Consider the following 55365-nt stretch of genomic DNA (forward strand, 5'->3'; position numbering starts at 1 on the left):
TTGACCGCGGCACGGTCCTCGCCGGTGAGCTCGCCGTTGTGGGGGTAGGACGGGCCGGCGACCTGGGCGGGCCCCGCGGTGAGGGCCTGGCCCGCGGCCACGGCGCCCGCGGCGAGCAGGACGACCCCGGCGGCGATGAGGACGGCACGGCCGCTGCGCGGCGCGGGACGCAGGCCCTCGGACAGGCGGCGGCGGGCGCGCAGGCGGACGTCGTCGGGCAGGCGGCGGTGTTCGGGCAGCTGGTCGATCACGGGGTGTCCTCGGGGGTCTGGTCGCCGGCGAGGCGGCGCAGGCGGGCGCGGGTGCGGGAGACGCGGGCGCGGACGCTGGACTCGGTGATGCCCAGCAGTGCCGCGGCGTCGGCGGTGGGCATCTCGCCGAGCAGGCACAGCTGGGCGATCTCGCGTTCGGACGCGGGCAGCGCCGCGACGGCGGCCACCACGGCGGCGAGGCGGCGCTGGGCGTCGGTGCGGGCGGCGACCTCGTCGGCGTGGTCGCGTTCGTGCTGCGGGGTCAGCCGCGACACCAGCCGCAGCGCGCGGCGCGAGGCCCGCCACTCGGTGCGGGCCCGGTTGGCCGTCACGGTGTAGAGCCAGGGCAGCGCGGACTCGCGCACCAGTCTGGCGTCGCCGCGTTTGCGCCAGGCCGTCAGGAACGTGGCGGAGAGCAGGTCCTCCGCCTGGGACCAGGAGGCGGTGAGCCGGTAGGCGTAGTTCCACACCGCCTCGGCGTGGCGTTCGAACAGCGCGGTGAACGCCACTCGGGCGGTCCGACCCCCGCGCACTCGGTCGTCTCAGTCATCACACTCCGCCTGGGGCCACCACGCCCCGGTGTGCTGCGTGACCCGCCTCACACTCGTTGGAGGGAGTCCCCCTCGTTCGAGGCACGGATGACAGCGATGGCAAGATCGTGTCCGTGCCGATCGAGCAGCCCGGCAGTGTCGAGCCGGATACCCAGGTGTTCGCGAAGATCCCGTACGAGGAACCGGGAACGGTGACCGTTCCCGCCACGACTCCTGTGCCGCCACCCCCGGCGCCCGTTCCCGCCGCCGTGCAGGCGCCCGTCGCCGCACCCGCCACACCGCCCGGTCAGTCGGCCGCGCAGCCCGCGCAGGCGGCTGTCCAGGCGTCCGCGCCGGCCCGCAAGCCCAAGTCGTTCACCCGGCGGCTCGCCCGCCGGATCCTGGGCCCGACCCTGATGACCAAGAGGTAGTCGCGCACGACCGGGGCGGGTCCGACCGGGTCTAGCGGTCGGGGACCTGCCCCAGCCCTCCGCAGGCCCGGCAGGCGGTCCGGTCCTCGTTGAGCCCGGACCCATGACAACGGCTGCACTCCTTCACGGAAGAGCAGTGTCCGCTTCTACTCCGAGTGGGCGCAGCCGCCAAGCAGGGCGGGTCACGGCAATAATGGGTGACCCCCATCGTTCACGCTCGGTGATCCCAGCGGGGTGGACCGGAGCGTCGTGAAGTCGTCAGCGCGTGCGGCGCCGCCCGTGACGGTGCCGCGCCGCTCGGCGTGCGGGAGTCTCCACCAGCCGGAGCACCCGCGCGGGCACGGATGCGACATCTCGTGCAGCACCAGCCCTTCCGGGCCGGGAACCGGTTGTCGCCACGTCATCGTTCCGGAACCCTGGCACAGCAGGCAGGGCTCGTCCGCGCACTCCACCCCTGGTTGGTACTCCACACCGGACGGTCCCGGCAATCGCTTGATCGAGGGGAGTGTCGCCATGGCGGTCGCGGTGGTCACGGGAGCGGGGTCCGGCATCGGGCGCGCGGTGGCGCGAACCCTGCTGGCGGACGGGTTCCTGGTGGCGCTGGCCGGGCGGCGCGTGGACGCGCTGGCCGAGACCGCGGACGGGTTCGCCGAGTCGGCGCTGGTGGTGCCGGCGGACGTGTCGCGAGAGGACTCCGTCGTGGCGCTGTTCGACGCGGTGGTGGCGCGCTGGGGCCGGGTGGACGTGCTGTTCAACAACGCCGGGACGAACGTGGCGCCCACGCCGGTGGAGGAGTTCGGACTCGACGCGTGGGAGAAGGTCGTCGGGGTGAACCTGACGGGCGCGTTCCTGTGCGCCCGCGAGGCTTTCCGCGTGATGAAGGCCCGCGGTGGCGGCCGGATCATCAACAACGGGTCGGTGTCCGCGTCGGTGCCGCGCCCGCACGCGGTGGCCTACAACGCGACGAAGCACGCGATGACCGGGCTGACGAAGTCGTTGGCGCTGGAGGGCCGCGCGCACGGCATCGCGTGCGGGCAGATCGACATCGGCAACGCCGCCACGGCCCTGACCGAGCGGATCGGTCAGGGCGCGCTGCAGGCGGACTTCGAGGTGGCGCCGGAGCCGACGTTCGACGTGCGGCACGTCGCGGACGCGGTGCTGTACCAGGCGCGGTTGCCGCTGGACGCGAACGTGCAGTTCATGACGGTGATGGCCACGACGATGCCCTACATCGGCAGGGGCTGAGCCTGGTAGAGGCCGCCGCCGCGTTCGAGCAGGGCGAGGTCGACGAGGTAGCGGCGCACGGTGACGTGGTCGACCTCTCCCCCGTCGCACCACGCCTTGAGCCGTTCGTTGACCTCGCTCTCCTCGTAGTACGTGCGCGGCACGAACGCCTGCGACGCGACGTGTTCGAGGATCTTGCGGCGCCGTTCGTGGGAGACGGGCAGCGAGACGAGCTTGTCGCCGCGCACGAACGGCGCGAGGCCGTCTGCGGGCATCGGGTCGGTGAGCGTGGCGGCGAGTGGTGTGAGGTCGGCGGGCCGGGCGGGGTCGCCTTCGACCAGCCCGGCCTCGCGGAGCTTGCGCAGCGCGGTGGCGGCGTCCTTGGCCTTGAGGCCGGAGGCGGCGGCGACGTCGGCGAGCGTTGCCGCGCCGAGGACGACGGCGGCGAACGCCCGCAGCCTCGCCGGTTCGGCCAGCGCGCGCACGACGGAGTCCGGAGTGGTCATGCCTGCGAACCTAACGCCGCCGTCCACCCGTTTACCGCGACGGTGCGCCCTGCCAGTCGCTCATCGGCCGACCAGCCCTTCGGCCATGACGTCGGCCAGGTAGGCGTCGAGGTCGGGCTCGGCCGGATTCAGGACGTGCCGCACCCAGGCGCCGCGTTCGTGCTCCAGCGGCGGCAGCTCCCACACGCAGCCGATGAGGTCTTTGGGGATGACGCCGAAGCGGGTGAGGTCGGGATCGGCCGAGCCGAGGAACGGCTGGTCGCCGGACACGGCGGTGCGGCAGTGCAGGACGTTGTCCCAGACCCAGTTGTAGGCGTTGAGGTACATGCCCGCGGCGCTGCGGTGCAGGACGGTGACCGTGGCCGGCGGGGTGGGGTCCTCGAAGTCCGGGTAGATCGTGGGCAGGAACGCGTAGGCGGCGTCGCGGACGTCGTCGGTGATCTCCAGCCCGGGGGTGACGACCTCGTACCGTTTGACGTGTCTGCCCGCGATGACCAGCGGTTCCTTGACCGCCAGCTGCTTCTCGTAGAAAGCCATGTGTCGAACGTATGAGCTATCACTGACATCCTGTGTCAGTGTGTCCGGGTGCGTGCGAGCCGGCTTGTCTCCTTGCTCCTGTTGTTGCAGTCGAGGGGGCGGATGACCGCGCAGGCGCTCGCCGCCGAGCTGGAGGTGTCGGTCCGCACGATCTACCGCGATGTCGAGTCGCTGCACGCGTCGGGTGTGCCGCTGTACGGGGACGCGGGCCCGGCGGGCGGCTACCAGCTGCTCGACGGTTATCGCACGAGGCTGACGGGCCTGACCGAGCAGGAGGCGGAGTCGCTGTTCCTGGCGGGCCTGCCGGGTGCGGCGGCCGATCTGGGGCTGGGTGACGCGGTGGCGGCGGCGCAGCTGAAGCTGATGGCGGCGTTGCCGTCGCCGATGCGGGACAGGGCGGCGCGGATGGCGGAGCGGTTCCACCTGGACGCGCCGTCGTGGTACTCCGACCCGGAGCGGTCGCCGTTGCTGTCGGTGGTGGCGGACGCGGTGTGGCGGGAGCGGCTGCTGGAGGTCCGCTACCGGCGCTGGCAGGCGCCGGAGGAGGTCACGCGGGTGCTGCGGCCGCTGGGGCTGGTGCTCAAGGCGGGCCGCTGGTACCTGGTGGCGTCGGGGTCGTCGGAGCGGATCTCGACCTACCGGGTGGCGCAGATCCGGGAGGCGTCGGTGGTGGACGAGCCGTTCGAGCGGCCGGCGGGGTTCGACCTGGCGGCGCACTGGGCGGCGTCGCTGGAGGACTTCCAGTCGCGGCAGTACACCGGGGAGGCGGTGGTGCGGCTGACGCCGCGGGGGTTCGAGTCGTTCTCGTCGTACGTGCTGCCCGCGGTGGCGCGGGCGGCGGAGCGGTCCGCTGTGGACGACGGCGGGTGGGTGCGGGTGACGATCCCGATCGAGTCGGTCGGGCACGCGACGGGGATGTTGCTGCGCATGGGCGGCGAGGTGGAGGTGCTGGAGCCGGAGGAGCTGCGGGCGAGCGTCACGTCGGTGGTGCGGGAGCTGGCGTCGCGCTACCTGGGGTCCCCTGTGGAGGGTTCACCCCGGGCGTGACAGTTCCCGGTCGTGCCACCGCCTCAGCGTCAGCTGCGCGCAGATGGCCCCGAGCAGTGCCATGAACATGTCCCACTGCGTGTCCCACACGTCTCCCTGGGTGCCGAGGAAGTCCTCCGCCCCGGAGCCGCCGAGCACCGCCGCCGCCCACTCCAGCAGTTCGTAGGTCGCGCTGAACGCCAGGCACACGCTCGTCACGAGCACGAACAGCCATCCGCCCGGCCGCAGCGGTGTGCGCCGCAGCAGCAGTTCGCGTGCCAGGACGGCGGGCACGAAGCCCTGGACGAAGTGGCCGAGGCGGTCGTAGTGGTTGCGGGCCAGGTCGAACCAGTCCTGCGCCCAGAACCCGAGGGGCACGCGGGCGTAGGTGTAGTGGCCGCCGAGGATCAGCACGAGCGCGTGCAGGAACAGCAGCCGGTACAGCAGCGGTGTGAGCGGGAAGCGGCGGCGGGTGGCGAGCAGGACGGCCGCGCCGATCACGACGGGGCCGGTCTCGAGCAGCCAGGTGGCGCGGTCGTGCGGGCCGATGCCGGAGGCGACCAGTGCGACCGCGGTCAGGGCGAGCAGGACGAGCGGTTCGGTGCCGCGCTGGGACGGGCTCACGCGTCCAGGGTGCCCGTCTGCAGGAGCGCGCGTGCGCGCCGGGCGGCGGTCTCCATCAGCGCGGTGAGCTCGGCGGTGTCGAACCCCGGCGGCGGATCGACCGCGAGCACCACAGGTGTGGTGGTCGGCAGGGTGGGTCGTTCAGGCAGCTGACCTGCGGGTTCGCCGGAAACCACCACAGGTGTTCTGGTGCCGACGGGGCCGGCGACGCGGTCTGTGAGCGCGGCGAGGAGGTCCTGTTCGGGTTTTCCCCTGAGCAGCAGCAGGACGAACGGGTCGGCGTCGAGCAGCCAGCCGACCTGGAAGGCGAGCGCGGCGGCGTGGCGGCACGGCAGCTCCCAGCCGTCGCAGTCGCAGTCGGGTTCGAGGTCGCCGATGCCGGGCAGCAGGTCCACTCCGGACTCCTGCGCGGCAGCGACGAGGTCGCGCGGCATGTCGTTGTCCAGCAACGCGGCGATGTGGTCGGTCTGCTCGGCGACGCGGTCGAGGAACCGTTCCCATTGGACGTCGGTGAGGACGGGGACGGCCACGACGGTGTCGTGGACGGTGTCGTCGTCGTGGACCTGGGCGTGCAGGCGGCCGGGGCTGACGGTGACGGGGCCGACGACGCCGGCGTGGGCGTAGCGGCGACCGAGGCGGACCAGGGAGGTGTCGAGGGCGGTGTCCTCGAGGGCCTTGACCCACGCCTTGCCCCACCAGGTGGTGGCGACGCGGCGTTTCATCTTGGGGAACGCGGCGAACCCGCGTGCGGTCATCAGGTGCTCCTGAGTCGGACGAGGTCGGCGAGCTCGGCGTCGGTGAGCTCGGTGAGGGCGGCTTCTCCCCCGTGCAGGACGGCGTCGGCGAGGTCGCGCTTGTCCTGCAGCAGGGCGGCGACGCGTTCTTCGACGGTGCCTTCGGTGACGAGCTTGTGGACCTGGACGGGCCGGGTCTGGCCGAGGCGGTGGGCGCGGTCGGTGGCCTGGTCCTCGACGGCGGGGTTCCACCAGCGGTCGAAGTGGACGACGTGGTCGGCCCTGGTGAGGTTGAGGCCGGTGCCGGCGGCTTTGAGGGAGAGCAGGAAGACGGGGGCGCGGCCGGACTGGAAGTCGTCGACCATCCGCTCGCGCTGAGCCACGGGGGTGCCGCCGTGCAGGAACAGCGCGGGGTGGGTCATGCGCTGGTGCAGCAGGCGGGCCATGGCGACGTACTGGGTGAAGATCAGCACGGAGCCGTCCTCGGCGAGGATGGTGGCGAGCAGCTCGTCGAGCAGGTCGAGCTTGCCGGAGCCGCCCCGCAGGGTGTCGTGGCCGAGGTAGTGCGACGGGTGGTTGCAGATCTGCTTGAGGCCGGTGAGCAGCGCGAGCACGAGGCCGCGGCGGGCCATGCCGCCGGTGCCGGCGATGCGGTCGAGGGTCTCCCTGGTGAGCGCCTCGTAGAGGGCTGCCTGTTCGACCGACAGCGACACGTACCGGTCGGTCTCGGTCTTGGCGGGCAGTTCGGGGGCGACGCCGGGGTCGGTCTTGCGGCGGCGCAGCAGGAACGGCCGCACGGCCTTGGTGAGGGTGTCGTCGGGGACGGGCCAGCGGGTGCGGAACGCGCGGTGCGTGCCGAGCAGGCCGGGGGTCGTCCAGTCCAGGATGGACCACAGCTCCGACAGCGAGTTCTCCACCGGGGTGCCGGAGAGGGCGACCCTGGCGGCGGCGGGGATGGAGCGCAGGGCCTTGGCGGTGCCGGAGTGCGGGTTCTTGACGTGCTGGGCCTCGTCGGCGACGACCATGCCCCAGTCGTGGCCGCGCAGCGCCTCGGCGTCCAGGCGCATGGTGCCGTAGGTGGTGAGCACGACGCCGCTGCCGGGGAGGGTCCGGTGTGGACCGTGGTAGCGGGTGACGGGGGTGCCGGGGGCGAAGCGGCGGATCTCGCGTTCCCAGTTGCCGAGCAGGGAGGCGGGGCAGACCACGAGCGTGGGGTGCGGGTGGTCGCGGTGCAGGTGCAGGGCGATGAGCGTGATGGTCTTGCCCAGGCCCATGTCGTCGGCGAGGCAGGCGCCCAGGCCGAGGCCGGTGAGGTGGGCGAGCCAGCGCAGGCCGTGCAGCTGGTAGTCGCGCAGGGTCGCCCGCAGGGCGGCGGGCTGGGGGATGCCGGGGATGGTGGTGACGGTGGCGGTGAGGTCGTGCGGCAGGACCTCGACGGGTTCGCCGCCGATGATCGCGGTGCCGGTGAGCGCGGCGGTGAGGGCTTGGACGGCGGTGACGGGTTCGAGCTGCCGGCGGACTTTGACGCGCAGCCGGGGGTCGACGAGGACCCACTGGTCGCGCAGCCGCACGACGGGCCGGGTGGCTTCGGCGACGAGGTCCATCTCCTGGTCGGTGAGGGTGTCGTCGCCGAGCGCGAGCCGCCAGCGGAACGTGAGCAGGTCGTCGGCGCCGAAGTGGCCGCTGTGCTCGCCGAGGGCGGCTTTGGCGGTGAGGCCGGTGGTGACCTCGCGCGGCCAGTGGACCTCGATGCCGGTGCCGAGCAGCTCGGCGACCTCGTCGTCGGTGAGGTCGGACCGGTCGAGCAGGCGTCGCAGGGGCGGCCAGCCGAGGCGGGCGATGGCGCGGACGGCGTCGAGCTCGCGGCCGGAGCCGCGCACGTCGCGCGGGTGGGCGTCGGTGACGTCGCGGACCTGCAGGGTGCCGCGGAACCGCAGGTCCTCGGTGGTCTCGACGCGCACGGAGAGGGTGAGCTGCTCGTCGGCCCACTGCGCCAGCTCGGGCACGTCGTGCACGCGCCTGCTCGCGAACGGGCCGTCACCGCCTGTCCTGGGCAGTGCGTCGGCGACGGCGTCGAGGAACGCGCGCAGCTCGTCGTAGTCGCCGTGGACGGCGAGGCGCCGCAGGTGCAGCTCGTCGGCGTGGTCGAGCGGCCCGGCGCGCCAGGTGTCGTGGCCACCCGCGGTGACGCCGGGCACGAGCCGGCCGCGGGCGACGAGGGTCAGGGCGGTGGCGGCGGCCACGCCCCAGTAGTCGTCGCGCCGCAGCACGTCGGGAAGGGCGTCGAGCAGGGGTTTTCCGTGGAGCTGGCCGAGTCTGGGCGGGTCGGCGGGCGCGAACATACTATGTACCGTACACCATACGGTACGGTAGGGTGGAGTGATGGTCGAACACACGGGCAGCGGTGACCCGGCGCGGACGCTGGCGTTGCTGTGGCGCACGCAGGAGCGCGCCAGCCGCAAGGGCAAGCCGGACCTGAGCGTGGACCGCATCGTGCGGGCCGGCATCGAGCTGGCCGACGCCGACGGCCTCAAGGCGCTGTCGATGCGGCGCGTGGCCGAGGTGCTGGGCGTGGGGACGATGTCGCTCTACACCTACGTGCCGGGCAAGGGCGAGCTGGTCGACGTCATGGTCGACACCGTGCAGGCGGCGACCGGCAGGCAACCGGCCGACGGCTGGCGGGCGCACCTGACGTACGTGGCGCGGGAGAACCTGGAGCTGTACCGGCGGCACCCGTGGCTGCTGCAGGTGGCGCCGTCGCGCACGGTGCTGGGCCCGCAGGTGGCGGCGAAGTACGACTTCGAGCTGCGCGGCCTGGAGGGCATCGGCCTGTCGGACGTGGAGATGGACTCGGTGCTGAACCTGGTGCTCGGGCACGTGCAGCACGCGGCACGGGGCCTGACCGCGGCGGCGGTCACCGAGAAGGAGACGGGCTTGACCGACCAGCAGTGGTGGGACGCGGCGGCGCCGGTGCTGATGACGGTGTTCGACCCCGCCCGCTTCCCGGTGGCCGCGCGGGTCGGCGGCGCGGTCGGCGAGGCGCACCACAGCGCGTTCAGCCCGGAGCACTCGTTCGAGTTCGGGCTGGAGATGATCCTGGACGGCGTGGAACGCCTGGTGAGGTCACGCGAGTAGTTACAGCCGGGTGACACCTGCCGCGATGCGACCTCATTTCGCACGTGGTGTCCTCCGGGTGCCTACAGTTACGCCACGCCGATCAACTCGCCTCCGGGAGGGCCGCTCGTGGTGATCGACTCGCAGCCCCGGCAGGCGCTGGTGCGCCGGGTGACCGGTCTGGCGCGGTCGACGCCGGGACGGCTGGGTCTGCTGGTCGTGGTGCTGGTCGTGGCGAGCGTGGCGAGCGGGCTGCTGTCGACGTGGAGCGTGAACCGGCAGGAGCTGGCGCTGCAGGAGCTGGCGACGCGGTCCGAGCCGCTCGCGCACGCGGCGCAGGAGGTCTACCGGGCGTTGCAGGACGCCGACGCCACGGCGGCCAGCGCGTTCCTCGCGGGCGGGCTGGAACCGCGGGAGCTGCGGGAGCGCTACGAGGCCGACATCGCGCAGGCGCAGGCGGCGCTGTCGGTGGCGACGGCCTCCTCCCCCGACCTGACGGCGACGCTGTCGGCGCAGCTGCCGGTCTACACGGGCCTGGTGGAGACGGCGCGGACGAACAACCGGCAGGGCTTCCCGGTCGGGGCGGCGTACCTGCGGGAGGCGTCGGGGCTGATGCGCACGCAGCTGCTGCCCGCGGCGCGGGAGCTGTACCGGTCGGAGACCGACCGGGTGGCCCGCGCGCAGGACGATGCGGAGTTCCCGCTGGTGCCGGTGCTGGTGGCGGCGGCGTTCGTGCTGGCGCTGGTGGCGGCGCAGCGGTACCTGACGCGCATCACCAACCGGCTGCTCAACGTCGGCCTGCTGGTCGCCACGGGCGCGGCGCTGTTGTCGCTGCTGTGGGTGACGACGGTGTCGGTGCTGGTGATGAACGACGTGTCGGACTCGCGCACGGCCTCGTCGAAGGCCGACGTGCTGGCGCAGGCGCGGATCGCGACGCTCACCGCGCGCGGCGAGGAGACGCTGACGCTGGTCGCCCGCGGCTCCGGGCAGGCGTACGAGAAGAACTTCGTCGAGGTGTCGGGGCGGTTGCGGGAGCTGCTGGAGCAGGCGGGACGGCTGGACCCGTCCCAGGCGGTGGCCTCGGCGACGGAGAACTTCCGGCAGTGGCAGCAGGTGCACCAGCGCATCCGCGAGGCCGACGACGCGGGCCGCTACGCCGAGGCCGTGGGCCTGATCGGCAACCCGCACTTCGACTCGCTGGACCGGGACCTGGTGCGGGCGATCGGCGAGGCGAGGCAGGACTTCAGCGACGAGGTGGCGGTGGCGCGGGCGTCACTGGCGGGCACGGTGGTGGGGGTGCTGGTGCTGGCGGTGATCGGCGCGGCGGGCGCGGCGATGGGGTTGTGGCAGCGGCTCAAGGAGTACCGGTGAGGCGGCGGCTGGCGCTGGCGGCGGTGCTGCTGGCCGGGGCGTGCTCGGCGGGGCCCGCGCCGAGCGAGGTGGTGCCGCGCAGCGTCGCCGCACCGCAGCCGGCGGGCGCGAGCACCGTGACGGCGGCGCCGGGCAGCGCGGCGAACCCGGAGCCCGGCTGCGACGCGACGGCGAGCCTGCGGCCCGGCCCGCTGCCGCCGGCGGGGCAGATGCCCGCGGGGTCGACGATGGAGAAGATCCTGCAGCGCGGCCGGCTGATCGCCGGGGTGGACCAGAACTCGTACCTGATGGGGTTCCGCAACTCGTTCACCGGCGAGATCGAGGGGTTCGACGTCGACGTGGCCCGCCAGATCGCCAAGGCGCTGTTCGGCGACGAGTCGAAGGTGCAGTTCCGGGTCGTCACCTCGGCGGAACGGATCCCGATGCTGCGCAGCGGCGCCGTGGACGTCGTGGTGCGCACGATGACGATCAACTGCGACCGGCTGCGCGACGTGGACTTCTCGCAGGTCTACTACGAGGCCGGGCAGCGGGTGCTGGTGCGCCGCGACTCCGGCATCACCGGTGTCGAGGACCTGGCGGACCGCAGCGTGTGCTCGGCGTCGGGGTCGACGTCGCTGGGCAACGTCGTGGACAGGGCGAAGACGACGGTGAGCGTGCCGAACTGGACCGACTGCCTGGTGATGCTGCAGCAGGGGCAGGTGGACGCGATCTCCACCGATGACACGATCCTCGCGGGCCTGGCGGCGCAGGACCCGTACACCGAGGTCGTGGGCGCCCGGTTCACCGAGGAGCCCTACGGGGTGGGCATCCCGAAGGGGCAGGAGGACCTGGTGCGCTTCGTCAACGGCGTGCTGGAGCGGATGCGCGCGGACGGGACGTGGCGCGGCACCTACGACCGGTGGCTGGGCAGGCTGGGCCCCGCACCGGCACCGCCCGCCGGTCGTTACCGGGACTAGGCGCCGAAAGGGGGATGGCAGGGATGAGCGACGAGGTGGATCTGCCCGTGACGGGACCGGCGACCGCACCGGGCACGGCTCCGGGCACCGCGCCGTGGTCGGGGTCGCAGGACGGGCCCCGGCCGGGGTCGGGACGGTCGCGGCGGGGCAGCGCGCGGTCGATGAGCCGCGGCCGGCTGGGCGCGGGGCTGGTGGAGGTGCCGCCGGTGCCCTACCGGGACCCGGCCACGGCGGTGCTGACCGACCCGGAGGTGCCGGAGGCCAAGCGGTTCTGCTCGAAGTGCGGCAAGAAGGTCGGCCGGCCCAAGAACGGCGCGCCGGGCCGGGTGGAGGGGTTCTGCCCGCAGTGCGGGCACGCCTACTCGTTCACGCCGAAGCTCGCGCCGGGCGAGGTGCTGCACGACCAGTACGAGGTGCTGGGCTGTCTCGCGCACGGCGGCCTGGGCTGGCTGTACCTGGCGCTCGACCACGCCGTGAGCGACCGGTGGGTGGTGCTCAAGGGCCTGCTCGACTCCGGGGACGCCGACGCGATGGCGGCGGCGCTGGCGGAGCGGCGGTTCCTCGCCGAGGTCGAGCACCCCAACATCGTGAAGATCCACAACTTCATCCGGCACGCGGACAGGACCAGCGGAAACCTGGTCGAGTACATCGTGATGGAGTACGTCGGCGGCGAGTCGATCAAGGACATGATCACGCGGCGGCGCCGGGAGGGCCGCGGTGACGAGGCGCTGCCGCTGCCGCAGGCCATCGCCTACGTGCTGGAGATCCTGCCCGCCGTCGGCTACCTGCACGGGGTGGGGCTGCTGTACTGCGACTTCAAACCGGACAACATGATCCACACCGAGGAGCAGCTCAAGCTGATCGACCTGGGCGCGGTGCGCCGCATCGACGACCACCACTCCCCCATCTACGGCACGGTCGGCTACCAGGCGCCGGAGATCGGCACGATCGGCCCGTCGGTGTTCTCCGACATCTACACGATCGGGCGGGCGCTGGCGGTGATGAGCTTCCCGTTCGACTTCCGCGGCACCTGCAAGAACCGGCTGCCGACGCCGCGGGAGCAGCCGCTGCTGGCCCGGTTCTCGTCGTTTCACCGGTTGCTGCTGCGCGCGACGAACCCGAACCCGGAGCTGCGGTTCTGCAGCGCCGAGGAGATGGCCGAGCAGCTCACCGGTGTGCTGCGGGAGGTGCTCGCGATCCAGGACGGCGTGCCGCGGCCGGGCCAGTCGCGGCAGTTCACGCCGGAACGCCGCCGTTTCGGCGTGGAGGGCACGCTGGACCTGCGGGAGGTGGCGCTGGCGTTGCCGGCGCCGAGCGTGAGCACCTCCGACGCGGCGGCGTCGTGGCTGGCGACGGCGACGGCGTCGGACCCGGCGGGGCTGCGCAAGGCACCCGAGGTGACCGTGGAGGTGCGGCTGCGGATCGTGCGGGTGCTGATCGAGTCCGGTGACACCCCGGCGGCGCTCAAGGAGCTGGAGGCGCTGACGGCGCCGTCGATGTTCGACGAACCCGAGCTCGACCCGGTCGAGGACTGGCGGCCGAACTGGTACCGGGGCCTGGCGGCGCTGGTGGACGGACGACCGGCCGAGGCGCTGGAGCTGTTCGACGCGGTGTGCTCGGCGGTACCGGGTGAGGCGGCGCCGAAGCTCGCGCTGGGGGTGTGCGCGGAGGCCACCGGGGACGCCGAGTCGGCCGCCCGGTGGTACGAGCTGGTGTGGCGCACCGACCACGCCTACGTGTCGGCGGCGTTCGGGCTGGCGCGGGTGCTGCTGGCGCGCGGTGACCGGGCGCGGGCGGTGGAGGTGCTGCTGGCGGTGCCGGACACGTCGTCGCAGCACCTGCCGGCGCAGATCGCGGCGGTGCGCGCGCAGCTGGGCGACTGCGTCGCGGAGGACCTGGTGGCGGCCGGGGAACGGTTGCGGCACTTGGACATCGACGTGCACTCGCACACGCAGCTGGCGGCCGAGGTGCTGGAGGCGGCGTTCGACTACGTGACCCGCAATCAGGCCGCCGAGGGGAGGGTGCTGGACTGTGCACTCTCCGAACACGAGCTTCGGCTGGGTCTCGAGCGGCGCTACCGCACGCTGGCCCGGTTCGCGGCCACGGCAGAGGAACGGATCGCATTGGTGGACCGCGCGAACGCGGTAAGGCCGAGGACGTTGGTTTGATGGACACCCTGAAGTGCCCGGAGTGCTTCGCGCCCGTCGCGCAGGAGGACCGGTTCTGCGAGGCGTGCGGACGCAACCTGCTGGTCCGCCGCACGCCGCTGGGCGGGCCGACCGGTCCCGCGCAGGCGTCGTGCATCCTGTGCGGCTCGCCCGACATCGACGACGAGGACTACTGCACGCAGTGCGGCCGGCACCAGCCCTCGGCGCGTGACCGCGTCGAGTACGCGCTGGGCCCGGTGTCGGGGGTGTCGGACCGGGGCAAGCGGCGGGCCCGCAACGAGGACTCGATGGCGTTCGGCACGGTCGCGGGCAAGGGCGTGGCGGCGGTGGTGTGCGACGGCGTGGCGTCCTCGGAACGCGCCGAGCAGGCGTCGCAGGCGGCGGCGGACGCCGCGGTGGACGTGCTGATCAACGCGTTGATCGACGGCGCGGACGCGGAGCAGGCGATGGTGGACGCGGTGGCGGCGTCGTGCTTCGCGGTGGAGCAGCTGGTGGAGGCCGAGCCGCTGGAGCCGGGCGGGCGGGGTGTGGCGCCGTCTTGCACGTTCGTGTCGGTGCTGGTGGCGGGGTCGTCGGCGACGGTGGGCTGGGTGGGTGACTCGCGGGCGTACTGGCTGTCCGAGCAGGGGTCGCGGCAGCTCACGACGGACGACACGTGGGCCGCGCAGCTGGTCGCGGAGGGCGTGCTGACCGAGGAGCAGGCGCGCACGGACCGCCGGGCGCACGTGCTGTCGCGGTGGATCGGCGCGGACGCGGGTCCGGTGGTGCCGCAGGTGGTGACGCTGCCGCTGTCCTCGCCCGGGGTGTTCCTGCTGTGCTCGGACGGGCTGCACAACTACCGGCCGGAGCCGGAGGACCTGCAGCCGCTGCTCGGGTCGGGCCCGGAGGAGTACGTGAAGGTGGCGCTGGAGGCGGGCGGTCACGACAACATCACGGTGGTGCTGGTGCCGTTCACCCCGGCAGAGTGATCCCTTCACCGACTTCTCTTCTGGAGGCAGGAAGCAGATGAGCGCTGTGCACGGATCGGTCGTGGACGTGACGACGGCGGAGGGGACCGCGGACGCCTACCTGGCGCATCCGGCCGGTGACGGGCCGTTTCCCGCGGTGCTGTTCTACATGGACGCCTTCGGGGTGCGGCCGCACCTGCGGTCGATGGCCGACCGGCTGGCCGCGCAGGGCTACGTGGTGCTGGTGCCGAACGTGTTCTACCGGGCGGGGCGGGCCCCGGTGGTGGAGCTGCCGGACTTCATCGACGAGGCGGCCAGGCCCGCGTTGTTCGCGCAGATCCTGCCGATGATGCAGAGCGTGTCGCCGGATCAGCTGATGAGCGACGCGCGCGCCTACCTGGACTGGCTGGCCGCCTCGCCGCTGGCGGCGCAGGGCCCGGTGGGGGTCACCGGCTACTGCATGGGCGCGGCGTTGGCGCTGCGCACCGCGGGCACCTACCCGGACCGGGTGGCCGCGGCGGCGGGTTTCCACGGCGCGTTCCTGGCCTCCGACGCCCCCGACAGCCCGCACCTGCTGGCCGGGTCGGTCACGGCGGAGCTGTACTTCGCGCACGCCGACCAGGACACGGCGATGCCGCCGGAGCAGATCGACAAGCTGGAGCAGGCGCTGACCGACGCGGGAGTGCGGCACCGGTGCGAGGTCTACACCGGGGCACACCACGGGTACACCCAAGCCGACACCGACGCCTACAACGCCGAGGCGACCGAACGGCACTGGACGGAGCTGCTGGCGCTGTTCGCCCGGACGCTGGGTTAACCGCCGTCTAACCGGGACACCGCAGGGTCGCGGTCGTGAGAATCGTTTCTGTCGCGGCGGCGGCCGCGTTCCTGCTGTCGGGTCTGTCCTCGGGTGTCGCGCACGCGGAGTCCGCTCCGGGGTGTGGCCCGGTGACGCAGATCGGCACCACCGCCTACATCGACCAGGGCGGTGGCCCGGTCGCGTCGGTGAAGCAGTTCAAGGGCTGCGGGAAGAACTGGGCGTACGTGTACGTGTGGGAGTCCTTCCACAGCAAGGGCTACCGGTACTACGTGACGGCGAGCATCCTGGCGCCGGGCACGCAGGGGCATGTCAAGGGCGCGAACCGCGACCGTGAGGTGTGGTCGAAGGGCACGGACACGTTGTCGGTGTGCACGCGCGCGCAGGGTTCGCTGGTGGACAACCCCGAGTACGCCTACACGGCGAACACGAGCCTGCGCTGCTGAGATGGGCTGATGGGGAGGCCGGTGTGGGTCGCGGTGGCGGTGGTTGTCACCATCGTCGCCGTGGTCTTCGCCTTTCAGCGCAAACTCGTGTACTTCCCGTCCCCCGGCCCGGTGCCCTCCGCGGAGGAGGTGCTGCCGGGAGGGCGTGACGTCCGCCTGGTGACGGCGGACGGCCTGATCCTCGGCGGCTGGCACTTCGAGCTGCCGGACGCGCCCGCGACGGTGGTCGTGTTCCCCGGCAACGCCGGCAACCGGGAAAGCAGGGCGCCGCTGGCCCGTGAGCTGACCGCGCGCGGCCTGTCGGTGCTGCTGTTCGACTACCGCGGCTACGGCGGCAACCCCGGCACGCCGAGCGAGGAGGGCCTGACCTACGACGCGCGGGCGGCGCTGGACCTGGTGGACGGCCCGGTCGTGTACTTCGGCGAGTCGCTGGGCGCGGCGGTGGCGGTGGAGCTCGCGACCTACCGGGCGCCGCGTGGCCTGGTGCTGCGCTCGCCGTTCACATCGCTGGCGGCGGTGGGGTCGCACCACTACCCGTGGCTGCCGGTGCGGATGCTGTTGCAGGACAAGTTCCCGGTGGCCGAGCGGCTGGCCGGGGTTCAGGTGCCGTCGGTGGTGCTGCTGGGGACGGCGGACTCGGTGGTGCCGCCGGCGCAGAGCCGTGAGGTGGCGACGGCGGCGCGGGCGAAGCTGGTGGAGATCGACGGCGCGGACCACAACGACGAGGTGCTGAACTCGGGTCCGCTGGTGATCGACGCGATCGTGTCGGTTTCCTGACCGGCTCCACCGCACGGGTGAGGCGTTGCCGGAGAACGCCGCACACTAGTGCAGGAGGCCGCGGATCACGGCGTCCAGCGGTGCGGCGAGGTGGCGCGAGAGCAGCAGCTCCTCGGAGGCGAACACCTTGGCGTCACCGAGTCGCAGCCAGAACTGCCCTTGGACCGGTGCCTGGAGCACTTCGAGCCGGAAGACCGGCTGCCGTCCGAGTTCCTGTTCGAGGTCGCGGACGACTTCCCGGATCGTGTCGTCGAAACCGCGGCGCACGTCGTCACGGCGGCGGCTGCTTTCCGGCGAGGTGAACGCGCCCCACTCGCGGTAGGCGGCGCGCAGGCCCTCGGGCAGGCCGAGGGGTTCGCGGCCGGGTCCGCTGGCGGTGCACTCGCGCCACCAGCGGCCCCAGTCCTGTGCGAGCTCCGGCGGCGACACCGCCGCCTTCCGCCGCGGCACGGGCGGTGTCAGCGGCGGGATGGCGTCGGCGGCCGGGCCGCTGATGCCCAGCGCGTCACGGACGAACAGGGCGTAGGTGCCGCCGTCGCCGCAGGAGATCTGCCACGTGGAATTGCCCGCGAGGTTCATGCTCCACGGTATCGGCTCGTGCAGTCACAGAGGTACGGCGTCGAGGGCCTTGTAGATCCTCTTGTCGCTGACGGTGTAGCGGGTGCCGATGGTCTGCGCGAAGTACGACAGCCGCAGCTCCTCGATCATCCACCGGATCTCGTCGAGCTCGGGTGAGGGCTCGTCGGCCGGGGTCTGGGCGCGCAGCTCCCGGTACTCGGCGTGGACCTGGTGGACCTTGGCGGTCCACTCGAGGTCGCGGCGCGGGTTCTCGGGCAGCTTCTCGATGCGCCGCGCGATGCCCTTGAGGTAGCGCACGAGGTCGGGCAGCCGGTCGTAGCCGGTGCGGGTGACGAACCCCTTGTACACCAGCGCGTCGAGCTGCGCGCGGATGTCGCTGACCGAGTCCGGCGCGCCGGTGAGGCCGGAGAGCTTGAGCTCGGCGTCGTGGGCGGCTTCGAGGACCTTGCGGACCTCCTGCACGACGACCCAGGTGGTGTCGTTGAGCGCGGCCTGCACCTTGCGCAGCTGCGCGGCGTAGCTGCGGGCGTCCCAGGCGGGCTCGCCCATGAGCCGGTCGACGGCGGCCATGATGCAGTCGGCGAGCAGCGCGGCGACACCGCCGTGGGGGTTGCGGGTCAGGGCGAGCTTGGCGGCGTTGTCGAGGTGCCGCTGCAGGTGCTTGACGGGCGAGTTCACGCCCAGCAGCAGGAGTCTGCGCACGCCGCGGCGGTGCGCGTAGGTCTGCCGGCCGGGGGTGTCGAGGACCTTGACCGCGACGGTGTCGCCCTGGTCGACCAGCGACGGGTAGGCGGTGACGGTGATGCCGGACTGCCGTTGCTCGATGGTGCGGGGCAGGGTGCCGACGTCCCAGGTCGTCAGGCCGGTGCGTTCGAGGTGCCCGGCGGCCTGCGACAGCGACTCGCGGACCTCGTCGCGCAGCTTGGCCTTGAGCGCGGCGATGTCCTTGCCCTCGGCGAGGGTGCGGTCGTTGTCGTCGACGACCTGGAAGGTGAGCTTGAGGTGGTCGGGGACGGCGTCGAGCTGCCAGTCCTCGCGGTGCACGGTGACGCCGGTGAGGGCTTTGAGCTCGCGTTCGACGCCGGCCAGCAGTGACGTGTCCTCGGGCTTGATGCGGGCGAGGACGGCGGTGGCGACGTCGGGGACGGGCACGAAGTTGCGGCGGATCTGCTTGGGCAGCGACCGGATCAGCGCGACCACGAGGTCGTGGCGCAGGCCGGGGATCTGCCAGGAGAACGCGTCGTCGTCCAGGGTGGTCAGCGCGGGCAGCGGCAGCTTCACGGTGACGCCGTCGTTCTTCGTGCCCGGCTCGAAGTGGTAGCTCAGCGGCAGCGTCAGCTCGCCCTGGCGCCACTGGTCCGGGTACGCCTCGGGACTGACGCCGGCCCGGTCGTTGACCAGCATCTCCTTGGTGAAGGTCAGCTGGTTCTTGTCCTTCTGCTTCTTCCACCACGAGTCGAAGTGCCGGGCGGAGACGACCTCGGCGGGCACGCGCTGGTCGTAGAACTCGAACAGCGTCTCCTCGTCCACGACGATGTCACGCCGCCGCGCCCGGTTCTCCAGCTCGCCGACCTCGTCGAGCAGCGCGCGGTTGGTGTGGAAGAACCGGTGGTGCGTGGTCCACTCGCCCTGCACGAGCGCGTGCCGGATGAACAGCTCGCGGCTCAGGCCGGGGTCGATGCGCCCGTAGCTGACCTTGCGGCCGGCGACGATCGGCACCCCGTACAGCGTCACCTTCTCCAGGGCGACGACGCTGCCGCGCCTGGCTTCCCAGTGGGGTTCGGAGTACTGGCGTTTGACGACGTGCTCACCGAGCCGCTCGGCCCATTCGGGTTCGATCCTGGCGACGATGCGTCCCCACAGGCGGCTGGTCTCGACGAGCTCGGCGGCCATCACCCACTGCGGTGGTTTCTTGGCGAGGGCGGAGCCGGGGAAGATCGCGAACTTGGCGTTGCGGGCGCCGAGGAACTCCGTGAGCGGACGGCGTTTCTCGTTCGGCGCCTGCTTCTTCAGCACGTCCTTGACGCCGATGTGGCTGAGCAGCCCGGACAGCAGCGCGATGTGGATGTTGCGCGGCTCGCCCGGCTGGTCGCCCAGGTGCATGCCGATCTGCTTGGCGACCTGGCGCAGCTGCAGGTAGATGTCCTGCCACTCGCGGACCCGCAGGTAGTTGAGGAACTCGTTCTTGCACAGCTTGCGGAACTGGTTGCCGCTGAGCTCCTTCTGCTTCTCGCGCAGGTACTCCCACAGGTTCAGGAACGTGACGAAGTCCGACTCCTTGTCCACGAACCTGGCGTGCTGCTGCGTGGCGGCCTCCTGCTGGTCGGCGGGCCGTTCGCGGGGGTCCTGGATGGACAGCGCGGCGGCGATGACCATGACCTCGCGCAGGCAGCCGTTCGCGTCGGCCTCCAGCACCATGCGCCCCAGCCGGGGGTCGACGGGCAGCTGGGCGAGCTTGCGGCCGGTCGGGGTGAGCGTCTTCTCGGCGGCGTTGATCGCGCCGAGCTCCTGCAGCAGGCCGATGCCGTCGTTGATGTTGCGGGAGTCCGGCGGGTCGATGAACGGGAACTTCGCGACGTCGCCGAGGCCGATGGCGGTCATCTGCAGGATGACGCTGGCGAGGTTGGTGCGCAGGATCTCCGCGTCGGTGAACTCCGGGCGTGCCTCGAAGTCCTCCTCGGAGTACAGGCGGATGCAGATGCCTTCGCTGACGCGGCCGCAGCGGCCCTTGCGCTGGTTGGCCGACGCCTGGCTGATCGGCTCGATCGGCAGCCGCTGCACCTTGAGGCGGTGGCTGTAGCGGGAGATGCGGGCGTTGCCGGGGTCGATGACGTACTTGATGCCCGGCACCGTGAGGCTGGTCTCGGCGACGTTGGTGGCGAGCACCACGCGGCGTCCGGTGTGGCGCTGGAAGACCCGGTGCTGCTCCCCCACCGACAACCGCGCGTACAGCGGCAGGATCTCGGTGTTCTTCAGGTCCTCTGCTTTGAGGGCGTCGGCGGTGTCGCGGATCTCCCGTTCGCCGGACAGGAACACCAGGACGTCGCCGGGGCCTTCGGCCTGCAGCTCGCGCACGGCGCTGACGATGCCCTGGATCTGGTCGTCGTCCTCCTCCAGCGGCCGGTAGCGGGTCTCGACGGGGTAGGTGCGGCCGGAGACCTCGATGATCGGGGCGTCGCCGAAGTGCTGGCTGAACCGCTGCGGGTCGATGGTCGCGGAGGTGATGACGACTTTGAGGTCGGGGCGGCGCGGCAGCAGCTGCTTGAGGTAGCCGAGCAGGAAGTCGACGTTGAGGCTGCGTTCGTGGGCCTCGTCGATGATGATCGTGTCGTAGCGGCTCAGCGTCCGGTCGGTCTGGATCTCGGCGAGCAGGATGCCGTCGGTCATGAGCTTGACCAGCGTGTCGTCACCGGACTGGTCGGTGAAGCGGACCTTGTAGCCGACGGTGTCGCCGAGCTTGGTGCCCAGCTCCTCGGCGACGCGTTCGGCGACGGTGCGGGCGGCGATGCGCCGCGGCTGGGTGTGGCCGATCTGGCCGGTGATCCCGCGGCCCAGCTCCAGGCAGATCTTGGGCAGCTGGGTGGTCTTGCCGGAGCCGGTCTCGCCCGCGACGATCACGACCTGGTGCCGGGCGATGAGCTCCTTGATGTCGTCCTTGCGCTGGCTGACGGGCAGCTCGGCGGGATAGCTGATTCTGGGGACGGACTCCCTGCGCACGGTGACCTTCAGGGCCGCCTCGTCGATCAGGCCCGCGATCTCCTCGGTGATCTTGCGGCGGGCCATGGGGTCTTTGACCTTGCGTACGCCGTCGAGGCGCCTGGCCAGCCTGCGTTGATCACGCGGCATGAGCTCGGGCAGGCGTTGGTGCAGTTCAGCGAGCGGGGTGTCCATTTGGGTTCCAGGATAGTCAGGCCGTGCGAATCGTTCGCGCCAATAACCTCCCGCACGGGTCCGGCCGGCTCGCGGGCCCGGCGGCGCCCGGTTCCGCTCCTGGCGCGGCAGCACCGTTCCGACCGTGCGCTGACCTGCGGTGATGCCGGGGCGTCCGAAATTGTCAGACCCTGTCGCTAGCGTGCTCGGCATGGACCTGAACGCGTTCTGGGGCCTGCTGGAGTCCTCCGCCCGGGAGACCTCCGGCCAGGACGAGCGGCTGGAGTGGCTGACGGCCGCTCTGGCGGCGCTGCCCGCCGAGGAGGTGGTGCGCTTCGCGGTGCTGCTCGACCGGACGCGGCGCCGGGTCGACACGTGGGAGCACTGGCAGGCGGCCGACGTGATCTGCGGCGGGTTGTGCTCGGACGACGGGTTCTTCTACTTCCAGGCGTGGCTGGCCGGTCAGGGGCGGGCGGTGTTCGAGGCGGTGGCGGCGTCGCCGGACGCGCTGGCCGACGTGGCGCACGTCCGGTTCCTGGCCTCGCGTGGTGGCGTGCACGCGTGGGCGGACGAGGACTGGCCGGACTGGGAGGGCCTCGACCACGTCGCGGCCGACGCGTTCGACGGTGACCTGGAGGAGGTGCTGGCCGGGCGCGGGTGGGTACGGCTGGCGTCGCCGGAGCCGGCGGGCGAGCAGTTCGACTTCGCGGACCCGGCGCAGATCGCGGCGCGCGTTCCCCGGCTGGGTGCGCTGTTCGGGAAGGTGGCGTGATGGACGGCTCTGTCGCGGAGCAGGCGAATGGTTCGGTGAACGAGCCGGTGACCGTGCCGGTCGACGTCGTGGTGTGGCGGGCTCCCGGTCCGGCGTCGTCGGCGGAGGCGGCGGCCCGGTACGCGGAGCTGCGGTCCTCGCCGCTGGGGGCGTTCGAGCCGTCGGTGGCGGCGTTCGTGCGCGAGTTACGCCAGACGTCACCGGATCCGGCTTCGCCGGTGACGTGGGACCAGGCGCTGACGGTGGCCACGGACGCGGTGATCGTGCACGTGGTGTGGCCGGCCCGGCAGCGGGTGCTGGACCTGGTGGCGTTGCTGGCGGCCCGGCACGGCCTGGTGTGCTACGAGCCGGCCCGCCAGGCGGCGATGTCCTGACGCAGCGCCGCCTTCGTGGCGGCGGGGGCGAAGGAGGCGTCGGCGGCGTTGGCCGCGAGCACGGCCAGGGTGTCGTCGTCGAGGCCGAGCTGCTCGCGCAGGAGCCGGTACTCGCCGGTGAGCGTGGTGCCGGTGGTGGACGGGATGTCGGTGTTGACCGTGACGGTCAGGCCGGCGTCGAGCAGGTGCGGCAGCGGATGAGAGGAGAACGACCCGACCAGTCCCAACGCGACGTTGGACGACGGACAGACTTCGAGCGGTATCGCGCGGTCGCGCAGCAGGGCGACGACCTCCGGGTCCTCCAGGGCGCGGAACCCGTGCCCGATCCGGTCGGCGAGCCCGACGGTGACGGCCTCGGCGACGCTGGCGGCCCCGCAGCACTCCCCGGCGTGGTGCACGAGCCCGACACCGGCCTCGCGCGCGGCCCGGAACACGGAGACGAACGGGGTGAGCGGGTGGTCCTCCGCTCCGGCCACCCCGATCGCCACCACCCGCGGGTGCGCCAGCGCGAGCCGCAGCGACTCCTCGAAGCGTCCGACCGGCCTCTTGCGAGGGTGGTCCACGATCACACGGCAGTCGATGCCGTGGGCGGCCTGTCCTGCGGCGAGCCCGGACAACACCGCTTCGAGCGGCATGTCCGGATCAGAGAGCCGTTCCCCGTGCGCTGCCGCGGTGAACGTCACCTCCGCGTACCGGGTCCCCTGCGCTGCTTCCTCGGCGCAGAACTCGTACGCGATCCGGTGAAAGTCCTCGGCTCGCCGCAGGCAGTCCCGCACTCGCCCGTTGTGCTCGGCGAACCGCGCGAACCCGCCGAACGTCCCCTCCGGCACCGGCACGTCCACACCGTGGCGGTCGGCCAGCTCGGCGAGGGTGCCGGGACGCACGGTGCTCTCCAGGTGCACGTGCAGGTGGGCTTTGGGCAAGGTGGCGAGGTCCCGCATGGCCCGCGACGCTACCCAGCCCTGCCCCTGCGACGCCCGCGCATTTCCCCGCGTGATCCGGGTGGCCTCTCCTGGCTGGCCTGGAGAAGCCTCCTGGACCGCGCGCCCGAGAAGACGCGGCGCCAGACAGGCGATGGAAGAGACGCGGCCTGGAGAGGCGGCGCCCAGGCAGGTGTGATCGAAAGGACTCAGCCTGGACTTCCAGCCAGAAGACGCGGTCTGAAAAGTCCAGGCCCGGAAGACGCAGCCTGGGGGTGGTTCGCGTGCGCCGACGCCAACAGCCGGTCACGCCGCAATTGCGGCGACACGTCGTGTGTCCCGCCGCTAGGTTCCGGTGCCATGCCTGATGTTGTGCAGACGCGCCACGGCGCGACGGTGTTGATGTGCGCCCCGGACGGTCCTCCGGTCGTGGACGAGCAGTCCGCTGTGGACCTGATCGGGACGTTGTGGGGTCAGGACGTGCAGTGGCTGGCGTTGCCTGTGGAGCGGCTGGGCGAGGACTTCCTCGTGCTGCGGACGAGGGTCGCGGGCGCGGTGGTGCAGAAGCTGCAGCAGTACGGCTTCAAGGTCGCGGTGGTCGGTGACATCGCGGAACAGGTCGAGGCGAGCACCGCGCTGCGCGATTTCGTGCGCGAGTCGAACAGCGGGCGGCAGCTGTGGTTCGTGCGGGACGAGGCGGAGCTGGACGCGCGACTCGCCGCAGCCGCCTGATCACCGAGAACGCTCTATTGCACATAACTTGCAATAGGTAGGGTGCGGGTATGGAGATTCGCCGTTCCCTCTCGCAGCACAGCGGTCCGCGCCGGTCACCGGCCGAGGTCCTGCGCCGGATGACCGGCCACGTCACGGCGCGCACCCGGCCGGAGGACCCGGTGCGGGAGCTGGAGGAACGGGTCGCGGAGCTGCTGGGCAAACCGGCGGCGTTGTTCTTCCCGTCCGGGACGATGGCGCAGCAGACGGCGATGCGGGTGCACGCCGAACGCCGCGGCCGCCTCACCTTCGCCGCGCACCCGCAGTCGCACCTGCAGGTGTGGGAGAACCAGGGCTACGCCGCGGTGCACGGCCTGCGGTTCCACCCGGCCGGCGACCGCCACGAGCTGATGACGCTGCCGGACCTGCAGGCCGTCGGTGAACCGCTCGCCGCGGTGGTGTTCGAGCTGCCGCAACGCGACATCGGCGGCCAGCTGCCCTCCTTAGCCGACCTGACGGCGCAGACGAGGTGGGTCCGCGAGTCCGGCGCGGCCGCGCACTGCGACGGCGCGCGGCTGTGGGAGGCCCAGACCGGCTACGACGCGTCGTTCGCCGAGATCGCGGCGCTGTTCGACACCGTGTACGTGTCGCTCTACAAGGGGCTCGAAGGCGTGCGGGGCGCGGTGCTCGCCGGGGACGCCGACACGATCGGGCAGGCCGCGGTGTGGCGGCGCCGGCTGGGAGGCGCCATCACCGACGCGTGGCCGCTGGCGGTGGCCGCGCTCGTGGGCATGGACGAGAACCTGCCGCGCATGGCCGAGTTCAAGGCCCACGCCCAGGCGGTCGCGGCGGCGATCAACGCCGACGGGTTCGCGCACACGACACCGCACGTGCCCGCCACTCCCCTGTTCCACGTCCACCTGCCCCTGCCGCGGGCCGACGCGCAGCGCGCCGCGCAGGCCCTCACCGACGAGACCGGCATCCGGCTGTTCCTCCACGCCCGCTCCCACCCCGACCCGCGCCGCTGCAGCTTCGAGGTCAGCGTCGGCGCGAGCGGCCTGGACTTCACGCCGGACGAGGTCGTGGAGTTGATCAAGGGACTACCATCGCGGCTGTGAGCCTGCCCGAACCCGTCCAGCACGCCCTGGTCCGGGTCTCGCACTCGGTGCTGATCGACGTCGAGGCCCTCGCCAGGGTGCGCGAGCGGTTCGACGACGAGCAGGCCGCGTCGCTGTCGTCCTATCTGCGCAGCGCCCAGTCGCCGAACACGGTGCGCGCCTACCGGTCGGACTGGATCGCGTGGGCGGGCTGGTGCCAGGCAGAAGGCCGCCAGGCCCTGCCCGCCGACCCCCTCGACGTCGCCGTCTACCTCGCCGCCGCCGCGGACACGGTCAAACCGGACGGCACACCGGCGTTCGGCGCCTCGACCCTGGAACGCAAGTCCGCCGCCATCTCCGCGGTCCACGCCGCCAACGGCCTGCCCAGCCCCACCCGCAGTGACGTCGTCCGCCTGACACTGCGCGGCATCCGCCGCACCCGCAAGACCCAGCCGCGCCGCAAACGCCCCGTCCTGCTCGACACCCTCGCGGCCCTGCTCGCCGAACGTCCCGCCGACGGCCCCGCCCGCGCCCGCGACGCGCTGTTGCTGCTGGTCGGGTTCGCCGGGGCGCTGCGGCGCAGCGAACTGGCCGCGATCGAGTTCGGCGACGTCACCGTGGACGTCGACCCGCGCACGCACGAGCCGCTGCTGCTGGTCCGGCTCGGCACCACCAAGACCGACCAGACGGGCCGCCACCAGCACTCGGTGGTGCTGCCCCGCGGCAACCGCCGTCCCACCTGCCCCGTGTGCGCGTTCGCGGACTGGGCGGACGTGCTCGACGGCCGCGAGGTCACCGAGAACGGCCTGCACCGCTGCCACGGCTACCTCCAGCCCACCCGGTCGGGCCCGCTGTTCCCGGTGATCAACCGCCACGGCGGCGTCGGCGGCAAGGCCATGTCCGGCCGCGCGGTCGCCGAGCTGGTCAAGCGCTACGCGCTCAAAGCGGGCCTGGACCCGGCCCTGTTCGGCGGCCACTCGCTGCGCGCGGGCTTCGCCACGCAGGCCGCGCTGGGCGGCGCGAGCGACCGCGAGATCATGCGCCAGGGCCGCTGGACCAACCCGCGCACCGTGCACCGCTACATCCGCACCGCGAACCCGCTCGAGGACAACGCGGTCACCCGCCTGGGCCTGTGACGACGTGTGAGCGGCGTCTCAGTTGAGAGGTTGACCGTAAACAAGGTCCCCTCCGGTCGAGCGGCGCCGGACAGCGCAGCCCGCTACTCCACCGGCACTCACCGGTACCGGATGTTTCCGGAACGTTTCCGCCCCGGATGAGCTGCGCGTTCACCGCCCGAACCCGCCGCGACGACGCCTCCGGACCGGCACGAAACCGTCATGTGTAACGACTTCTCGCATCCTGAGAGCCACTGGCCCCCCACACCCAGAGCAATACGATCACCACACCCCGTCATCGCCCCTGCGATGCAGCACCACCCCGGAAGGGAAACCGGGGCCCGGACCGACCCCCTGCACGGTCCGGGCCCCGGCACCACTCACGGCTCGAGATCCGTCGCCGCCAGGAACGAGCCGTCCATGTGGAACGGCACCGACTGGTGCTCGTGCACGATCACCCACCGCCCACCGTCCCGCCGCAACCCCAGCGTCGAGCGCAACCACATCGAGAACCCCTCCGGATACCCGACCGGCACCGCCGCCAGCCGCGCCACCCCGTGCACGAACGCCACCTCACCCCCGCACACCACCTCCAGGTCCCGGTGCTCCAGCGTGATCGGCCCCTCGAACCCCGCCATCCACCCCGCCAGCGCCCCCACGTCCCGCGCCGCCGGCCCCGAGTTCCGCAACGGCGGCGCCAACGTGCACGTCACCGCGTCCTGCGCGTACAACGCCACCACCCGCTCCGGCGCCCGCAGCCGCATCCCCTCCTCCAGCTCCGCCACCACCGCACGCACCGCGGCGTCGTCGCGCACCACCAACCGAGCCATCCCGGACACCTCCGCCGAAACCGAAGCCGAACCAACCGACACACCGATGTCGAGACACGGCCCGCGGCTTCGACATGCCGGTGAGAAGATTCCTCACCCGCACGCAGGAGACCGGACGTGAAATACCTGATCCTCATCTACAGCAACCCCAAGTCACGGGCCGCCTGGGACAAGCTCACCGAAGAACAACAACGCCGGTTCGGCCAAGACCACTACGACCTGTCCGACCGCCTCCGCGCCTCCGGCGAGCTCATCGTCAGCGAAGGACTCCCCGGCCCCGAGACCGGCAAAGGCGTCAGCATCCGCGACGGCCAGGTCGTCGTCACCGACGGACCCTTCGCCGAGGCCAAGGAGTACCTCGCCGGCTTCTACCTCGTCGAAGCCGACACCATCGACCAGGTCATCGCCCACGCCGCCACCCTGCCCGACGCCCACAACGACGGCATCGAGATCCGCCCCGTCTGGGACATGACCCAGCTCGACCTGTGACCACACCACTGGACACCCTGCTGCGCGACCTCGCGCCCCGGGTCCTCGGCGTCCTCGTCCGCCGCCACGGCCAGTTCGACGTCTGCGAGGACGCCGTCCAGGAAGCCCTGCTCGCCGCCGCCCGCCACTGGCCCACCCACGGCATCCCCGACAACCCCACAGGCTGGCTCATCACCACCGCCGACCGCCGCTGGATCGAGCAGTACCGCGCCGACACCGCACGCCGACACCGCGAGAACAAAGCCGCCGCCCTCACACCCCCACCGGCCGACCCCGCACCCGCCCGCGACGACACCCTCACCCTGCTCGCCCTGTGCTGCCACGACAGCCTCACCACGGCATCCCAGGTCGCCCTCACCCTGCGCGCCGTCGGCGGCCTCACCACCGCCGAGATCGCCCGCGCCTTCCTCGTCCCCGAAACCACCATCGCCCAGCGCATCAGCCGCGCCAAACAGAAGATCAAGAACTCCGGCGCCCGCTTCCGCCCACCCGCCGACCTCACCGCGGTCCTGCACGTCCTCTACCTGATCTTCACCGAAGGCTCCACCGCCACCTCCGGCCACGACCTCGTCCGCGTCGACCTCACCGCCGAAGCACTCCGCCTCACCCGGCAGCTCCACCACACCCGCCCCCACCACGGCGAGCTCACCGGACTCCTCGCGCTCATGCTCCTCACCGACGCACGCCGCCCCGCCCGCACCGGCCCCCACGGCGCCCTCATCCCCCTCGCCGACCAGGACCGCACCCTGTGGGACCACAACGCCATCACCGAAGGCACCACACTCGTCCAGCACGCCCTGCGCACCACCGAGATCGGCCCCTACCAGCTCCAAGCCGCCATCGCCGCCGTCCACGCCGAAGCCCCCACAGCCCACGACACCGACTGGAACCAGATCCTCGGCCTCTACGACCTGCTCACCGTCACCGCACCCGGCCCGATGGTCACCCTCAACCGCATCGTCGCCGTCGCCATGGTCCACGGCCCCCGCACCGCACTCACCGAACTGACCACACTGGACCTCGACCACCACCGCGTCCACGCCGTCCGAGCACACCTGCTCGACCTCGCCGGCGACCACGACACGGCACGACAAGAATTCGCCCGAGCCGCGAAACTCACGCTGAACATCCCCGAACAGCGCTACCTCACGTCCCGGTCGCGCCCCCCACGGTAGCGTCCGACGACGGCTCCTCCCGCGGCGGCGCCTTCGGCACCACACCCGACAAATCCCCGCCGTTGTCGTTCACCCGCAACACGAACGGCCGCGTCTGCGTGTACTGCACCACCGACACCGAACACGGATCCACCACGATCCGCTGAAACCCGTCCAGATGCACACCCAGCGCATCCGCCAAGATCGACTTGATCACGTCCCCGTGCGAGCACAACACCCACACCGCACCAGGACCGTGCTCCTCAGTGATCCGCGCATCATGCGCCCGCACCGCCGCCACCGCACGCGCCTGCACGTGCGCCAAACCCTCACCCTCCGGGAACACCGCCGCCGACGGGTGCTGCTGTACCACCGACCACAACGGCTCATCCAGAAGATCCTTCAACGCCTTACCGGTCCACGCCCCGTAATCCACTTCGGACACGTCCGGCTCCGCCACCGCCACCAGCGAGCGATCAGCCAGAAAAGGCGCCAGCGTCTCCTCACACCGCTGCAACGGAGACGACACCACCGCCGCGACCGGGACATCCCTCAACCGGCCCACCAACGCCGCCGCCTGCGCCCGCCCCCGCTCGTCCAGCCCCACCCCCAGCGATCTCCCGGCCAGCACACCGGAACCGTTGGCAGTCGAACGAGCATGACGAAGCAAGATGACAGAGGCCACGCCCCCACCTTAGTTCGGCTGCAACAACCCCATCGACAGCAGCCCCATCAGCACCAGACCCAGCATCAACCGGTACCACACGAACGCCGAGTACGAATGCTTCGACACATACCGCAACAACCACGCGATCGTCGCATACCCCACCACGAACGAGATCAACGTCGCCACCACCATCTGCGGCACCGACGCCTGCACACCCCCACCCGACCGCTCCAGCACATCCGGAATCGAGAACAACCCCGCCCCGAACACCGCCGGAATCGCCAGCAAGAACGAATACCGCGCCGCCGCCTCACGAGTCAGCCCCAGAAACAGACCCGCCGTCAACGTCCCACCCGACCGCGACACCCCCGGAATCAGGGCCAGCGCCTGCGCCAGCCCCATCCCCACCGCGTCCTTCATCCGGAGCTCATCCCGCTCCTGCCTCGCCAGGTGGTCCGCCAACCCCAGCAGCAAACCGAACACCACCAGCATCGACGCCGTGATCCACAGGTTCCGCGCCGACGTCCGGATCTCGTCCTTGAACAAAAAACCCAGAACCGAGATCGGCACGGAACCGATGATCACATACCAGGCGAGCCGGTAATCCCTCTCCTTACGAGCCTCCGCGGAGAACAAACCACGAAACCACGCGGCCACGAACCGCCCGATGTCCTTCGCGAAGTAGATCAACACCGCCACCTCGGTACCCAACTGGATCACCGCGGTGAACGACGCACCCGCGTCATTGCCGAAGAACAACGACGACGTGATGCGCAAATGCGCACTGCTGGAAATCGGCAGGAATTCCGTCAGTCCTTGGACCAGTCCGAGGACCAGAGCCTGCAACCAGCTCAACTACCCACTCCTGCCAGATCCAGAGCCTCAACCGCGGTCCGCAGACCCGCGATCCCCTGCTCCAGATCTTGCAGCATCGGCGAAACGGACAGCGTGGTGACCCCCGCGGCCGCCAGCGCCTTCATCTTCTCTGCTATGCGCTCCTTCGGACCCAGCAAAGCCGTCGCGTCCAGGAACTCCAGCGGAACCGCCGCCATCGCCCCCGCGTAGTCCCGAGCCAGGTACTTCTCCTGGATCTCCTCCGCCTCAGCCGGAAAACCCATCCGCACCATCAGGTTGTTGTAGAAGTTCTGCTTCCGCGACCCCATACCACCCACGTACAGAGCCGTGTACCCCCGCACCAGATCCGCACACGCCTTCCAGTCCTCACCCACGACCAGCGGCACCGTCGGAACGACGTCGAACCCCTCCATCGACTTCCCGGCCCGCTCCCGGCCCGCCCGCACACTCGCCAGCGACTCCGCCGAGAACTCCGGCGAGAAGAAGATCGCCAGCCACCCGTCCGCGACCTCCCCCGTCAGCTCCAGGTTCTTCGGCCCCACCGCCGCCAGGTAGATCGGAATCCGCTCCCGCACCGGATGCACCGTCAGCTGCAACGCCTTACCAGGACCATCCGGCAACGGCAGCGTGTAATGCGCACCCTCGTACCGCAGCTTCTCCCGCGACAACGCCTTCCGCACGATCTCCACGTACTCACGCGTCCGCGCCAACGGCTTGTCGAACCGCACACCGTGCCAGCCCTCCGACACCTGCGGCCCCGACACCCCCAGCCCCATCCGGAACCGGCCACCCGACAACGTGTCCAAAGTGGCCGCCGTCATCGCCGCCATCGCAGGCGTCCGCGCCGGAATCTGGAAGATCGCGCTACCCACGTCGATGCGTTCGGTCTGCGCGGCCACCCACGAGAGCACCGTCGGCGCATCGGAACCGTAAGCCTCCGCGGCCCACACCACCGAAAAGCCGAGCCGGTCAGCCTCTTTGGCCAGCTCAAGGTTCGCGGCGTCGTTGCCGGCGCCCCAGTATCCGAGGTTCAATCCCAGCTTCACGCAGCAAGACCCTACCGGTGGGTAACACCGATTGCCAGGCTCAGCCGATGATCACCCCTTAGCATCGCGCACGTGGAACAGCGATACCTCGGCCGCAGCGGCCTCCGCGTCTCCAGGACCGCACTGGGCACCATGACGTGGGGACAGGACACCGACGCGGACGAGGCCGCCACCCAGCTCATGGCCTTCACCGACGCCGGCGGCACCCTTGTCGACACCGCCGACGTCTACACCGACGGCGAAGCCGAACGCATCCTCGGCACCCTCCTCGGCGAAGTCGTCCCCCGCGACGAACTCGTCATCGCCACCAAAGCCGTCGCCCGCCGCACCGACGGCCCCTTCGGCGGCGGCGCCTCCCGCGGCGCCCTCCTCACCGCACTCGACGGCTCACTCCGCCGCCTCGGCATCGACCACATCGACCTCTGGCAACTCCACGCCTGGGACGCGGGCGTCCCCATCGAGGAAACCCTCGCCGCCCTCGACCACGCCATCAACACCGGAAAAGTCCGCTACGCCGGAATCTCCAACTACAGCGGCTGGCAACTCGCCACCGCCGCCACCACACCCACCACCCACCCCCTCATCTCCACCCAGGTCGAATACTCCCTGCTCGAACGCGGCATCGAACGCGAAGTCCTCCCCGCCGCCCTCCACCACGGACTCGGCCTCCTCCCGTGGGCCCCCCTCGGCCGCGGCGTCCTCACCGGCAAATACCGCAACGGCACCCCACCCGACTCCCGCGGCGCCTCCGCCCACTTCGCCGGCTACGTCGAACAACACCGCAACGACCGCGCCGCCCGCATCGTCCAAGCCGTCGCCACCGCAGCCGACGGCCTCGGCACCTCGCCGCTGTGCGTCGCACTCGCCTGGGTCCGCGACCGCACCGGCGTCGTCGCCCCCGTCGTCGGCGCACGCGACACCAACCAGCTGCTCGCCTCACTAGAAGCCGAACAGCTCACCCTGCCCCCGGCCATCCGCGCCGCCCTCGACGACGTCAGCGCCATCGAGCTCGCCTACCCCGAACGCCCCATGCCCTGACTACTCGGCTTCTTGGCTGTTTTGGTGTCCGGAGTTTCGGTCTTTCCTGGGTTCCGGATGAAGTTTGACTTTAGTCAACACTGAAGTAATCGAGATAAATAGCAGCACAGGAGCGGCGAGTTTCACCCCACCCCTTGCGTGACCTCCGACCGAACGTCGTGGATGCTGGACGTACACGACGTTCCACAGGAGGACCCGATCTTGCGCCGGCTCGCCGCTCTGCTCTTGACCACCGCCGCGCTGGCAGCGTGCGGACAGAGCGAGACCTCCCAGGACCCCCTCCAGGTCGCCGAGACGCTCGAGGTCGCGAAGCCCGCCCTCTCCCCCGGCCAGGACGGCGCCCTCCCCGGCGAGATCACACCCGGCGGCACGTTCACCGAGGGCGACACCACGCTGAAGTTCCAGGTCAACGGCCGCAACGTCGAGCTCGACCGACTGCGCAGCGCCGTCTTCGAGATGACCACCGGCGAGAACGGCGCCGAGGTCAGGGGCCCCGGCCTGCGCGCGGGAGACGGAGCCACCAACGCCGTCCCCGATCGCTACGGCCGCCTCCTCGTCGTCGACACCCGCGGCGGCGAGTTCATCGCGTTCTCGGTCGACCCGCTGATCATGCGCCAGCGCTACCCCGTGCCCGGCACCCCCTACGGCATCGCCTACGACGCCAAGCGCGACCTCGCGTGGATCACGCTCACCGAGCGCAACGAGGTCGTCGGACTCGACGTCGCCGGTGGCGAACCCACCGAGAAGCACCGGTTCCCCACCGTGCGTCAACCCAACACCGTCAGCGTCGACCAGGAGACCGGACGCGTCACGGTCACGTCCGGCGACAACGGAGGGATACAGGTGATCTCGCCATGAGCGAAGGGGTGATCGACGGGGACTGGGAGTACCGGCCGTTGCGTCTGCCGCCGGGCGTCTCCCGCCGCACCGCGACCACACAGCTGGCCATCCACGCCGAGTTCGCCGGCTGGGAGCTCTCCCGCACGCTGCTCTACGGGGACGGCTCCCGCAAGGTCTGGCTGCGCCGCAAGCGCCAGCCCTCACTCGTACCGGGTCTCATCACCTGACCCGGCCACGACGCACTCGCCGAACGCGAACGGGCTCGCCTCGCACTCCGCGATGAAGTCCGCCGGGAAGCCCCGCTCGAACGGGGCCGCCGCCTCCAGGCGCGCGACCGCTTCCGGCGGCAGCTCCACCTCGCCCGCGCAGTCCACGACCTGCTCCGGCGTCCGCGCGCCCACCAGCGGCAACGCGCCCGCGCCCGCAACCACGCCACCCGAGTACGCCCACGTAGTCCGTCCGCAAGCCGCCGCAACGACTGCTCCAGCGACGCCACCAGGTTCTTGCGGCGGTTCCCGCTCGCGTTCGGGTCCCGCGCGTCGCGCGACAACGCGTACTTCGTCGCCACCACGAACCGGTCCCGGCGCGTCAGCACGGCACCGACCGCTCCCCCTCCGGCCAGGTCCTGGCGTCCCTCGCCACCGCACTCGGCATGACCGGCGATGAACGCGTCTACCTGTACCGGCTGATCAAAGCGGAGACGACCTGCTCCCCTCCCCCGCCACCTCCGCCGCGCCCCGCGGTCCACGCACTCCTCGACGCACTCGAACCGGCCGCCGCGTGCCTCCTCACCCCCGCGGGCGACGTCGTGGCGAGCACCGCACGGTTCCGGCCCTCCGGTAGCACATGCCGAGAAAACAACGATTAGCCGTTGGTCCGCTGGATCCTGGGGTTCTGCTGTGCAGGAGAGCTTGGGGTTGGTGCTCCTGACCGACAGTGGTTCGGCCTGGGTAGGCGGACCGTCAGGGAGTCTTGTGCCAGGGGCGTCGGAGTCGGCGAGGGTGCCGAGTAGGAGCTGGCACCAGGTGACTGCGGCACCGCCGCCAGCGCCCGCGCCGAGGTCGGATCGTCGGTGCATCACGCCATAATTCGCGGATGCCAGCCGAGCGGGTAAGCCTGCTGAACGAACTCGAAGCCGACCTGCGGGTCGAGGACAGATCACTCACCATTCTCCTGCAGAAGTGCCTGCTGCTCGGTGGGCGCAGCGGGTCGGACCGTTTGCGCGTGTGGGCACGTCAGGAGCTCAACGGATACTTCGGTGACGGGATCGAGGTGCCGGAGCACCGCCGGGTCGGGAGCATCATCAAGGTCAACGCCGTCGTGGGCTATACCCAGATCACCGGCCAGTCGATCCCCGCCTCGCATCTACCGAAGGTGCTGCGGGACAACGACGTCGACGAGGTCCTGGAGTTGCGCATGGGCGTCGGCGAGCTTGAGGACTGGGTCCGCCGTGACGACAAGTCGATCAAGCTGTCACAGTGGAAGTCAGCCGACGTGGTCGCGTTGATGAACGCCGAGAACCCGCGGTTCGGTCAGCAGATCACCGACGTGTACTGGGAAGTCAGCACGTCGGCGATCCACAACGTCTTGATGCTCGTGCGGACCAAGATGGTGGACTTGGTCGCCGAACTGCTGGCCGTGTTGCCGGACGACGAGACGGTGCCCGGCAAGGAACTGGTCGACGACGCGGTCGGCGTGATCGTGTACGGCGAGCACAACCACATCACCGTCGTGCAGTCGCGTGCCGACGCAGCGCCCGTCGTGGCCTCCGGCGCGAACGGCACGGCGATCGGCAGCCAGACCTCGGGCGATCACTCCAGCGTCACGGGGAACCAGGTGGTCCAGGGCAACGACAACAAGGTCACCGGCCACGACACCACCATCACGACCAATGACACCACCATGACCGACAGCACCGGAAACATCACCGTCGGCAGTTCCGATGTCCGGCAGGAGGCCAACTCCGGGCTCGACACCACCGAGGTGCTCACGTTCATCGGATTCGTCCGGCAGAGCCTGCCCGTCCTCGGAATCGAGCAGAGCGCCCAGGAAGGGCTCGTCGCTCGAATCGGGGAACTGCACCGGGAGGCGGACTCGGCGACCCCGGACCGGAGAAGGCTGTGCGAACTGCTCGGCACGGTCCTCGACGGCTTACGCCTGGTCGACCCCACCGTGGTCCGGACGATCGCTCTCGACATGGGCGATGAGGCTCTCAAGACCGTCACCGGCACATGAATCGACAGCGGCGAGGATGGACTTGATGGCCGCACGTCCCGGACGACGGGTGTACCGCAGGACACCGCACGTCCTACCGCCGTCCGGGACCGCGATCCTTCGACCTGTGGTCAGCCGCCCAGGGCTTGGATGGCCTGCATTCCCAGACCCGTGATCATCTCCAGGGCGATGGTCGGTCCGGCCGACTGCAGCGCCTGCATGATGTTGTCGGCCAAGGTCCGCATCCGGCCGCGGTTCGGGGCCGCGGCACTGGCTTCCTGGTGAAGTTCCTCGGCCTGGGCATCGACCGCCTGCTGGACTTCCTCGTTCAGCCCGAGCACGGGCAGGGTCTGCCGGACGGCGCCCGCGAACTTGAGCACCTCGGTGGTGTCGAGCCCGGAGTTGAGGTTCTGCTGGACGTTGGAGCTGGCGTTGGTGATGTTGCCGACGCTGTCGGTCATCGTGATCGTCGTGTTGTTGTGGGTCGTGTGGCTCGTGGTGGAGCGCCCACCCCGGTTGAGGTACTGGTTCACGTCTCCCCTGAAGTGGATCAGACAGTCACGGCCCGCAGTGGTGATGGTAGGAGAGACGGTGCCGTCATCGGCCTGATCAACCCGCCTGTCCTCGATCAGGCCGTGACCGAGGAGGTAGGCGGCCTCCCTCTTCACCTCCGCCTCGGTAAAGTCGCCACCGGGGTAGCTGATCCCGTCGCCGGCGAGGAACCCGCTCCAGTCCGCCACGCCGCGGTTGTCCTCCAGCCAGCGCAGCATCCTGGACCACAGCGTGCCCAGGCGGCGTGCCGGGCTCTTCCGTTCGGCCAGTAACTGCTGGGCCCTGGCCAGACCGCTGCCGGTGAGACGGCAGTCCGGACCGCCGAAAGTGGAGCAGTCCTCGGCCAACCCGGCCTCGACGAGATACTCGACCACCAGGAGCCCATTCGCGGTGTCGATCTCGTTCTGCTCGAGGTAGTCGGCGACCTCGTTCTCGTCGCTCTGCCCCAAGTGCTCCAGCAGCCCTCGGGCGTGGTACTCGATGTCGATCCTCATACAGGTGCCTGACCTTCGCTTACACGTGCACACCACCGGACGAAAAGCAACCCCGTGGCCTGCGGAAACAGATGTTGACCGTAGTCAGTATCGAACGTCCGTTCCCCTGTCCGTCTCGACACGCGTGCAGACTGCCAGGCTCTTCGTAGTGGGTGCCGAATCGACGATCAGCCGGTTGCGGCTGCCAGGTGATGTCAATCGCGGTCGATCTACGTCATCAGGATGGCCATGAGCTGGTGCCGTCGAATAGGCGTAGCCGATACCGCAACCCGTACGGTCGATTACACTAAGCTAGCAATTGAGCACTATGAGTGGATGTTTCCTAGACGAACGACCGCCCTGAAACGGCAACTAGGCATTGCGGCCGCCGCTGCCATGCTGGCAGTGGGCGGGACGCTGCTCTCCGCATCACCCGCCGTGGCGAGCACGACGCCGATCCCTGCGCCACCCGCGGCAGCGGGTGGTGGCGTGGACATCAACGGCTGGTGCGTGGCGGTGTACGGCGATCCATGGCACGCCGAACTCCGCAACTTCAACGCCCACGGCTGGGTGTGCCAATGGGCCCATGACACAGCTGCCTGGACCTCAGTCGACATGTATGCGGCCTGTAGGCGCACCTACGGATCGGCGAGCACAGCCCAATACACCGACTACAACAACCCGTACTCCTGGTACTGCACCTGACCAACCAGGAGCGCCAGTCCCCGTCCTGAGCCGAGAAGTCCCGCCACCTGAACACAGGGGGCGTACCAGTGGATCGTAGGCGCGACGGACAGTGTCGTCGCTCCGGCCCTGCGGGCGGGCGGCACCTCAGCCGCCCGCCCGCAAAGTGGCGAACTCGGCTTCGGCCTGGGTGACGGCGTCGGGGTGGCGCCTGCGGCGTTCGTGGTCGACCAAGGCGCGGTAGATGCTGGCCACGCTCGGGTTGCGGCCCTTGTGCTTGCCGGTGGGAATGATCAGGTCCGGGCGGATGTCCTCGACGGACTCGCCGCGGGCGCGGCGGCGCAGCACGGTGTGCAGCATGTCCTCGGTGATCACCGGCGGGCGTCCGCCGTGGTTTCCCTTGCGGGCGGCGGTGTTGAGCCCTTCCAGGGTGGCTTCGCGGATGTTCTCGCGTTCGGTCTCGGCCATCGCGGCGAAGAACGCGAACAGCATCCGTCCGCTGCCCGACGGGTCGTAGATGCCGGTGAGGGGTCCGGCGAGCATCTCCAGGGCGATGCCGTGGGCGGTGAGGTGGTCGGCCAGCGCGGTGAGTTCGGCGGAGGCGCGGCCGAGGCGTTTCATCTCGTAGACGGTGAGGATGACCCGGCAGTGCGGTGCGTGGGCCTTGATCTGCCGACAGGTGTCGAGGGCTTCCTCGAACTTCGGTCGCACGCGTACGCGGGTGGAGACTTTTTCGGCGAAGACCTTGTCGGCCGGGATGCCGTGCGCGGCCAGGGCGTCGAGTTGGGTGCGCAGTTCCTGGGTGAGGTGGGAGCAGCGGGCGTAGCCGATGCGGATGTCGGCGGCGGGCCGGTCGTCGGGGATCGGCGCCGGGGGCGGCGTGCCCGGCCGCCACGGCTGCCCCGGTGAGCGGTCGGCGGGGACCGGCACGCGCAGCAGCTTGGCCAGTCGGGGCACCTTGGTGAACCGGCCGGTGTGGTAGGTGGTGGCGACCGCGCCGGAGCGGGACCGGCACGGCGAACCCGGCTGGACCGCGCACCGCGGGCACGGGTGGCGCTCGACCTCGTCGGCATCAGACACGACGGCGGGTTCCGACTCGCTACTCACCTGGGAATCCTCTCACAAACATTTCTCACAACTAGGTGCCGACACGGTTTGAGTGAGAACGGGTTGTGAGAGAAAAGCGGCCAGTGCGGGCACTCACGGAGGCGCCTTCGGCGGTCTTCTCGAAATGGATCGTTTTTGAGAAGCACGGTGGACCTAGGCTGCCAGCTGTTCCCAGATTTAAGAAGTTGTTGCACATCTACTGCTTAATCGGCTAGATTGGCAAATAACAGCGAAGTCGTCCGGTAGTTCACCGAAACAAGGAGTTACTGTCATGAAGGTCGACACCGACCGGATCAGCGGCACGCGGCGGGAGAGCGTCTTCCTCGCCCAGCGGTCCTCCCAAGGCGGCCGCACCGTGTACGCCGTGCGCGTCCCGCTTCCCAGCCTGGACCTCATCCTGCCCCTGCCCGACCCGGAACAGCCCGACTCGGACAACCGCAAGGTCGATCTCCGACATGCCAAGGAGTTCGGTGAATACATCCGGGAGAAGAGCAACTGGGTCGCGCCCACCCTGCTGGCCCGCGACAACGGCGGGTGCAGGTTCGAGGAGATCGAAGGGTCCGAGGGCCGGTTCGGGTACCTCACCATCCCCTGGGCGACCGGCGCCCTCTCCCCGTTGTCGACCATCGACGGCCAGCACCGCATTCTCGGGGTGAACCTGAGCATCAGGACTCTCGGCGAAGAGATCAACAAGATCGACCGGGAGATCGGCAAGACGACCAAGGCCGACAAGCTCGCCACCCTCACCGCCACGCGGGAGAAGCTGGCCAAGCAGCTCGAACGCCTCCAGGGCGAGTCGGTGGGCGTGGACATCTACGTCGAGGTGGACAACGTTCTGGGGCGGCAGATGTTCGTCGACGTCGCCGACAACGCCAAGGGCATCTCCAGCGCGTTGCGGGCCCGCTTCGACAGCAGCAAGGTCGCCAACCGCATCCTCGACCGGGTCATCAAGCATTCCCTACTCAAGGGGAAGGTGGACCTGGAGCAGGACCGCATGACCGCCAAGAACCCCAACCTCCTGGGTGCCAAGCACGTTGCCGACCTCACCCGCGGCGTTGCCGTCGGTGTCGCCGGCCGTATCGGCAAGCAGCGTGAGCGGGAACTGTCCGACGAGGTCCTGGTCGAGCTGGTTCACGGTTACTTCGACTGCCTGGCGGACGGGTTCAAGGACCTCGCCGCCGTCGCCGAGGACACCCTCAAGCCTCTCGACCTGCGTGCACAGTCCCTGCTCGGCTCGATCGGGATGCTGCGGGTCCTGGCTGGCGTCTACCACGAGCTCAAGGAGAACCACGATGCCAACGACGAGGACGTCATCGCCTTCTTCAGCAAGCTGGACCCGCACATGAACGCCCCGATCTCGGACAGCAGCATCTGGCGGACGACCCCGGCCGTCACCGACTTCGAAGGGGGCGCGACCGTTTCGGCGCCGATCATGCGTACGCAGAACCTCATCCACCTGGTCAAGATCATCGTTGGCTGGTACAGCACCCCGCCCGCCGAACTCTGACCACCGACCGTCGCCACAACCTGTCCATCAGCAGCGAGGGGCCCCGCCATGGACGTGGCGGGGCCCCTCGCGGTGGGACCGCCCTACCTGTCGGTGCGGTCGCGCAGCGGCCGGAACCCTTGACGGGCGTACTCGGCCTCGACCGGGAACTCGTAGGTGCCGTACGGGTTGACGTGCTCCATCAGGGCCGGGGAGACGTGGGCGAGCAGGTCGTGGTCGATGCGGCCGCGGCGGGCGGCCAGGTGCTCGAGTGCGAGTTCGAGGTAGGCGGTGTTCCAGGTGATGATCGCGTTGACCACCAGCGACAGGCACAGGGCCTGTTCGGTCTGCTGGTCGTGGTGGCGGCGCCGCACCGAGCCCTCGTGGGCGAAGAACAGGTCGCGGCGCAGGCTGTGCAGCGACTCGCCCTTGTTGAGCTGGCGGGTGATGCGGCGCCGGTAGGCCTCGTCGGCGAGGTAGCGCAGCGCGTAGAGGGTGCGCTGGAGCCCGCCGAACTCGACCAGTGCCTGCGCGGTGGCCGAGCGGCGGGAGGAGGCGTGCAGCCTGCCGACCACCAGGGAGGCGGTGGTGTGGCCGTACTTCAGGCTGGCGGCCAGGCGCAGCATCTCGTCCCACTGCGACCGGATCAGCCCGACGTCCACGGTGCCGGTGAGCAGCTTCCCGGCGTTGGGGAACACGCCGGTCAGGTCCTTGCGGGAGCCGAGGCGGTGCAGGGTGATGCCACCGAGGTCGCGGATGCGCGGGGACAGGGTGAACCCGGTCAGGTTGAACAGGGAGAACACGGTGAGGGTCTGGCCGGCGGTGTCGGTGGCGTGTTCGGTGATGGGCAGGTCGGTGGCGTTGCCCAGGATCTCGTCGAGCACGTAGACCGCCTCGCGGTCGGTGACCGGGATGACCTTGGTGCCGTAGGTGCTGTGCTGGTCGGAGACGTGGGTGTAGGTCGACACGCCCTCGTCGACGAAGTACCGCGACATCGCCCGCGCGGTCAGGCTCTTGCCCCGCATCGGGAACCGCTGCCCGTCCGAGGACGACATCGTCCCGCCGCCCCACACGCTCGACAACGGCAGCGTGTGGTGGTGATCGACCACCGCAGCGTTCGCTGCGCGCAGCGTGTCCTCGCGCAGGTACCACTCGGTGGTCCAGGCCAGGGTGTCGTAGGAGATCCCGGAGGCCTCCGACATCGCGGTCAGGCCGAAGTTGCAGGCCTGGGCGAGGATCGCAGCGTAGAGGTTGCGCCGCAGTTGCGGGTCGCGGTGGGTCTTGCCGCCGGCGTGGGTGAGCCGGTCCGACCACGACGACCAGCGGTCGACCTCGATGAGCAGCTCGGTCAGCTGCGGCCGCGGCAGCAGGTCCACCAGTTGCAGGCGCAGCTGCTCGACCGCGTCGGGCACCGCCATCGCCGAGAGCCTGGAGACGACGATCTCGCCCTTGTCGGTCATCCGCACCGGCCCGTCCCCGCCGGTCAGCAGCGGCTCCAACTCGCCCAGCGCGGCGCGCAACTGCTCGCCGACCCGCTCCAGCGCCTCGTCCGCGCTCGGCGGGACGTCGACCAGCGCGCAGTACTCCGTCCGCATCCCCTCCCACTTGCCGGGCGGGAGCAGCAGGGTGGTCGGGTCGGCGTAGCGGCGCGAACCGGGCACCCACACGTCTCCCGAGCGCAGCGCGTCGCGCAGCCCCAACAGCGTGCACAGCTCCCAGTAGTGCCGGTAGGCGGTGGCGTTCCCGGTCTTGCGCGCGTGGTCGAGGTAGCCGCGCCAGCGGGTCGGCACGAACTGTGCCGGCGCCCCGTCCGGCACCTTCCGTCCGCCCTTCGCGTACAGCTCCCGCAACACCTCCACCGCCTCGACCAGCGGCTTCGCCTCGGCCGAGCCGACGAACTCCAGCGCGGCGACGACGTGCGGGGCGAACTCCCGCAGGTAGGTGAAACTGGCGTCGATCAGCGCCAGGTGCCCGTGGTCGCGCTGCAACCGGTCGCGCGGGTCACGCCGCGCCGCCCGCAGCCGGTCCATCCCGATCCCACGCCGCAGCCGGGCGCCGACCTCGACGTCGGCGACCGCCTCGTCCACCGCCACCGCGAGGATCTCCTCCAGCAGGTCCAGCTTCCGCTCCGATGCCTTGGCCCGCGCGACCAACAGCTCGTCGAGCTTGCGCCGCGCCCGGCCCTCCGTCCCGGAGACGGCCTGGTCGAACATCTGCACCAGCTCGTCGAGCACCTCCACCGAGCACTCCGCCACCGTCGCCAGCAACACCGGGAACCTCGTGTCCTCCCCGCGGCGGGCCAGCGCCTGGTTGCTCGCACGCCGCCCCACCCCGGCCAACCTGCGCCGTCGCGCCTCCGGCAACCCCGACAGGTCCAACCGGTGCGCGTCCAACCCGCGCAGGTAGCGCAGCTTGTCCAGCTCGCCCCGGATAGCCATCGGCGAGGCACTGGTCGCGCCGCGGTGCAGCCACGCCAGCCGGGAGACCGACATGCCCTCCTCGACCGCCAGCAGCCCGTCCAACTCCGCACGACGCGCCCCGGACAGCAGGTGCTCCACCCGCCCGAACACCTCGCCCACCGCGGAGCGACGGACGGTGGCGATGTGCTCCATCAGCGAAACCACACCCGGCCGCACGACCTTCGCCGAATGCAGGTACTCGCACCCCAACCGGAACAGCACGCTCGGCGCGTCGTGCTCGATCGCCCGCGCCAGCAGGAACTCCTCCAAGTCCTTCCACTCCGCCCGCCCCGCCGTGCGCCACCCCAACCGGTCCGCGACCACACGCAGATGCTCGGTGCGGGTCTGCGCACGGGCGCCGTAACCGGCCAGGTCCGCGATCGGGATCCCCAATTGAACCCCCACCCTGTTCGCCGCGGCCGCCGGCACCGCAGTGACGTCGTCGGGCACGAACCCCAACCACGGCAACGCGCACAGCTGGACCGCCATCCCGATGCGGTTGCCCGAGCCCCTGGCAGCACCCTCCAACCATGCTCGGTCGTCCGAGCCAAGAGTGAAGTGACGGATCAGCTCGTCCCGGCCCAACCCTCCGGCCATGACCGCAGCCGCCTGATCTCCGCATCGGAGAAGAACCTCGTCGACACCGCAGCACCACCCGTCTAGAAGATCAACGACGGGCACATCCTCACGACGCTCTCCCCGCAGACGGAGCCGGGGCCTCACCGACCTACCGCGCCTCCACGAGCCACTACATGCCCTTGACCAGGACTAACACAGTCAATCGTTGTTTTTTCGGCGCGCACTACTGAGAGGCCGTTCCGCGAGATCTCCGGCCTGCGTGCCGCCGCCGACCTGGCGACCACACCGCGGCCGCGCTCGCGTTCGAACTGTCGATCACCGCCGGACCGGCGTTCACCGACCGCTACGACTCGGCCGCGGCCCTTCCCCCGACCACCGGCACGGAACGCTGGGGTCCCCACGTCCTTGTTTTCGAGACCCTGCGCCTCTCCGGTGAAGGTGAATATCGCGTGATGGTGTACTTCAGTCAACACTGAAGATATAGAGATAGTCAGACAAGGAGGTAGCTCGCCCCCGACGGCCGCGTGGCGGCCCGTCACCCACAAGCGGCCAACTCGGGCGCCGACGCGACCCCACACGTCCATGCCGAGCACCCGGCGGGGACGCACCATCACTGCCTGACCGCCGCCGCGGGCCGCTCCTCTCCCGCTGCGGCGGTCGTCAGCGAATTCCCCTTTTCCCCCGCCGGACCAGCCGCCGGAAGATGACTCTTCAGTCAACACTGAAGTAATAAAATGCACCAAAGTGGTTGGACCATGTGATCAGATGCTGGGTCATGGAGCTCGTGCCGCACGAAGTCGGGGTCGCTCACAGCGCACTGCCGCACGACGAAGAGTCCACCCGTGCCCTGCTCGCCGAAGCCGCGACGCAGGGCCTGCACACCGTCGTCGTCACCGCCGAGGAGGGTGACGAACGCGCCATCGCCGTGCTGCGTGAACTGCGCGCGGAGTGGCAGACCGAGGACGGCAGAATCACCGCCGAGCTCGACACGGACGCCCAGGGCCAGCTCGCCCACCTGTGGGGCCTCACGACCGAGGAGCGCGCCGCCTGGCTCGCCGCGTTCCCCCGCCACGACGACCCGAACTGGTGGATGCACCGCCTGCTGGTGCTCAACCACCACCCGGAGTGGGCGCCGCTCAAGGACTGGCTGGTCGACGAGCACGTGCGGCTGTTCGGCCGTCCGCCAGGCCGCCGCAGGGCCGGCGCCGGCCGCTGACCGTTTCGTGTGGGGCCCTTCCGTGCCGGCGGAAGGGCCCCACACGTGTCAGGACCCGGCCGCCACCTCGCGGATCAGGCTCGCGAGCTCCTCCGGCCGTTCCAGCGGGAGCATGTGCCCGGCGTCGGGCAGCACGACCGGGGTGCCGCCGAACTTCGCCGCGTCGGTCTCCGGCACGAGCCGGTCCTCGTCCCCCACGACGGCGACGACGGTCTTCTCCCCCGCCACCATCAGTCCCGCCTCGCGGTCGTAGCGGTCGACGGCGGGCCGGAACAGCGCGACGGTCTCGGGCCAGTGGCCCCACACCATGTCCGCGGTCAGCTCGACGTCGGCCTCGGCGGGTTCGTCGCCGAACAGCCACCACCGCAGCCCCGCGGTCTTGGTGGGCTCGATCTTCTCCCGCACCGCCCGCACGATCGGCCCGAACGCGCGTTCCAGCTCACGGACGAGCTTGCCGAGCGCCTTCGGCCACGCGAGCGTCGTCTCACTCGCACCACTCGCGGCCATCGACACGAACACGGTCCCGAGCACCCGCTGCCGGAACAGCCGCGGCCTCCGCTCGGCCATCGCGAGCGCCGCCATCGCGCCCATCGAGTGCCCGGCGATCACGACGTGCCCGTCCGGCACCTCGCGTTCGATCAGCTCGCCCAGGTCGTCGCCGAGCTGCTCGATCGTGGCGGTCTCCTTGGTGGCGGCCGCCGAGGCGCCGTGCCCGCGGTGGTCGTAGGAGATCACCTGGAAGTCGGTGCTCAGCGCGGCGGCGACCTTGTGCCAGCTGCGGTGGTCGAGCGCGTAGCCGTGCGCCAGCACGACCGTCACCGGTGCGCCGGGGTTTCCCGTCCGCACCACGTTGAGCTCGGTCCCGTCCTCCAGCAGCACCATGCCTGGTTCCTTTCCCCGGGTCGTCTGATCGTCCTAACGAGACGACCCGGCAAAGGACACGGCCGTCAGGCGTGGCCGAGCACGATCTCCGGTGGACGCTGCCCGCCCGCGCCCGGCACGCCGCGGAACCGGTAGGGCGCGGTGTGCCCGCCGGGCTGCACCACCCACGCCTGGCCGGGTTCGCCCTCGGCCAGCACGGTCTGCACCGCCTCGGCGATGTCCAGCGGTGTCAGCAGCGGGAACGCGACGGCGTCGAATTCCTCCTTCGCCGCACCGAGCAGCAGCGTGTCGACGAAGCCGGGGCACAGCGCGGAGACCACGATCCCGTCGTCGGCGAGCGCCGCGCCCGCCGCTCGCGCGTAGCCGACCACGGCGTGCTTGGTCAGCGTGTACAGCGGGTCGGTCGGCATGGGGGTCAGCCCGGCGAGCGACGCCGTGATCACGATCTTCCCGCCGCCTTGTCGCCGCAGTGCCGGCACCGCCGCGCACAGCCCGTAGACGACGTGGTCGACGTTGACGCCGACGAGCTTGCGGTACCGGTCGGCGTCCAGGGCGTCGTCGATCCCGGCCTGTCCGCCGCCGATGCCCGCGTTGAGCAGCACGACGTCGAGCCGTCCGAGCTCCTGCTCGACGCGGGCGACGACGGCGGGCATGGTCGCGGGGTCCGCGACGTCACCGGTGATGGCGAGACCACCGGCCGCCGCGGCGACCCGTTCCGCACCCTCGGCGTCGATGTCGACCACGGCGACCCGTGCCCCCAGCTTCGCGAGCCTGTGCGCGGCGGCGGAGCCGATGCCGTGCGCCCCGCCCGTGACCAGCGCGACCCGGCCGGTCAGGTCCACAGCGGTCACGGTGACCTCCTCAGCTGTTGCGCAGGAACCGGTCGAGCACGCGCACGCCGAACTTAAGCGCGTCGACCGGGACGCGCTCGTCCACGCCGTGGAAGAGCCCGGAGAAGTCGAGGTCGGCCGGCAGCTTGAGCGGCGCGAACCCGAAGTTGCGGATGCCGAGCTGCTGGAACGACTTCGCGTCCGTGCCGCCGGAGAGCATGTACGGCAGCACGCGGGCGCCGGGGTCCTCGGCGGTGATCGACGCCGTCATCGCGTCCACGAGCGCGCCGTCGAACGTCGTCTCGACCGGCGGCAGGCCGATCCACTCGCGTTCCACGTCCGGGCCGAGGATCTCGGCGAGCTCGCGGTCGAACGCCTCCTCGCGGCCGGGCAGGATGCGGCAGTCCACGGTGGCCTCGGCGGTGGACGGGATGACGTTCGCCTTGTAGCCCGCGGTGAGCATCGTCGGGTTCGCGGTGTCGCGCAGGGTCGCGCCGATCATCCGCGACAACGCGCCGAGCTTGCCGATCGAGCCCTCGACGTCGTCGTCGGGGAAGTCGATGCCGGTGATCTCGGTGACGCCGTCGAGGAACTCGCGCACCGACGGCCGGATGATCAGCGGCCACTGGTGCTGGTCCAGCCTGGTCACGGCGGCGGCGAGCTTCGCGACCGCGTTGTCGCGGTGGATCATGCTGCCGTGCCCCGCGGTGCCCTTGACCCGCAGCTTCAGCCAGCGGATGCCCTTCTCGGCGGTCTCGACGAGGTACGCGCGGACGTCGTCCTTCAGCGTGATGGAGAAGCCGCCGACCTCGCTGATCGCCTCGGTGACGCCCTCGAACAGCTCCGGCCGGTGCTCCACCAGCCACTTCGCGCCGTAGAGCCCGCCTGCCTCCTCGTCGGCGAGGAAGGCGAACACGATGTCGCGCGGCGGCACGACGTTCTCGCGCTTGAAGTGCCGTGCGAGGGCCAGCGTCATGCCGACCATGTCCTTCATGTCGACCGCGCCGCGGCCCCACACGTACCCGTCCTGCACGGCGCCGGAGAACGGGTGCACCGACCACTCGGAGGCGTCCGCGGGCACGACGTCGAGGTGGCCGTGGACCAGCAGCGCGCCCCGGCTCGGGTCGGCCCCGGCCAGGCGGGCGATCACGTTGCCGCGCCCCGGAGCGCCCGACTCGACGTAGGTGGTTTCGTAGCCCACCTCGGACAGCTTCCCGGCCACCCACTCGGCCGCCTCGCGCTCCCCCACGACCGTCGCCGGGTCACCCGTGTTCGTCGTGTCGATCCTGATCAGCTCGCTGACGAGCGTGACGGCCTCGTCCTCGGCCAGTGCCAGTGCGTTCCCCGTTGTGCTCACCCGTACTTCCTACCACCGGTCAGAACACGGACCAGCCCGTGAGAGTGGTGAAACGGTCCAGTGCGTCGACACCGGCGACGGAGTTGCCGCGCGCGTCGAGGCCGGGGCTCCAGACGCAGATCGCGCAGCGGCCGGGGACGACGGCGATGACGCCGCCGCCGACACCGCTCTTGCCCGGCAGGCCGACCCGGTAGGCGAACTCGCCGGCGGCGTCATAGGTCCCGCACGTGAGCATCACCGCGTTGACCCGCTTGGCGCCGCTCACGCCGAGCAGCCGGGTGCCGTCGTTGCGGACGCCGTGGCGGGCGAGGAAGAGGGTGGCGCGGGCCAGGTCGGCGCAGCTCATCTCGATCGAGCACTGCCGGACGTACTCGCGCACCACGGTGTCGGCCGGGTTGCGGAGGTTGCCGTAGGACGCCATGAAGTGCGCGAGGGCGCGGTTGCGGTCGGAGTGCCCCAGCTCCGACTCGGCGACCTCGGGGTCGACGCCGATCGCGGGGTTCCCGCTCTCCTCGCGCAGGAAGGCGAGGAGGCGGTCCGCGGCGCCGGGGCCGAGGTGGTCGGTGACGACGAGCGCGCCGGCGTTGATGAACGGGTTGCGCGGGATCCCCTGCTCCGTCTCCAGCTGGACGAGCGAGTTGAACGGCGATCCGGACGGTTCCCTGCCGACGCGCGTCCACACGTCGTCGTTCTCGGCGAGGGCGAGCGCGAGGGTGAACACCTTGGAGACGCTCTGGACCGAGAACGGCCGCTCGTGCTCCCCCGCGCCGAAGACCTCGCCGTCCAGGGTGGCGACGGCGAGGCCGAAGGCGTGCGGGTCGATCCTGGCGAGGGCCGGGATGTAGCCGGCCACGGCGCCCCCTGGCGTTACCTCGGCAGCGATGCGGCCGACCAGGTGCTGGAGCTCCATGACCGCCATCCCATCACGGGACGGGCGTCACGCCACCGGGAACTCGTGGAACTTGGTGACCTGACCGGGCTTCACGGTGCACGGGACGTTGACGACGCCGATCCAGGTCGGGTCGCCGTTGGCGTAGCGCGGCGTGAGCGCGAGGGACGCGTTGCCGAGGTTGATCGACGCCGTGCCCGCGTTGGGCAGGGTCAGCGACGGGAACGAGCCGCTGGCCGTCACCTGGAACGAGCCGGACGACGGCACCGGCGTGTTCGGGATGGTGAGCGTCGCGGTCAGGTTCTGGACGGAGCTGCCGTTGGTCACGGTGACGGGTGTGCTGAGCGTGCCGTCGACGGACCGTCCGCCGATCCACCAGAGCGTGTTGCGGACGTCGTCCGACACGGTGGTGTTGACCGTCGCCGCGGAGGCCGCCGTCGGCACCCCCGCGGTGGCCGAGTCCGGCGCGTCGGGCGAGCTGACGACGGACGGCATGTCGTGCGTTCCCGCGATCGAGAACTGGCACGAATAGGTGATGCTCAACGTGGCGACCGCGGCGGAGCCGGTGCCGGCCGTCGCCACGCTCAGCGCTCCCGCCACCATGGCAACGGCGGCGACACGCGAGAAAAGTCCGTTCTTCATGCGCAGGGACCTCCTGAGTACGTCATTGAACTGCAAGAAGGCGGTGTTGCTTTACTCGCCAGTAAAGTAACCACCGCGCATTCCGGGAGGCAAGTGAAAACGTGCTTTTGTCATCCGGGTGCGAAATGCGTACCCGTGATTTGTCAGTCGCGCCTCAACAAATAACGAGCCCGGAGCGCGAGTTCGAGGGCGAACCGCTCGTCGGCGTCGTGCAGGCGGTCGCCGAACAGCTCCTCCAACTGGTTCACGCGGTAGCGGACGGTCTGCGGATGCACCTGCAGCCGTGCGGCGACCTCCGGCGCCCCGCCGCGGGCCGACAGCCACACGAGCAGCGTCTCGGCGAGCTTCGTGCGCTGCCGGTCGGTCAGCGGGTCGAGTGGCGCGAGCGCCCGTTCGGCCAGCCGGCGCGCCAGGAACTCGTCGGCGAGCACGGTCAGCTCCACGAGGTGGTCCGAGCAGTCGAGCACCGGCCGGTCCGGCAGCACCTTCTCCCTGGTCAGCGCCAGGACGCGGCGGGCGCAGTCCAGCGACGTGCGGGCCTGCGCCGGCGGCACCGGCAGCCCGACAGCGGCCCGCCAGCCGGGCAGTGCGGCCCGCAGCCACCGCGGCACCGCGACCGGGTCCGGCACCAGCAGGTACGGCGAGGCGTCCTCGAAGTCGACGAGCACCCCGGCGGGCAGCTCCCCGACCGGCGCGGCGGACGGTTCGAGCGCCACGGCGGCGATCCGTTCCGGCACCGGCCAGACCGCCGCCCGCGCCGCGTCCAGCACCGCCTGCCAGTGGCTCGCCGGTTCCGCCACGAGCAGCTCCATCAGCTTGCGCCGCTTGCGTTCGAGCGTGCCCGCGGCACTGGCCTGCGCCGCCGCGTACCCCTCGACCGACAGGCTGACCAGCTCGTCGACGTGCGCGATCATCGCCTCGCCCAGCACTGACATGAGGCGCAGCGACAGCTTCCGCCGCTCGGCGAACCCGCACACGTGCCGCCAGGCCACCCGAGCGCCGATCCGGTAGGCGGCCTGCAGGCTGTCGAGGCTGCGCCCGCACTGGAACTCCCACGCGCCGAGCTTGCGGTGGATGTCGTCGTACGGGTCCGGTGCGCTCTCGGGCGCCGCGATCCGGTCGACGAACTTCACCAGCGCCTGCCGAATGCCGTCGACGACGTTCTGCCGAAATTCGCTGTACTCCGGAATGGCTTTCTCGATGGCCTCGACAATGCTCAGCGAAACAGGCGCGACCTCCATCCGGAGCAGCGGCGCCAGTTCTCGCGGGACGGATCTGCGCGGATCGTCCGGCTGAGTCACTCTCTCGAGTCTAGAAGAAAAACGAAACCCGGTCGTTCAGCCAGTCGGACGAAGTGCCTCACACTCAGAACAACCGCCCGATCGCGTCCCTGGCCACCAGGAACCCGGCGATGCCGAGGACCCAGCCCGTCGTGCTCGCCCCCTTCTCGGCGAACCACGTGCTGAGCCGCGTCAGGAACCGGTCGAGCCGGTCCCGCAGCGCCAGCCGCGCCCCGAGCAGCACCACCGCGGGCATGATCATGACCAGGCAGTATCCGGCGAGCAGCACCCCGATCTGGGCGGGCCGCAGGTCGGCCGCGCTCATCATCCCGATGGCCCCCAGGTACGGCAGCATCGTCGCCAGCTCCACCACCCCGGCCAGCAAGGCCACCCCCGCGAGCGCCGCGGCGGACCCGTCGGCGCTGATCCGGTTCCGCCACTTCCCGGTGTCGGGCTTCTTCTTGCCGTCGAAGCGGAAGCTGAGGGCGAACAGGACCACGCCGAGCACCAGCTGCCCCCACAGCGCGACGGGCCCGTCGAGGTGGCCGACCAGCTTCGAGGCCCCGAGCACGATCAGCACGCCGACCACGAAGTAGAACACCGTGATGGTGCCCAGGTAGACGGCGAACCTGCCGAGCCGCACCCGGCCCGGCGTCAGCATGAGCCAGATCGGGATGAACAGCGTCCCGATGCTCGTCGAGTCGAGCAGCGCCAGCCCTGCCAGCGCCGCGACCAGCCCCAGTGTCATCTCTCCCCCAAGGACGTCATGAGACGCCTTCTTTTTAATACGACCGTATGATAACAGCCGCGTCCGAGGGCTCGCAACGCACTTGGCAGGGCTACCTCACCAGCGGTTGCGGGCCTCCTCCGCCCACCCGGTCAGCCCGTCCAGCGACACCCACGTGCCGTCGTCCGCCTGCGCCCGTCCGCTGAACGTGCCGAAGCACTGGTGCGTCTCGCTGGACACCACGACCAGCCCGGACCGGGCGACGCGCTCGTGGAAGGGGTGGAACTCCGCCTGCACCCGCGGCCCCGTGATCCGCCACGGCTTCAGCCAGTCCGTGCGGTCGTACTCCCAGGTCAGGTCGTCGCTGATCTTGTGCAGGCGACCCTCGGTGAACACGGCGTTCTCCGTCGAGCCGGTGCCGTCGGTCCACTGGCCGCCGAGCTGGATCGCCCGTCCCGGCGCACACCCCGCCGCCCAGTTCCACGTCACGGAGCGCGGCCACTTCCCCCGTCCGTGATCGAGAACGGCGAACGAACCGGAGCCGATGACGACCTCGCGCTCACCGAGCACGAGCCGGCCACGCACGGGCCGCCCGAGGTCCTTCAGGGTGTACTGGAACCGCCCCTGGCCGAACGGCACCACGACGCCCAGCGACTCGTGTCCCGCGACGGCGGGCACCTCCGCCTCCAGCCGGAAGCCCGGCGCCTCCGCGCTGATCGTCGTGCCCTCCGGCCGTTGGACGAACTCCAGCGACACCCCGCCGCCACGACCGGAGGCGGTGCCGGCGCCGCTGCGGTCCGGCATCCGCACGCCGCGCGCCAGCGGCGTCACGGCGTCCTTGACGAACTCCTGACCGGTCTCCCGGTCCAGGACGTACACGCCGAGTGTCGCCGCGTAGTCGAGGGAGGCGGCGACCAGTCCGACGATGTGGGTCGGCGTCACCAGCCCCCAGTACTCCCACCGCTTGGCCCGGCCCCACCCGCGCAGGCTCGCGCGGTGCAGCGGCTGCCGCGTCCACCCCACCGCCGCCGGGTCGAGCCGCCCGTCCGGGAGGCAGAGGTCCACGGGGCTGGTGATCTCACGTTCGACGGGCATCGCGGCGGCCTTTCCACGGTGGTACTTGCCCGGGATCTAACACACCCGTGCTCAGTCGTCTTCGTGGCACCCCCATGACATCTGTCATGGAGAACTGGTGCGGTGCCGCACTGCCGCACGGCCGTCGCGGCGGAGATCGTGGATGGCATGACAGCGATAGAGGTGCGCGACCTGACCCGCCGGTACAGCGGTGGGTTCGAGGCCGTGCGAGGGGTGTCGTTCGACGTGGAGCGCGGCGAGATGTTCGCCCTGCTCGGCACGAACGGAGCGGGGAAGACGTCGACGGTCGAGGTCGTGGAAGGGCTGTCACGCCCGGCAGAGGGGACCGTGCGTGTGCTCGGCCACGACCCGTACCACGAACGGGCCGCCGTCCGGCCGCGGGTCGGCGTGATGCTGCAGGAGGGCGGGTTCCCGCCGGACCTGACGGCGCGGGAGGCGACGGCGATGTGGGCGGGGACGCTCACATCGCCGCGGCCCGTCGAGGAGGCGCTGGAGCTGGTCGACTTGGCGCACCGGGCGTCGGTGCGGGTGAAGCAGCTGTCCGGGGGTGAACGGCGCCGGCTCGACCTGGCGCTCGCGTTGCTGGGCAAGCCGGAGGTGCTGTTCCTCGACGAGCCGACCACCGGGCTCGACCCGGAGAGCAGGCGCAACACGTGGGAGCTGTTCCGGGCGCTCCTGCTGGAGGGGGTGACCGTGCTGCTGACGACGCACTACCTGGAGGAGGCCCAGGCGCTGGCGGACCGGCTGGCGATCATGCACCGCGGCCGCATCGTCGCGCAGGGCACGGTGTCGGAGGTGGTGGACGCGTACCCGTCCCGGATCACGTTCGTGCCACCGCCAGATGTCCAGCTCCCGATGGTCGCCGATCCGGACGGCACGGGACGCGTGACCGTGCGGACCAACGACCTGCAACGCACTTTGCACGACCTTCTCTCCTGGGCACACGCGCACGACGTCGCACTGTCCGGTTTGGACGCGCGGTCGGCGTCGCTCGAAGAGGCGTTCCTGGCGATCGCGGAGGAGGCGGCATGAGGGCCACGGCTGTCGGGCAGGCGGAGCTGAAGCTGTTCTGGCGCAACAAGACCGCGCTGTTCAACTCGCTGGTGCTGCCGTTGTTGCTCATCCCGCTGCTGGCCATCGTGGACGCCGACGGCGTGCCGCTGGTCATCGGCATCATCGCGTTCGTGCTGGTGATGGCTGTGTACTACAACCTGGTCACCACGTTCGTCGCCCGGCGCGAGGAGCTCGTGCTGAAGCGGCTGCGCGTCGGTGAGCTGGCCGATCCGGAGATCCTGCTGGGCACGGCACTGCCGTCCGTCGTGATCGCGCTCGGGCAGATGGTGGTGGCCGCCGTCGTCGTGGGGGTGATCACCGGCGTCGACCTGCCGTCCCGCCCGTGGTTCGTCCTGCTGGCCGTTGCCGGTGGCATCGCGTTGTTCGCCCTGCTCGCCGCCGCGTCCTCGGCGTTCACCCGCACGGTGGAGATGGCCCAGATCACCTCACTGCCGGTGCTGATGGCGTGCTTCCTCGGCTCCGGCCTGATGATCCCGCTGTCGATCGCGCCGGAGAACGTCCAGACGGTCCTGAACCTGCTCCCGCTCAACCCGGTCGTCGACCTGCTGCGCGCCGCCTGGCAGGACGGCCCCGTGCTGCGCCCGGTGATCGTCCTCGCGGCCTGGGTCGCCGCCGGCACCTACGCTGTACGACGCTGGTTCCGGTGGGACCCACGGAGGTGATCTTGCTCGGCTGGTGGCGGTCCCGCGGCAACGCGGCGCGGTTCGACTTCTCGGTCCGCGTCACGTTCTACCTGACCTACCTGTGCCTGCCGCCGCTGCTGATCCTCAGCCTGGCCGACGACATCGGACCCGCCGCCGTGGCACTCGCCTCGGCGGCGGTCCTGGTGCACGTGGCGCTCGGCGTGCGGCTCGCACACCTCGGCATCGAGCACTACCTGGGCAGGACCACGTTCCCCACCTCGCTGTTGCTGGGCTACCTGGCCTTCACGGCCGCCGTGCTGGCCACCGCGATCCTCGCCCACCCGCGCCCGCCACCCGGCGAACCGCACGGTCCGGTGGCCGGCATGGCCGTGCTGTTCCTGGTCCTGACGATCACGACGCTCTCCGCGCTGCGCCCGGTCCGGCCGTTGATGGCGGTGACCCTGGCCAGCTGCCTTCTCATGTTCCTCATCTCGGACATGGGCCAGGCGGTGACGTCCACGATCATGTTCGTGTTCCTGTCCTTCGCGTTCCGCACCACGCTGTGGATGCTCGGACTGGTCTGGGAGCTCGACCGCTCCCGCGAGGTCAGGGCCAACCTGGCCGTCGCCGAGGAGCGCCTGCGCTTCGCCCGCGACCTGCACGACGTGGTGGGCCGCAACCTCTCCGCGGTGGCGCTGAAGGCCGACCTGGCCGCCCAGCTGGCGCGCCGCGGGCGTGAGTCGGCGATCGACGAGATGCTCGAGGTCCGCCGCATCGCCCAGGAGTCGCTGGACGAGCTGCGCGCCGTCGTCAGCGGCTACCGCACCGCCGACCTGTCCGTGGAGCTCGCCGGTGCCCGCTCCCTGCTCGGCTCCGCGGGCATCGACTGCCGGGTGATCGGCGAGGCCACCGTCGAGGGTGAGCAGGCGGGCGCGCTGGGCTGGGCCGTCCGCGAGGGCGTGACCAACGTCCTGCGCCACAGCAAAGCCACGACCTGCACGATAACGTTGCGCGGCAAGGTCCTCACGATGTCCAACGACGGCGCCGGCACGTCCGCCCTCCGCTACGGCAGCGGCCTCGCCGGCCTGACCGAACGCGTCGCGGCACTGGGCGGCTCCGTGACCGCCGCCCCCGAAGCTCCCGACCGCTTCGTCCTCACCGTGGAGCTCCCGTGATCCGCATCCTCCTGGCCGACGACGAGCACCTCATCCGAGGCGCCATGGCCGCTCTGCTGTCCCTGGAAGACGACCTCGACGTGGTGGCGCAGGCCGCGACCGGCGCCGAGGCTTTGGCGACGGCACGGGCGGTCCGCCCGGACGTGGCCGTGATCGACCTGCAGATGCCCGACCTCGACGGCGTGGCCGTCGCGCAGGCCCTCGGCGCGGAGCTGCCCGAGTGCGGCACGATGATCGTGACGAGCCACGGCCGCCCCGGTCACCTGAAACGGGCGCTGGCGGCGGGTGTCCGCGGCTTCCTGCCGAAAACCGTGTCGTCCGACGTCCTGGCCACGGTTGTCCGCACCGTCCACACCGGCGGCCGGTACGTCGATCCTGCCCTCGCCGCCGAGGCCATCAGCGCGGGCGACAGCCCGTTGACCCCGCGGGAAGCGGACGTCCTGGAACTGGCTCTGGAAGGCGCCCCGGTGGACGAGATCGCCCGCCGCGCCTCCCTCTCCCCCGGCACGGTCCGCAACTACCTGTCCTCGGCCGTGGGCAAGACCGGCGCATCGAACCGCCACGAGGCCGCCCGCTTCGCCAGGGCCAAGGGCTGGATCTAAGCCTCCCACCACCGCAGCACCCGCAGCGCGTGGAACGTCAGCCACTTCGACGGCTCCCCCGCCTCCACGTCCACCTCGAACCACACCCGCCCGGGGTGCCGCCCCGCCTGCAACCACGTCCCGTCCGCCTGCCGGGCCCCCTTGACCATCGCCACCGCGGCTCCCGCCCTGGCGTCCTTCCGCCCCGCCTCCCGGAAGTGGTCCAGGGCGTTGAGAACGCTGTACCCCCACCGGAACGGCGACCGGAACTGCCCGGCCCACTCCCCCACGACCTCGCCGGTGGACAACCGCCGGGAGAGGTGCCGCTTCAGCAGGTACTCCTCGCCCCGCAGCCGGGCCTCCCTGGTCCGCGGCGTCCCACCCGTCGCCCGCTCGTGGGCCAGCAACCCCTTCAGCGAGTTGAGGGTCGAGGCGAACGACGACCGCGTGGACCCCTCGACCCACTCGCAGTTCCACCCGCCGTCCGCGAGCTGGTGGTCGACGAACCACTCGGCGATCCCCTCGACGTCCACGCCGAGCCACACGCCGTTGGCCAACGTCCACGCGTTGATGCAGCAGTCGACCTCCCCACCCCAGTAGGGCAGGTCGTCGTACTCCCACCGG

General features: G+C 70.9%; 56 protein-coding genes (2 of these 56 only partly in view). 29 read left to right on the plus strand and 27 right to left on the minus strand.

All coding sequences use genetic code 11. The annotated features are described in order from the left end of the window. Both BLT23_RS24720 and BLT23_RS24725 read right to left on the minus strand, forming a co-directional pair. On the minus strand, window positions 1-251 hold the beginning of the coding sequence (locus tag BLT23_RS24720; protein WP_090052622.1) for a hypothetical protein. It extends 1000 nt beyond the left edge of the window; the window shows 251 of its 1251 coding nt (coding positions 1-251); its start codon is at window positions 249-251; its stop codon lies off the left edge, out of view. Next, window positions 248-784 (minus strand): RNA polymerase sigma factor, encoded by a 537-nt coding sequence (locus BLT23_RS24725; protein ID WP_090052624.1) that lies wholly within the window; start codon window positions 782-784, stop codon window positions 248-250. The genes BLT23_RS24720 and BLT23_RS24725 overlap by 4 nt, the downstream gene beginning before the upstream one ends. Window positions 785-915: 131 nt before the next feature. Between BLT23_RS24725 and BLT23_RS40930 the strand changes: the two genes are divergently transcribed. Together BLT23_RS40930 and BLT23_RS24735 are read left to right on the plus strand one after the other, a co-directional pair. Continuing rightward, on the plus strand, window positions 916-1212 hold the full coding sequence (locus tag BLT23_RS40930; RefSeq protein WP_176946904.1) for a hypothetical protein: 297 nt from the start codon (window positions 916-918) through the stop codon (window positions 1210-1212). Window positions 1213-1725: 513 nt separating this feature from the next. Continuing rightward, window positions 1726-2457: an SDR family oxidoreductase gene (locus BLT23_RS24735; protein WP_090052627.1), complete on the plus strand. Its 732-nt coding sequence runs from the start codon at window positions 1726-1728 to the stop codon at window positions 2455-2457. Here BLT23_RS24735 and BLT23_RS24740 read toward each other — a convergent pair. Both BLT23_RS24740 and BLT23_RS24745 read right to left on the minus strand, forming a co-directional pair. Then, window positions 2439-2942 carry a DUF2087 domain-containing protein gene (locus BLT23_RS24740; protein WP_090052629.1) on the minus strand — a complete coding sequence of 168 codons (504 nt, stop codon included), beginning with the start codon at window positions 2940-2942 and terminating at the stop codon, window positions 2439-2441. The two genes, BLT23_RS24735 and BLT23_RS24740, sit on opposite strands and share 19 nt — an antisense overlap. Window positions 2943-3002: 60 nt before the next feature. Continuing rightward, window positions 3003-3479: a hypothetical protein gene (locus BLT23_RS24745; protein WP_090052630.1), complete on the minus strand. Its 477-nt coding sequence runs from the start codon at window positions 3477-3479 to the stop codon at window positions 3003-3005. Window positions 3480-3527: 48 nt separating this feature from the next. Here BLT23_RS24745 and BLT23_RS24750 point away from each other — a divergent pair, with 48 nt between their 5' ends. Then, on the plus strand, window positions 3528-4526 hold the full coding sequence (locus tag BLT23_RS24750; protein ID WP_090052632.1) for a helix-turn-helix transcriptional regulator: 999 nt from the start codon (window positions 3528-3530) through the stop codon (window positions 4524-4526). Here BLT23_RS24750 and BLT23_RS24755 read toward each other — a convergent pair. The 3 genes from BLT23_RS24755 to BLT23_RS24765 are packed head-to-tail and all read right to left on the minus strand — an operon-like array spanning window position 4512 to window position 8205. After that, a complete protein-coding gene (locus tag BLT23_RS24755) occupies window positions 4512-5129 on the minus strand; it encodes a DUF2238 domain-containing protein (protein WP_176946905.1) in 618 nt (205 codons plus the stop codon). The genes BLT23_RS24750 and BLT23_RS24755 overlap by 15 nt on opposite strands. Further along, on the minus strand, window positions 5126-5884 hold the full coding sequence (locus BLT23_RS24760) for an SWIM zinc finger family protein (RefSeq protein ID WP_090052634.1): 759 nt from the start codon (window positions 5882-5884) through the stop codon (window positions 5126-5128). The genes BLT23_RS24755 and BLT23_RS24760 overlap by 4 nt, the downstream gene beginning before the upstream one ends. Further along, complete coding sequence (locus tag BLT23_RS24765) at window positions 5884-8205, minus strand: DEAD/DEAH box helicase (RefSeq protein WP_090052636.1); 2322 nt, start codon at window positions 8203-8205, stop codon at window positions 5884-5886. The genes BLT23_RS24760 and BLT23_RS24765 overlap by 1 nt, the downstream gene beginning before the upstream one ends. Before the next feature lie 40 nt (window positions 8206-8245). Here BLT23_RS24765 and BLT23_RS24770 point away from each other — a divergent pair, with 40 nt between their 5' ends. The 8 genes from BLT23_RS24770 to BLT23_RS24805 all read left to right on the plus strand — a co-directional run bounded on the left by BLT23_RS24770 (window position 8246) and on the right by BLT23_RS24805 (window position 16459). Further along, window positions 8246-8998 (plus strand): TetR/AcrR family transcriptional regulator C-terminal domain-containing protein, encoded by a 753-nt coding sequence (locus tag BLT23_RS24770; protein WP_090052638.1) that lies wholly within the window; start codon window positions 8246-8248, stop codon window positions 8996-8998. 108 nt (window positions 8999-9106) lie between these two features. Next, complete coding sequence (locus BLT23_RS40935) at window positions 9107-10348, plus strand: hypothetical protein (RefSeq protein ID WP_245744143.1); 1242 nt, start codon at window positions 9107-9109, stop codon at window positions 10346-10348. Then, window positions 10345-11304, plus strand: a complete 960-nt coding sequence (locus BLT23_RS24780) for a glutamate ABC transporter substrate-binding protein (protein ID WP_090052640.1) — start codon at window positions 10345-10347, stop codon at window positions 11302-11304. The genes BLT23_RS40935 and BLT23_RS24780 overlap by 4 nt, the downstream gene beginning before the upstream one ends. Window positions 11305-11327: 23 nt before the next feature. Then, window positions 11328-13472: a serine/threonine-protein kinase gene (locus BLT23_RS24785; RefSeq protein ID WP_245744144.1), complete on the plus strand. Its 2145-nt coding sequence runs from the start codon at window positions 11328-11330 to the stop codon at window positions 13470-13472. Further along, window positions 13472-14440 carry a PP2C family protein-serine/threonine phosphatase gene (locus BLT23_RS24790; protein ID WP_090052645.1) on the plus strand — a complete coding sequence of 323 codons (969 nt, stop codon included), beginning with the start codon at window positions 13472-13474 and terminating at the stop codon, window positions 14438-14440. The genes BLT23_RS24785 and BLT23_RS24790 overlap by 1 nt, the downstream gene beginning before the upstream one ends. Window positions 14441-14477: 37 nt before the next feature. Further along, complete coding sequence (locus BLT23_RS24795) at window positions 14478-15236, plus strand: dienelactone hydrolase family protein (protein ID WP_090052647.1); 759 nt, start codon at window positions 14478-14480, stop codon at window positions 15234-15236. A 35-nt stretch (window positions 15237-15271) separates the two neighbouring features. Then, complete coding sequence (locus BLT23_RS41750) at window positions 15272-15682, plus strand: hypothetical protein (protein ID WP_143036022.1); 411 nt, start codon at window positions 15272-15274, stop codon at window positions 15680-15682. Between the two features lie 9 nt (window positions 15683-15691). After that, a complete protein-coding gene (locus tag BLT23_RS24805) occupies window positions 15692-16459 on the plus strand; it encodes an alpha/beta hydrolase (protein ID WP_090052652.1) in 768 nt (255 codons plus the stop codon). Between the two features lie 45 nt (window positions 16460-16504). Here BLT23_RS24805 and BLT23_RS24810 read toward each other — a convergent pair whose 3' ends face one another. Next, the gene (locus BLT23_RS24810; protein ID WP_090052655.1) at window positions 16505-17038 is read right to left on the minus strand and encodes a hypothetical protein; all 534 of its coding nucleotides are present in this window, start codon (window positions 17036-17038) and stop codon (window positions 16505-16507) included. 24 nt (window positions 17039-17062) lie between these two features. Next, complete coding sequence (hrpA, locus tag BLT23_RS24815; protein WP_090052658.1) at window positions 17063-20929, minus strand: ATP-dependent RNA helicase HrpA; 3867 nt, start codon at window positions 20927-20929, stop codon at window positions 17063-17065. 190 nt (window positions 20930-21119) lie between these two features. Here hrpA and BLT23_RS24820 point away from each other — a divergent pair, with 190 nt between their 5' ends. Together BLT23_RS24820 and BLT23_RS24825 are read left to right on the plus strand one after the other, a co-directional pair. Further along, entirely contained in the window at window positions 21120-21680 is a 561-nt protein-coding gene (locus BLT23_RS24820) for a DUF4240 domain-containing protein (protein ID WP_090052970.1), read from the plus strand. Then, window positions 21680-22054, plus strand: coding sequence for a hypothetical protein (locus tag BLT23_RS24825; protein WP_090052660.1), 375 nt, complete (start codon window positions 21680-21682; stop codon window positions 22052-22054). Before BLT23_RS24820 ends, BLT23_RS24825 begins: the two co-directional genes overlap by 1 nt. Here BLT23_RS24825 and add read toward each other — a convergent pair. Then, the gene (gene add, locus BLT23_RS24830; protein WP_090052662.1) at window positions 22021-22995 is read right to left on the minus strand and encodes an adenosine deaminase; all 975 of its coding nucleotides are present in this window, start codon (window positions 22993-22995) and stop codon (window positions 22021-22023) included. The two genes, BLT23_RS24825 and add, sit on opposite strands and share 34 nt — an antisense overlap. 339 nt (window positions 22996-23334) lie before the next feature. Here add and BLT23_RS24835 point away from each other — a divergent pair, with 339 nt between their 5' ends. Genes BLT23_RS24835 through BLT23_RS24845 form a run of 3 tightly spaced genes read left to right on the plus strand, consistent with a single transcriptional unit; the run spans window position 23335 to window position 25918 of the window. Then, a complete protein-coding gene (locus tag BLT23_RS24835) occupies window positions 23335-23706 on the plus strand; it encodes a DUF4180 domain-containing protein (protein ID WP_090052664.1) in 372 nt (123 codons plus the stop codon). Window positions 23707-23756: 50 nt separating this feature from the next. After that, on the plus strand, window positions 23757-24803 hold the full coding sequence (locus BLT23_RS24840; RefSeq protein WP_090052666.1) for a threonine aldolase family protein: 1047 nt from the start codon (window positions 23757-23759) through the stop codon (window positions 24801-24803). Beyond that, window positions 24800-25918 carry a site-specific integrase gene (locus BLT23_RS24845; protein WP_245744145.1) on the plus strand — a complete coding sequence of 373 codons (1119 nt, stop codon included), beginning with the start codon at window positions 24800-24802 and terminating at the stop codon, window positions 25916-25918. The genes BLT23_RS24840 and BLT23_RS24845 overlap by 4 nt, the downstream gene beginning before the upstream one ends. A 359-nt stretch (window positions 25919-26277) precedes the next feature. Here the strand turns inward: BLT23_RS24845 and BLT23_RS24850 are convergent, their stop codons facing one another. Beyond that, window positions 26278-26727 carry a YybH family protein gene (locus tag BLT23_RS24850; protein WP_090052668.1) on the minus strand — a complete coding sequence of 150 codons (450 nt, stop codon included), beginning with the start codon at window positions 26725-26727 and terminating at the stop codon, window positions 26278-26280. 117 nt (window positions 26728-26844) lie between these two features. On the opposite strand from BLT23_RS24850, the gene BLT23_RS41340 reads away from it, so the two are divergent. Both BLT23_RS41340 and BLT23_RS24855 read left to right on the plus strand, forming a co-directional pair. Beyond that, window positions 26845-27216, plus strand: coding sequence for a YciI family protein (locus BLT23_RS41340; protein ID WP_218133874.1), 372 nt, complete (start codon window positions 26845-26847; stop codon window positions 27214-27216). Continuing rightward, complete coding sequence (locus BLT23_RS24855; RefSeq protein WP_245744146.1) at window positions 27213-28391, plus strand: RNA polymerase sigma factor; 1179 nt, start codon at window positions 27213-27215, stop codon at window positions 28389-28391. Before BLT23_RS41340 ends, BLT23_RS24855 begins: the two co-directional genes overlap by 4 nt. Here BLT23_RS24855 and BLT23_RS24860 read toward each other — a convergent pair. The 3 genes from BLT23_RS24860 to BLT23_RS24870 are packed head-to-tail and all read right to left on the minus strand — an operon-like array spanning window position 28363 to window position 30938. Beyond that, window positions 28363-29055: a histidine phosphatase family protein gene (locus BLT23_RS24860; RefSeq protein WP_090052672.1), complete on the minus strand. Its 693-nt coding sequence runs from the start codon at window positions 29053-29055 to the stop codon at window positions 28363-28365. The genes BLT23_RS24855 and BLT23_RS24860 overlap by 29 nt on opposite strands. 9 nt (window positions 29056-29064) lie before the next feature. After that, complete coding sequence (locus tag BLT23_RS24865; protein WP_090052674.1) at window positions 29065-29892, minus strand: undecaprenyl-diphosphate phosphatase; 828 nt, start codon at window positions 29890-29892, stop codon at window positions 29065-29067. Beyond that, window positions 29889-30938: an LLM class F420-dependent oxidoreductase gene (locus tag BLT23_RS24870; RefSeq protein ID WP_090052676.1), complete on the minus strand. Its 1050-nt coding sequence runs from the start codon at window positions 30936-30938 to the stop codon at window positions 29889-29891. The genes BLT23_RS24865 and BLT23_RS24870 overlap by 4 nt, the downstream gene beginning before the upstream one ends. A gap of 72 nt (window positions 30939-31010) precedes the next feature. Between BLT23_RS24870 and BLT23_RS24875 the strand changes: the two genes are divergently transcribed. The 3 genes from BLT23_RS24875 (at window position 31011) to BLT23_RS24885 (ending at window position 33043) form a co-directional block, all read left to right on the plus strand. Beyond that, window positions 31011-31976, plus strand: coding sequence for an aldo/keto reductase (locus BLT23_RS24875; RefSeq protein ID WP_176946906.1), 966 nt, complete (start codon window positions 31011-31013; stop codon window positions 31974-31976). A gap of 201 nt (window positions 31977-32177) precedes the next feature. Beyond that, window positions 32178-32834, plus strand: a complete 657-nt coding sequence (locus BLT23_RS42295; RefSeq protein WP_090052978.1) for a YncE family protein — start codon at window positions 32178-32180, stop codon at window positions 32832-32834. Beyond that, a complete protein-coding gene (locus BLT23_RS24885) occupies window positions 32831-33043 on the plus strand; it encodes a DUF5703 family protein (RefSeq protein ID WP_090052677.1) in 213 nt (70 codons plus the stop codon). The genes BLT23_RS42295 and BLT23_RS24885 overlap by 4 nt, the downstream gene beginning before the upstream one ends. On the opposite strand, the gene BLT23_RS40940 is transcribed toward BLT23_RS24885, so the two are convergent. Continuing rightward, on the minus strand, window positions 33017-33247 hold the full coding sequence (locus BLT23_RS40940; protein ID WP_176946907.1) for a hypothetical protein: 231 nt from the start codon (window positions 33245-33247) through the stop codon (window positions 33017-33019). The genes BLT23_RS24885 and BLT23_RS40940 overlap by 27 nt on opposite strands. 664 nt (window positions 33248-33911) lie before the next feature. Here BLT23_RS40940 and BLT23_RS24895 point away from each other — a divergent pair. Further along, window positions 33912-35051 carry an AbiTii domain-containing protein gene (locus BLT23_RS24895; RefSeq protein ID WP_090052680.1) on the plus strand — a complete coding sequence of 380 codons (1140 nt, stop codon included), beginning with the start codon at window positions 33912-33914 and terminating at the stop codon, window positions 35049-35051. Window positions 35052-35161: 110 nt separating this feature from the next. On the opposite strand, the gene BLT23_RS24900 is transcribed toward BLT23_RS24895, so the two are convergent. Beyond that, window positions 35162-36076: a hypothetical protein gene (locus BLT23_RS24900; protein ID WP_090052683.1), complete on the minus strand. Its 915-nt coding sequence runs from the start codon at window positions 36074-36076 to the stop codon at window positions 35162-35164. A gap of 468 nt (window positions 36077-36544) precedes the next feature. Here BLT23_RS24900 and BLT23_RS40150 point away from each other — a divergent pair, with 468 nt between their 5' ends. Further along, window positions 36545-36760: a hypothetical protein gene (locus tag BLT23_RS40150; protein ID WP_143036024.1), complete on the plus strand. Its 216-nt coding sequence runs from the start codon at window positions 36545-36547 to the stop codon at window positions 36758-36760. Between the two features lie 126 nt (window positions 36761-36886). On the opposite strand, the gene BLT23_RS24905 is transcribed toward BLT23_RS40150, so the two are convergent. Continuing rightward, window positions 36887-37846, minus strand: a complete 960-nt coding sequence (locus BLT23_RS24905) for a recombinase family protein (RefSeq protein WP_090052684.1) — start codon at window positions 37844-37846, stop codon at window positions 36887-36889. 271 nt (window positions 37847-38117) lie between these two features. Here BLT23_RS24905 and BLT23_RS24910 point away from each other — a divergent pair, with 271 nt between their 5' ends. Beyond that, window positions 38118-39353: a DNA sulfur modification protein DndB gene (locus tag BLT23_RS24910; protein ID WP_090052686.1), complete on the plus strand. Its 1236-nt coding sequence runs from the start codon at window positions 38118-38120 to the stop codon at window positions 39351-39353. Between the two features lie 83 nt (window positions 39354-39436). Here the strand turns inward: BLT23_RS24910 and BLT23_RS24915 are convergent, their stop codons facing one another. After that, window positions 39437-42388, minus strand: coding sequence for a Tn3 family transposase (locus tag BLT23_RS24915; RefSeq protein WP_218133875.1), 2952 nt, complete (start codon window positions 42386-42388; stop codon window positions 39437-39439). Between the two features lie 757 nt (window positions 42389-43145). Here BLT23_RS24915 and BLT23_RS24920 point away from each other — a divergent pair. Beyond that, window positions 43146-43586 carry a hypothetical protein gene (locus BLT23_RS24920; protein ID WP_090052688.1) on the plus strand — a complete coding sequence of 147 codons (441 nt, stop codon included), beginning with the start codon at window positions 43146-43148 and terminating at the stop codon, window positions 43584-43586. Window positions 43587-43634: 48 nt separating this feature from the next. Here BLT23_RS24920 and BLT23_RS24925 read toward each other — a convergent pair whose 3' ends face one another. The 8 genes from BLT23_RS24925 to BLT23_RS24960 all read right to left on the minus strand — a co-directional run bounded on the left by BLT23_RS24925 (window position 43635) and on the right by BLT23_RS24960 (window position 51288). Further along, the gene (locus BLT23_RS24925) at window positions 43635-44468 is read right to left on the minus strand and encodes an alpha/beta fold hydrolase (RefSeq protein WP_090052690.1); all 834 of its coding nucleotides are present in this window, start codon (window positions 44466-44468) and stop codon (window positions 43635-43637) included. A gap of 65 nt (window positions 44469-44533) precedes the next feature. Then, entirely contained in the window at window positions 44534-45319 is a 786-nt protein-coding gene (locus BLT23_RS24930; protein WP_090052692.1) for an SDR family oxidoreductase, read from the minus strand. Between the two features lie 10 nt (window positions 45320-45329). Beyond that, window positions 45330-46655: a M20/M25/M40 family metallo-hydrolase gene (locus BLT23_RS24935; protein WP_090052694.1), complete on the minus strand. Its 1326-nt coding sequence runs from the start codon at window positions 46653-46655 to the stop codon at window positions 45330-45332. A gap of 19 nt (window positions 46656-46674) precedes the next feature. Beyond that, window positions 46675-47565, minus strand: a complete 891-nt coding sequence (locus tag BLT23_RS24940) for a glutaminase (RefSeq protein WP_090052980.1) — start codon at window positions 47563-47565, stop codon at window positions 46675-46677. A 27-nt stretch (window positions 47566-47592) separates the two neighbouring features. Further along, complete coding sequence (locus BLT23_RS24945; RefSeq protein ID WP_090052696.1) at window positions 47593-48186, minus strand: DUF6801 domain-containing protein; 594 nt, start codon at window positions 48184-48186, stop codon at window positions 47593-47595. A 143-nt stretch (window positions 48187-48329) separates the two neighbouring features. Continuing rightward, window positions 48330-49487, minus strand: coding sequence for a PucR family transcriptional regulator (locus BLT23_RS24950; RefSeq protein WP_143036025.1), 1158 nt, complete (start codon window positions 49485-49487; stop codon window positions 48330-48332). 64 nt (window positions 49488-49551) lie between these two features. Then, the gene (locus BLT23_RS24955; RefSeq protein ID WP_090052700.1) at window positions 49552-50214 is read right to left on the minus strand and encodes a GAP family protein; all 663 of its coding nucleotides are present in this window, start codon (window positions 50212-50214) and stop codon (window positions 49552-49554) included. A 96-nt stretch (window positions 50215-50310) separates the two neighbouring features. After that, on the minus strand, window positions 50311-51288 hold the full coding sequence (locus tag BLT23_RS24960) for a DUF2804 domain-containing protein (protein WP_090052702.1): 978 nt from the start codon (window positions 51286-51288) through the stop codon (window positions 50311-50313). Between the two features lie 147 nt (window positions 51289-51435). Here BLT23_RS24960 and BLT23_RS24965 point away from each other — a divergent pair, with 147 nt between their 5' ends. Genes BLT23_RS24965 through BLT23_RS24980 form a run of 4 tightly spaced genes read left to right on the plus strand, consistent with a single transcriptional unit; the run spans window position 51436 to window position 54762 of the window. Then, entirely contained in the window at window positions 51436-52320 is an 885-nt protein-coding gene (locus BLT23_RS24965; protein WP_090052982.1) for an ABC transporter ATP-binding protein, read from the plus strand. After that, complete coding sequence (locus tag BLT23_RS24970) at window positions 52317-53024, plus strand: ABC transporter permease (RefSeq protein ID WP_090052704.1); 708 nt, start codon at window positions 52317-52319, stop codon at window positions 53022-53024. Before BLT23_RS24965 ends, BLT23_RS24970 begins: the two co-directional genes overlap by 4 nt. Then, window positions 53006-54160 carry a sensor histidine kinase gene (locus BLT23_RS24975; RefSeq protein ID WP_218133876.1) on the plus strand — a complete coding sequence of 385 codons (1155 nt, stop codon included), beginning with the start codon at window positions 53006-53008 and terminating at the stop codon, window positions 54158-54160. Before BLT23_RS24970 ends, BLT23_RS24975 begins: the two co-directional genes overlap by 19 nt. Continuing rightward, on the plus strand, window positions 54157-54762 hold the full coding sequence (locus BLT23_RS24980) for a response regulator transcription factor (RefSeq protein ID WP_090052706.1): 606 nt from the start codon (window positions 54157-54159) through the stop codon (window positions 54760-54762). The genes BLT23_RS24975 and BLT23_RS24980 overlap by 4 nt, the downstream gene beginning before the upstream one ends. Here BLT23_RS24980 and BLT23_RS24985 read toward each other — a convergent pair. Further along, a protein-coding gene (locus BLT23_RS24985) for a prenyltransferase/squalene oxidase repeat-containing protein (protein ID WP_425434408.1) crosses the window boundary here: on the minus strand, window positions 54759-55365 show its 3' portion. 329 nt of this gene lie beyond the right edge of the window; 607 of the gene's 936 nt are visible here — the last part of the coding sequence; its start codon lies beyond the right edge, outside the window — the gene reads right to left on this strand; its stop codon occupies window positions 54759-54761. The genes BLT23_RS24980 and BLT23_RS24985 overlap by 4 nt on opposite strands.

It is taken from the genome of Lentzea fradiae (assembly GCF_900100955.1).
Taxonomy (GTDB): domain Bacteria; phylum Actinomycetota; class Actinomycetes; order Mycobacteriales; family Pseudonocardiaceae; genus Lentzea; species Lentzea fradiae.

What these genes read in the sequence shown, in the direction of transcription:
- BLT23_RS24735 (WP_090052627.1), top strand. Translation starts at nt 1,726, where the DNA reads ATGGCGGTCGCGGTGGTCACGGGAGCGGGGTCCGGCATCGGGCGCGCG.
- BLT23_RS24740 (WP_090052629.1), bottom strand. Translation starts at nt 2,942, where the DNA reads ATGACCACTCCGGACTCCGTCGTGCGCGCGCTGGCCGAACCGGCGAGG.
- BLT23_RS24745 (WP_090052630.1), bottom strand. Translation starts at nt 3,479, where the DNA reads ATGGCTTTCTACGAGAAGCAGCTGGCGGTCAAGGAACCGCTGGTCATC.
- BLT23_RS24760 (WP_090052634.1), bottom strand. Translation starts at nt 5,884, where the DNA reads ATGACCGCACGCGGGTTCGCCGCGTTCCCCAAGATGAAACGCCGCGTC.
- BLT23_RS24765 (WP_090052636.1), bottom strand. Translation starts at nt 8,205, where the DNA reads ATGTTCGCGCCCGCCGACCCGCCCAGACTCGGCCAGCTCCACGGAAAA.
- BLT23_RS24770 (WP_090052638.1), top strand. Translation starts at nt 8,246, where the DNA reads ATGGTCGAACACACGGGCAGCGGTGACCCGGCGCGGACGCTGGCGTTG.
- BLT23_RS24785 (WP_245744144.1), top strand. Translation starts at nt 11,328, where the DNA reads ATGAGCGACGAGGTGGATCTGCCCGTGACGGGACCGGCGACCGCACCG.
- BLT23_RS24790 (WP_090052645.1), top strand. Translation starts at nt 13,472, where the DNA reads ATGGACACCCTGAAGTGCCCGGAGTGCTTCGCGCCCGTCGCGCAGGAG.
- BLT23_RS24795 (WP_090052647.1), top strand. Translation starts at nt 14,478, where the DNA reads ATGAGCGCTGTGCACGGATCGGTCGTGGACGTGACGACGGCGGAGGGG.
- BLT23_RS24805 (WP_090052652.1), top strand. Translation starts at nt 15,692, where the DNA reads ATGGGGAGGCCGGTGTGGGTCGCGGTGGCGGTGGTTGTCACCATCGTC.
- BLT23_RS24810 (WP_090052655.1), bottom strand. Translation starts at nt 17,038, where the DNA reads ATGAACCTCGCGGGCAATTCCACGTGGCAGATCTCCTGCGGCGACGGC.
- hrpA (WP_090052658.1), bottom strand. Translation starts at nt 20,929, where the DNA reads ATGGACACCCCGCTCGCTGAACTGCACCAACGCCTGCCCGAGCTCATG.
- BLT23_RS24820 (WP_090052970.1), top strand. Translation starts at nt 21,120, where the DNA reads ATGGACCTGAACGCGTTCTGGGGCCTGCTGGAGTCCTCCGCCCGGGAG.
- BLT23_RS24825 (WP_090052660.1), top strand. Translation starts at nt 21,680, where the DNA reads ATGGACGGCTCTGTCGCGGAGCAGGCGAATGGTTCGGTGAACGAGCCG.
- add (WP_090052662.1), bottom strand. Translation starts at nt 22,995, where the DNA reads ATGCGGGACCTCGCCACCTTGCCCAAAGCCCACCTGCACGTGCACCTG.
- BLT23_RS24835 (WP_090052664.1), top strand. Translation starts at nt 23,335, where the DNA reads ATGCCTGATGTTGTGCAGACGCGCCACGGCGCGACGGTGTTGATGTGC.
- BLT23_RS24840 (WP_090052666.1), top strand. Translation starts at nt 23,757, where the DNA reads ATGGAGATTCGCCGTTCCCTCTCGCAGCACAGCGGTCCGCGCCGGTCA.
- BLT23_RS24850 (WP_090052668.1), bottom strand. Translation starts at nt 26,727, where the DNA reads ATGGCTCGGTTGGTGGTGCGCGACGACGCCGCGGTGCGTGCGGTGGTG.
- BLT23_RS24885 (WP_090052677.1), top strand. Translation starts at nt 32,831, where the DNA reads ATGAGCGAAGGGGTGATCGACGGGGACTGGGAGTACCGGCCGTTGCGT.
- BLT23_RS24895 (WP_090052680.1), top strand. Translation starts at nt 33,912, where the DNA reads ATGCCAGCCGAGCGGGTAAGCCTGCTGAACGAACTCGAAGCCGACCTG.
- BLT23_RS24900 (WP_090052683.1), bottom strand. Translation starts at nt 36,076, where the DNA reads ATGAGGATCGACATCGAGTACCACGCCCGAGGGCTGCTGGAGCACTTG.
- BLT23_RS24910 (WP_090052686.1), top strand. Translation starts at nt 38,118, where the DNA reads ATGAAGGTCGACACCGACCGGATCAGCGGCACGCGGCGGGAGAGCGTC.
- BLT23_RS24915 (WP_218133875.1), bottom strand. Translation starts at nt 42,388, where the DNA reads ATGGCCGGAGGGTTGGGCCGGGACGAGCTGATCCGTCACTTCACTCTT.
- BLT23_RS24920 (WP_090052688.1), top strand. Translation starts at nt 43,146, where the DNA reads ATGGAGCTCGTGCCGCACGAAGTCGGGGTCGCTCACAGCGCACTGCCG.
- BLT23_RS24925 (WP_090052690.1), bottom strand. Translation starts at nt 44,468, where the DNA reads ATGGTGCTGCTGGAGGACGGGACCGAGCTCAACGTGGTGCGGACGGGA.
- BLT23_RS24940 (WP_090052980.1), bottom strand. Translation starts at nt 47,565, where the DNA reads ATGGAGCTCCAGCACCTGGTCGGCCGCATCGCTGCCGAGGTAACGCCA.
- BLT23_RS24945 (WP_090052696.1), bottom strand. Translation starts at nt 48,186, where the DNA reads ATGAAGAACGGACTTTTCTCGCGTGTCGCCGCCGTTGCCATGGTGGCG.
- BLT23_RS24955 (WP_090052700.1), bottom strand. Translation starts at nt 50,214, where the DNA reads ATGACACTGGGGCTGGTCGCGGCGCTGGCAGGGCTGGCGCTGCTCGAC.
- BLT23_RS24960 (WP_090052702.1), bottom strand. Translation starts at nt 51,288, where the DNA reads ATGCCCGTCGAACGTGAGATCACCAGCCCCGTGGACCTCTGCCTCCCG.
- BLT23_RS24965 (WP_090052982.1), top strand. Translation starts at nt 51,436, where the DNA reads ATGACAGCGATAGAGGTGCGCGACCTGACCCGCCGGTACAGCGGTGGG.
- BLT23_RS24970 (WP_090052704.1), top strand. Translation starts at nt 52,317, where the DNA reads ATGAGGGCCACGGCTGTCGGGCAGGCGGAGCTGAAGCTGTTCTGGCGC.